Raw genomic sequence first — 57,377 nt, 5'->3', positions numbered from 1 at the left:
CCCTTCCCGGGAGAACCCGCGCAGCCGGAAAGCGTTGACCCCCGCGCAGCGGCCGCTTCACACTTGAGGAACGGCCAACACCCGTTCCCTCCCGTTACGCCACCGAAGCGAGGCGACACCATGGAAAAACGGATCCTGGATTACCCGGACTGGCAGGACACAGCAGACACCCTGCATCTCTTCCTCCAAATGGCAGGCAAGGTCAAAATCGAGCACAGCGACAAGCAGCCAGGGTGGGGGCACGTCCGGATGCCGCTGACCATCGACGGGATTGGCACCGGCATCATCCCGGGAAACGGCTCAAGTTTCGAGATCTACTTCAACCTGCGCCAGCACCATGTGGACGTGCAGAACACCGACGGCGGCAAGAGCCGGATCCCGCTCAGCGACGGCCTCAGCGTGGCGGAGTTCTACTCCCAGCTCATGGGTGCGCTGGACTACATCGGGATGCCGACCGAGATCAACACCACCCCGCAGGAGTTCTACGACGAGACGCCCTTCGACCAGGACACGAAGCATCATTCCTGGGACCGGGAGGCCGTGGCCATCTACCTGGAGAACCTGCACTTCGCCTACCGCAGCCTTTCCCGGTTCCTGGCACCCTTCCGCGGCAAACGGGACATGCCTGAGTTCTGGTTCGGCACCATGGATCTCTCAGGGTCAGTGTTTGCAGGCCAGGCAGCACCGTACAGCGGGACCGACGTGATCGGCGTGAACTGCTTCGATGAGAAGTTCATGGAGTTCGGGTTCTGGCCGGGGGACGTCAAAACGTCCAAGCCGTCCTTCTTTGGCATGCCGTATCCGTTTATGGCCAGCATCGACAGCTACTCTTCGATGCTGAAGCCGGACCGCGCGCAGTTCCAGGCCCAGCAAAACGAGTTCATCCTCACCCTGGAGGATGCCTTCTCCTATCCGGACCCCGAACAGGCCGTGGTGGACATGTGCCGGACCAGCTTTGAGATCGTCCAGCGGATTGACCGCTGGGCAGACCTGGACTGGATCACCGAACCGCTCGGATACCCCGTCTCATCAGCCTAGCGCCGCGGGCGCCGTGCCTATGATGGGAAAAAAGCACAGGCACGGCGCCCGGTACGGCGCAGGTGCGAAGGCCTCCCGAGGAGCATAAATGGTCCGCATAGCAGTGCTGCAGGCAGCATCCGAGGTAGGTAAGGCCGAAGCCAACCTGGCTTTGATCCGAAGCGCCGCTGTCCGCGCGGCCGATGCCGGAGCCGACTTGATCGTCACCCCCGAGCTTTTCGCCACGGGCTATGCCCCGGCCCGGGCAGCGGGTTCCGACGGCGCCGGACTCCGGCGGGAACTGGCGGCCATCGCGGACGAGGAAGGCATCGGCGTCGTGGCCTCCACCGTGGAGGACGAAGGAGGCGCCCGCTTTATTGCCGCTTCCCTTTTCGACGAGACGGGAACGGAGCTGCTGCGCTACCGCAAGGCCCACCTCTTCGGTGACGATGAACGCGGTGCCTTCACTCCGGGTGCCGGGGTGCCCCGCGTAACCGGCTTCCGGGGCCTGAAGGTGGCACTGGGAATCTGTTATGACATTGAGTTTCCCGAGTATGCGCGCGCAGCGGTGCGCGCCGGAGCGGACCTGCTGTGCATTCCGACGGCGGTTCCCGCCACCGGGGACGTGGGCGGGCCGCAGCCCCTGCACACCTACAACGCTGAACGGATTTCGACGCTGCTGGTCCCTGCCCGGGCACTGGAGAACGGCGTCTACATTGCGTATGCCAACCACAGCGGCCCCGGCTTCACCGGCAACAGCGTGATTGCCTCACCGTACGGAACGCTGCTGGCGGCCGGCGGAGCGGACACGGAAGAGCTGCTTCTGACGGACATCCATCCCAATGAGGTACACCGTGCCCGGCATATCAATACCTATGCGCAGGACATGCGGCCGGAACTGTACCGCTGAGACCAATCCGGCGTGCAGCCTGAATTAGGGTGCGCCGTTCCATGCTGACATAATGTTGGCAAACCCCCGTCGGAAGGTGCTCTCCTCCATGACTCCCCGCAAACTGTTCACAACCCTGGCCTTTGCGGAGGCCGTAACGTGGACCCTGCTGATCGCTGCCCTGGTGGCCAAGTATGCGTTCCGCGACGAAGCCTTCACTCCCATCGCCGGCGGCATCCACGGCTTTGTGTTCCTCTCCTACGCCGTGGTGACCGTGTTCGTCTGGGTGAACCAGAAATGGTCGGCCGGTACCGGTGTGCTTGGCGTGGCGCTCGCCGTGGTGCCCTGGGCCACGATTCCGTTCGAAAAGTCTGTAGACAAGCGCGGACTGCTGGAGGGCGGCTGGCGCCTGGCTCCCGGCGGCGAAGAACCCAAGAACTTCGTGGACAAGGTACAGGCCATGGTGCTGCGCCGTCCGGGAGCTTCCGCACTGGTTGCAGTAGCCGGCGTCGCCGTCGTCTTCTCAATCCTGCTCTACCTTGGCCCGCCCATCCCCAAGGGCTAAGCTCCCAAATACATAACCGCACCGGTGGTTCCCCATGGGGGAGCCGCCGGTGCGGCTTTTTTGTGGCTGCGTTTCCTCCGCTTTAGCCGGCGTAGGCGTTCAGCTGTGCCGCATGCCTGCCCGATCTCATGTAACTACAGGCCGTCATGTAACCGCAGGCCAGAGGCAGGTGCTGGCAGGATAGGGCCCATGGCCAAACCGTTCACCCTGGTGCAGCTGCGCTACTTCTCGGCGGTAGCGGCTGCAGAGAGCATGACTGCGGCATCCCGGGAACTCAATGTCACCCAGTCAGCGCTGTCCGCTGCTGTCTCCCAGCTGGAGAAGGACCTGGAGGTGCAGCTCTTTATCCGGGGGCGGCAGCGGGGAATGCGGCTCACGGCAGCCGGGCGACAGTTCGCCAAGGACATCACTCCGTTCCTTGAGGATGCGGATGCCCTCTACGAGTCGGCGCGCGGTTACTCGGATGCCCTGACCGGAGAGCTGCGCGTCGGTGTCTTTGCGCCGCTGGCGCCGTTCCGCGCCCCGGTGATACTGCAGGCCTTTGAAGCGGCCCACCCCGATGTCCAGATTTCGTTCCTGGAGGGGGACCAGGAGTATGTGCGAACGTCCCTGCTGCAGGGAGACTGCGAGCTGGCGCTGATGTACGGGCTGGGGCTGGACGACGGCTTCACCACCAAGGTAGTTGAGCGGATCCCAGCGCACGTGCTGGTCTCTGCGGATCATCCACTGGCAGCCAGCGCGGAAGGCGAAGTGTCCCTTCGCCAGTTCGAAGACGAGCCCCTGATTCTGCTGGATCTGCCGCACACCCGCGAGTACTTTATGAGCCTGTTTGCAGCGGCCGGTGTCCGCCCAAGAATCCGGCACCGTGCCTCAGGGTATGAAACTGTGCGCTCCTTCGTGGGCCGGGGGCACGGCTACTCGGTGTTGAACCAGCGGCTGCACCATGACCAGACCTACGCCGGCGGCCGGGTTGTTCCGCTTCGGCTCACCGATGACGTTCCCGGAATCGAAGTCATGCTGGTACGGCCGGCCGGCGTCCGCCCCACGCGCCGGGCGCTCGCCTTCGAGGACGTTTGCGGCCGCCTCTATGGGGCAGCGCGCTAGTTCGCGCATCAGAAAAATCGATCATTCTGTTCAGAAACATGAACTGGACATCTGTGATCTGGATCACCAGAGTGGACCCATCATCATCTCTGCCCTGCCGTTATGCAGGGGCAAGATCCGCACCACTGCGGGACTCCTGCCCCTGAGCGCCGGCACTGACCACCAGGAGTGCAGTTGAGAAGTCCAGAACCATGTTTCCTCGGTATTACGCAGCATCCGGCACCCGGACCCGCTTCGGGAAACGCACTTGTTACACCGGCTGACAACGCGTTACTTCACGGAAACCGCAGGCAACGACCGCTCAACGCGGAATGCGTACGGTGGCTCCCATGACTACGAACGAAGTGACTCCGCACGACACCAGTGTCCAGTCCGCTCCGGCGGAAGGTGCCAAGCCCCGCATTACAGGCATGCAGAAGCGTGTCCTGGCCGGCGGCAGCGTTGGCCAGTTCATTGAGTTCTACGACTTCGCCCTCTACGGCCTCTCAGCCGTGGTTCTCTCACAGCTCTTCTTTCCCAGTGAAAGCGCCTTCATCGGGCTGCTGTCCACTTTCGCCACCTTCGGCGTCGCCTTCCTGATTAGGCCGCTGGGCGGACTGTTCTTCGGTGCCCTGGGCGACAAGATTGGCCGGCGCCGGGTCCTCTACATCACCCTCGTGTCCATTGGTGCGGCGACTGCAGCCATCGGACTGCTTCCGACCTACGCAACCATTGGTGCGCTGGCTCCGGCCCTGCTGGTGCTTTGCCGGCTGGTGCAGGGATTCTCGGCAGGCGGTGAATCGGTGGGCGCGCCGTCGTTCGTCTTTGAGCACGCGCCGGCGAACCGCCGCGGTTTCTGGCTCAACATCACCCTCGCTGCCACCGCGCTGCCCTCCGTGGTGGCCGGAACGCTGATCCTGATCCTCAGCCAGTCCATGAGCGACGCCGACTTCCAGAGCTGGGGCTGGCGCATCCCGTTCCTGCTGGCACTGCCGCTGTCCCTCTTCGGCCTGTGGATCCGCGCCAAGACCGAGGAAAGCGAAGTCTTCAAGGCAGTCCTGGCCAAGAACCAGACCAAGGAATACAGCCCCATCCGCGAGACCTTCCGCACCAACAAGGTCCGTATGCTGCAGGTCATCTTCGTGATGGGCCTGACCGCAATGGGCTTCTACTTCCTCTCCGGGTACTTCGTCTCCTACGTCCAGACCACCGGAAACCTGAGCCGGGACCAGTCCCTGCTGGCCAACGCCGCAGCCATGGCGTTCTACGCACTGCTCCTGCCGCTGGGCGGAATCATCGGGGACCGGGTTGGCCGCAAGCCCATGCTGATTGCCGGCTCGGCTGCACTGGCCGTCTTCGCCGTGCCCTGCTTCATGCTGGTGACCAGCGGCGTGCTGGGACTGGCCATCCTGGGCCAGCTGCTCTTTGTCATTCCGCTCTGCATCTACGGCGGCGGCTGCTACACGTTCTTCGTGGAAATCTTCACCACCAAGACCCGTTTCACCTCCGCAGCCATCAGCTACAACGTTGCCTATGCCATCTTCGGCGGAACCGCACCGTTCGTGGGCACCGCACTGGTAGCCGCGACGGACGTGGCGTACTCGCCGGGCTTCTACATGAGTGCTGCAGCCGTGATCGTGCTGCTGCTGCTCACCCTCACCAAAGTGCCGGAAACCCGCGGCCGCATGGGCTAGCGCCGGGTAAACCCGCCGAACCGCTCCACACCCGCCTGAACCAAAGGAAAGAACCATGACTTCATCCCAGGCATTCCTCACGGACTTCCACGACGTCGCCGCCATTGGCGCCACCGAAGCCAACGGCGTCGACCGGCAAGCAGCCACCGCTGAAGACAAGCAGACCAGGGACTGGTTTGCCGCCTACGCCGAAGCCCGGGGCTGGGAGGTGCGAGTGGACAGCATCGGCAACATGTTCGCGCTGATCGAGCTGGTTCCCGGAGCGCCGTACGTGCTGGTTGGCTCCCACCTGGACAGCCAGCCGCTGGGCGGCCGGTTCGACGGCGCGTACGGCGTGATCGCCGGCCTGCACGCCGCCTCCCGGATCACCGAGCGCCTTCAGTCCGCCGGAGGAACCCCGGTCTTCAACCTGGCGGTTGTGAACTGGTTCAACGAGGAAGGCGGGCGGTTTGCCCCGTCCATCATGGGCAGTTCAGTGTTTGCCGGGCTCATGGATGAAGAAGCCATGCTGGAGGTCCGTGACCTTGCCGGGGTTTCCGTCCGGGAGGCACTGGCCGGAATCGGGTACCTCGGCACGGATCCGCGGCCGGAGGTGGCCAGCTACGCAGAAATTCACATTGAGCAGGGCCGCATCCTGGAACGCGAGCAGCTGCCGCTGGGCGCCGTCGACTACTCCTGGTACACCCAGAAACTGGACATCGAGGTGCTCGGCGAACAGTCGCACACCGGCGCCACTGCCATGGCAGACCGGCACGATGCCCTGGTGGCGGCGTCCAAGGTGGTGCTGCTGGTCCATGACGTGACGAAGAAGTTCGCCGAAGAAGCGCTGGTGTCCTCGGTGGGGCGGATGACGCTGGAGCCGAACTCGCCGATCGTCGTCGCGCGCCGGGTCCACCTGGTGGCGGACCTGCGCTCGGCATCACCGGAGATCGTCAGCGAAGCCCGCGCGTCCCTGCTCGCCGACATCGACGCCATCGCCCGCGAACACGACATCACCATCAACGTGAACGACTTCGATATCCGCGGCATCCAGTACTACCCGGAGGAAGGCCTCGAACTGGCGGAGAAGGTTGCCGCTGAGCTGGGGCTGGGGATCCGCCGGATCCAGACCATGGCCGGGCATGATTCGGTGGCGCTGAACCGCATCGCGCCCACCGTCATGCTCTTCATTCCCTCCGTGGACGGGGTCTCGCACTGTGAGCGCGAGTTCACCAAGGACGAGGACATGGTTGCCGGACTGGACGCGCTCACCGAACTGGGCTGGAAGCTCGTGCACGGTGCCCTGACGGATCAGGCCACGGGTCCGGCAGCATGAGCACACCGGCCACCGGCGAGCTCCCCGCACCGGCGCAGGGACAGCCCCTGCATTACCTGGACGCCGTCACTGCACTGAAACTGTTCCGTTCCCGGGAGTTATCGCCCGTGGAACTGCTGCAGTCCATGATTGACCGCGCCGCTTCGGCAAATGATTCGGTCAATGCGTTCACGGAAACCATGTTCGACGACGCAATGGTCCAGGCCCGCAGTGCGGAAGCAGAGTACCTGCGGGGAAGCGCCGGACGGCGGTCCCTGTTGGGACTGCCCGTGGCGACTAAGGAGAAGCACGCCCTGGCCGGGCGCAGCTTCTCCCAGGGACTGCTTGCCCAGGCCGGTGCAGTAGCCGCGGCCGACCATCCCGTGGTGGAGCGTATCCGTGCTGCCGGCGGAATCGTGCACGCACGGACCACCTCGCCGGAATTCAGCTGTGCCACAGTGACGCACAGCCCCATGTGGGGAGTGACACGCAATCCGTGGAATCTGGAGCGTTCCCCGGGCGGGTCCTCCGGAGGCGCGGGAGCGGCACTGGCGGCGGGCCTGGCACCGCTTGCAACGGCGTCGGACATTGCCGGGTCAACCAGGCTTCCGGCGGCCTTCACCGGAACCGTTGGGTACAAAGCCCCCTATGGCAGGATTCCCGGGTTGGCTCCGCTGTCCGCCGACTGGTACCGCGGAGACGGGCCAATGGCGCGTACCGTTGCGGACACGGCGCTGCTCGCCAACGTGATGTCCGGCCGGCACCCGGGGGACCACTCATCCTTCGGCGGGCCGGGCACGCTGCCGCTGGAGTTCGACGACGCCGGGAATGCGGCCGGGCTGCGGGTGGCACTCTGCCTGCGGCTGGGCGACTATCCGCTCGACCCTGCCGTGGAAGCCAACACCCGCGCAGTCGCCGAAACCCTGCAGGCAGCAGGAGCCGTGGTCGAAGAAGTGGAACTGCCATGGACCACTGCGGAAATCCGGGGCACGATCTTCACCCACTTCGGCTACATTCTGGGTCCGGCCATGGAGGAGGCCACTGCCGGGACCGAAGACTCACTGGCCTCCTACACCCGCCGGTTCATGGCAGACGCGCGGGCGGCTGCGGAGCGCAGGACCCTGGTTGAAGGGCTGGCGGCGGAGGCGAAGATCCAGTCGGAGCTGGCTGATGTCATGGACGGATTCGACGTGCTGCTGTGCCCGACCTCGGGAGCGGGATCACTGGCCGCGGATGCCGATTACCTTGACGGCATCGAGGTGGCTGGAACCCGGCTGCAGCACTACTGGGAAGGGCACCTGACCGCGCCGTTCAACATCGCCAACCGGTGTCCGGTCCTGGCCGTGCCGTCAGGGATCGGCGCCGACGGGGTCCCCACGGGGGTGCAGATTGTGGGACATCCGTTTGCGGAGGAATCCGTCTTCCGTGTGGGTGCTGCAATCGAGGTGCTCCGCCCCTGGGTGGGACGGTACCCGCAGCTGTAACGTGGCGTCGTTGGCTACTGCTGCGGCGGCTGCTACTGCGGCGGCGGCTACTCGGCCCTCCGGTTTGGGACATTTCTGCCGGTTAGGGCACGAATCCGGGGCAGGTTCCCTGCGGTTTGGGACATTCCTGCCAGATTGGGCACCAAGCCAGGGCCGGTTCCCTGCGGTTTTGGACATGCCTGCCAGTTTGGGACTTTCCTGCGCGGCGCCGCGGCAGGAATGTCCCGAACCGGCAGGGGAGTCCCAAAGTGAAGGAATTCCGCGCCGACCCAAAGCCCGGACGCCTGCCCAAAGCCCGGGGACGCCCATCCAAAGCCCGGGGACGCCTACCGAAGCCGGACCGCCTGACCAAGGCACGGGCAAGCCACCGGTTCTTTTCCGCCAACGCGGCTGATCGCGGCTGGTCGGCGGACCCTGGTGTTCACCTCCGGCTCAAGAGCGCGGCATCGGAACTCAGCGCCAGCGCCGGGCGATACGCCCAGGTCTAACCGCTCAACTGTGGCGCACACCCTGCCCGGCCAGCACCGCGCGGTACCCTTCCCGGAACGTCGGATAGGTAAATTCGAATCCGGTGGAGCGCAGCCGGGCGTTGGACAGGCGGCGGTTTCCGCCGCGGGATGAGGACGACGGCGCGGCCGGCCCCAGCTCGGTGCCGAGTTCCCCGGCCAAAAACCGGAGCACCTCGCGCTGCTCCACGGGCTCGTTGTCCACTCCGAGATACAGCGGCGCGGGCTCGGCGACCGCGGTGGTCAGATGGACGACGGCGGCCGCTGCGTCGTCCCGGTGGATCCGGTTAGTCAGCTGGCCCGGACCCGGGTCCGCTGCCCCTGCCTGGACCTGGTCGATCAGCCGGGTGCGGCCCGGCCCGTAGATTCCGGCCAGCCGCAGCACTATGGCATCGGGCCGCCGGGAGTGCAGCAGTTCCTCGGCCTCGCGGATGACGGCACCGGTCATCGAGGCAGGAGCAGTGGGGGAGTCTTCATCCAGCCAGCCGCCGTCTGCGTCTCCGTAGACGGCCGTAGACGAGACGAAGAGGATGCGCCGCAGCTGGACGCCGTCGCGCTCCAGGGCATCCAGCACATTCGATGTGCCGTCCACGTATGCCGAGCGGTAGGCCGCCTCGGTGCGCTCACCTGCGGCAACGCAGATCACCACAATGTCGGTATCCGCGGGAACCCGCGGAAGCGTTCCGGTGAGGTCGGCCGCCCGGCCTGCCAGAGGCGCGGGAATCTTTTCGGGCGAACGGCGCCACCCCAGCACGGGAAAGCCGGCCGCGGCGAACCGCAGGCCGGCTTCCGTGCCCAGGTCGCCGCAGCCGGCAATCAGGACAGTCATGGGAACAGTCTGCCAAAGATCTAGTCGGGCAGGGACGCCAGGACCTGGCGGGCCACGTCCACGCTGGACTGCGGATTCTGCCCGGTGATCAGGTTGCCGTCGGTGACGACAAAGCTCTCCCAGGCGGGACCGGAATCGACGACTGCACCCTTTTCGGCGAGGGCGTCAGCGACCATCCAGGGGGTGTTCTCGCCAGTGCCGCCGTTCAGTTCTTCTTCGTTCGTGAAAACGGTGAGCCGGCGGCCGGAGAAAGCGAATCCTGTTTCCGGAGTTTCAGCGCTAAGCAGTGCCGCCGGGCCGTGGCAGAACGGGGCAATGAGCATGCCCGCATCGTTTGCCGCGATCAGGATCCGTCCCATGTCCCAGTCCGAGGCGAGATCCGCCATGGGGCCGTGCCCGCCCGGGATCACTACGGCGTCGTACTCCAGGGGTGCGACGTCCGCCAGCGCCATGGGGGCTTCCAGCTCCGGACGCAGCTCCTCAAGGTAGGACGACAGGTGCGCCGCCTTCTCCTCGCCTCCGGCCTGGTCGGGCTGGAGGCTGATCCGGTCCACCGTGGGGGTCTTGCCGCCCGGGGTGGCGAACGTGATGCGGTGACCGGCTTCGAGCAGCGTGCGGTGTGATTCGACCAGTTCCTCGGCCCAGAAGCCGGTGGGGTGCTTGGAGCCGTCCTTCATGGTGAGGGAATCGGCTGCGGAGACAACCATCAGGATGTTGTTCATGGTGTGGGTCCTTCCATTGGGGGAGTCAGTCAGCGGGTGGGCCGGCAAACTCAGCTTGCGGCGGCGTCGATCTCCGCGAAAGTGTCGGCGTCCAGCACCAGGTCCCCGGCACCGAGGTTCTCTTCAAGGTGGGCCACCGAGCCGGTGCCTGGAATGGGCATCATGACCGGTGAACGCTGCAGAAGCCAGGCAAGGGCAACCTGGGAGGTGGTGGCGTTAAGCTTCTTGGCGGCCTCGTCCAGGACGCCCCCTGGCTGGGCCAGTTCACCGGCAGAAATCGGAGCCCAGGGAATGAACCCGATCCCGTTGGCGGTGGCGTAATCCAGGACGTCTTCCGAAGAGCGGTCGGTCAGGTTGTAGCGGTTCTGCACTGTGGAGACGGTGAAGTACTTCTCTGCCGCCTGGAGCTCTTCGACGCTGACCTGGGACAGGCCAAGGGCCTTGACCTTGCCTTCCTGCTGCAGGTCCCGCAGCACGGCGAACTGCTCTTCGGCGTCGACTGTGGGGTCAATACGGTGCAGCTGGAACAGGTCCAGGGAATCAACCCTGAGCTTACGCAGGCTCAGTTCCGCCTGCTGGCGCAGGTACTCGGGGCGGCCCAGCGGAATCCACTCGTCCGGTCCGGTGCGCACGAACCCGGCCTTGGTGGCGATCCGCACACCGTCGGGGTAGGGGTAGAGCGCTTCGGCAATGATCTCTTCACTGATGTTGGGGCCGTAGGAGTCTGCGGTGTCGATGAAATCGACGCCCAGCTCCACGGCGCGGCGCACCACCTCGACGGCGGTTCCGCGGCTTTCCGGCTCGCCCCAGACACCGGGGCCAACAATGCGCATGGCCCCGAACCCGAGGCGCCTGACGGTGCCCAGGTCCTTGAGGTCGATGGTTGCGGACAGGGTGTTTTCAGTCTGCTCAGTCATGTGTTGTGCCAACACGATACTAAGCAGGCTTATTCCCGTCCGACCCACGTCATTGCGGACAAAAGGTGTCCGCGCAGCTCTTCCAGCCTCTAAAGCCCGGGCGTAGCGTCCCGGGCATGGACTGGAAAATCGAGTTAGTTCCCGTGCCGGTGTCCGACGTCGATGCCGCCAAACACTTCTATGTAAACCAGGTGGGTTTCGCCGCCGATCACGACCACCGGGTGGACGACAGCCTGCGGTTTGTGCAGCTGACCCCGCCCGGCTCAGCCTGTTCAGTGGTGATCGGCGAAGGAACCACGGACATGGTCCCCGGCAGCCAGCGGATCCAGATCGTGGTGCCCAGCGCTGCGGAAGCCCGGCAGCATTTGCTGGACGGCGGGGTGCAGGCCAGTGAGCTGGCACCCCTGGAGTGGGGCACCTTTGTCTACTTCAGCGATCCGGACGGCAACCAGTGGTCGCTGCAGGAGCTCCCGGCGGTTTCACCTATTTGAGGTTCGCTCCTGCTTCGCGCGGCAGCAGCTTGTTGGCGCCTTCAGCCAGCAGCACCGTCACGTCCGGGTGCAGCTGCAGAACCGAAGCAGGCAGCTCCGGCGTGACGGGCCCGCAGAGGGCCCGCTCCACCGCCTCCGCCTTGGATTCACCCGCAGCCATCAGCACCAGCGCCTTCGCCTCCAGGATGGTGCCCAGGCCTTGTGTCAGCGCCCGGTACGGGACTTCCTCAGGGGAAGCGAAGAACCGGGCATTGGCCTGCCTGGTGCTGGCATCCAGGTCCACCACGCGGGTCCGGGAGTCCAGAGGTGAACCAGGTTCGTTGAAAGCCAGGTGGCCGTTGCTGCCGATGCCCAGCACCTGCACATCGATCCCTCCTGCAGCGCGGATGGTGTCTTCATATGCCGCTGCTGCCCGGTCCGGGTTGTTTGTTCCGCCGTCGGGCACAAACACCTCTGCAGGATCCAGTCCCAGTGGTGCGGTGACCTCGCGCCGCACCACTTCGCGGTAGCTCTGCGGATGCCCCGCCGGAAGGCCCAGGTATTCATCCAGTGCAAAGGCCCGCAGCGGCGGAAGCTCCGCACGCCGGCGTGCCAGTGCCTGGTACAGGGGCAGGGGTGAGGAACCGGTGGCAACACCGAGGACCGGCCGGGTGCTGGCCTGCAGCCGGGCCAGCACCGTGGCGGCAGCCTGTTCTCCAAGGTCAGGCAGGCCTGCAGCGGTGCGGATCGTGACGCTCACAGCTTTGCTCCCGGGGCCTGGGCAGTGTGAAGGGCAGGGTCCGCGGGGGTCCAGCCTTCGATGCGAAGCAGCGAAGCTGCGTTTGCCCCGAAGATCTGCTGAACGTGGCTGGCGGGCATGCCCATCTCCCAGCAGATCCTCAGCTGGTCAGCGAGGTAACGGCGAACGTACCCCCGCGGGAACCAGGATGAATCGGTTCCAAAGATTATCCGCTCAGGACCGTGCGTTTCGTAGAACCGGCGGAACACATCTTCCAGCGTGAGCTGCTGAGCCATAAAACGCACCCACTGGTTGGACCCGGAGGTATCCACCTGGACGTTGGGGCAGGCCCACATCAGGAAGAGGACCTGCTGCACGTGCTGGATGCCGAAGTGCGGAATCACAAACGTGACATCCGGGTGGCGTTTGGCAACGGTTTCCAGCCAGGCCGGTTCAATCATCTCGTTGTGCGCGATTCCGCCGGCAGAACCACAATGGCCAAAGTGGATCAGCACGGGCACCCGGTGCTCAGCGGCCACACGCCAGACCGGATCAGCGCCCGGATCATCGATCCGGGCGGACATAAGCGGAGCAAAGATCTTCAGCCCGCGCAGGTCATACCGTTCCAGTGCCTGACGGAAGTTTTCAGCAGCTCCGGGCTGGAACGGGTCTGCCATTGCTGCCATGCCGAGGAACCTGCCTCCGCCCCGTGCCACCAGTTTGGCCATCGCATCGTTGCCGCCCGCGGTGACGAACGCAGCGTGTTCAACATGGTTGTCATCCAGTTCAGCGGCCCACCGGTCTGCTTCCGCTTCGGGACCCTGGTCCGCATCCCCCTGCTCCGGATCGGCAAAGTCCCAGCTGCGGCGCCACCGGGCGGACATCCCGGCAACTTTGGCGGCGCGGTCTGCCGCTGCTGCACTCGACTCCTCACAGGCGAACTGGCCGCCGGAGAGGGACTTAGTCAGCGGGTCGAACGGCATCCGGAAGTGCAGGTGGAAGTCGACAATCGAAATGCCCTGCACCACTGGGCGGTTCGCGATTCGCGAGACATGCACGGTTCCTCCTACAAGCTCAACGGTTCAGGCAATGGCACAGATCCACGCAGATCAGGGTGGGTGGCCACGAGTTCGGTGGCATAGCGGACTGCGGCAGCCAGGGACCGGGCGGGGGAATCTCCCCGGGCGAGGCAGGCCAGGAACGCTGCATTGAACCCATCGCCGGCGCCGGTGCTGTCCACGGGGACTACCTGGCCGGCAGGCTCATGGATCCAGGTGCCGTCCGGCAGTGCAAGCCCGGCGCCGCCGGCGCCCAGTTTGGCGACGACCATGGTGGCTGTCTCGGCGGCCAGGGACAGGGCCGCCGCTTGTGGGCTGGGACTGGATGCCAGACCGGCGAGTTCATCACTGTTCGGGAGGAACAGATCCACCGATGCCAGCACGCTGTGCACTTCTTCCCGGACACTTTCCGTCCAGCCTTCGGCCGGCCAGCCGGTATCCAGCACTGTTAACGCACCCCGGGCATGCGCGGCAGCGAAGAGCGCCTGGGCGGCACCGGCACGCAGCTTGGGGAGCAGAAAGTAGCCCGCCAGTACTACTGCTCCGGCCTCGAGGGCCGCTGGCGGGACATCCTGGGGGGTCAGCTCGGCCATTGCCCCGAGCGAGGAGAGAAACGCCCGGTCCCGTCCTGGAGCTTCCACCGCCACGGTGATGCCGCTGGGCAGCCCGGCGTCACGAACCAGCACAGACTCAAGTCCCGGTAAGGCCAGTTCCTGTTCGAGCAGCCGTGTGGAGGCATCGTTGCCGACCTTGCTTACCAAGGTGGTGGACTGGCCCAGGCCCGCACAGCGGACTGCCAGGTTGCCCGCGGAGCCGCCCAGGCGAATGCTGATGCCGGGGACTATGGACTCAGTGCCGGGCTCGGGAAGCGCCGCTGCGCCGGAGACCATGATGTCCAGATTGGTGTTGCCTACTACCGTGACCGCGGACGGCGCACCGCTCATGCCGCTCCCGCCAATGAGTGTGCCCGCTGCAGCAGCGTTTCCCGCGCTCCGTCGATCCCGGAGCGGAGCTCAGCGGCGCGCGCGGCGAGGTGCTGCGCGGCACTCGAAGCCAGCTCCGCCGTGACGGTGACGGCCTTGCTGCCGGGGCTGCCGGCCTGCGGCCGGTCCAGCACACGCCCGGGATCAGTTCCCGCCGCGAGCACCAGATCCGTCAGGTCAGTGCTGATGTTTCCGGCAGCGAGTGCTTCCTCTACCTGTTCCCGTGACCACGCGGTTGGGTCTGCGGACTTGAAAAGCCGGCCAACGACGTCGTGGGCGCCGCGCCAGGGCACGCCGGCCACAGCCAGGGCTTCAGCCACGGAGGTGGTGGTGGCGCCGGAACGCACAATCTCCTCCTTCTCCGGGAGACGCTGCACAGTGAACTCGCCCAGCAGGCCGTCCAGCATGCGCACAAACCGGATGACCCGGTCTGAGGCGCGCCAGAGCTGCTTCTGCACGTCGGTGGTGGCGTTGTTCGAGTCCTCATACCAGCCGGAGTTGATGTTCGCGTAGGTTGCGGACATGTCCGCTGCAGCAGCACCGGCCATGGAGACCATGTGCTCAAGGACCACAGGGTTCTTCTTCTGCGGCATGATCGAGGAGCCCTGCGTGTAGGCATCCGGGGTAGCGACCCAGCCGAACGTCATCCATTCCAGCAGCACCCGGGAAAAACGGGCACCGGTGGCGCAGATCCGCGCCTGTGCGGCGGCGAGGCGCATAAAGTGCTCGGCGCCGGCAACCGCCTCGTAGCTGGACGTGAAGGTTGAGTCGAAGCCCAGCAGGTCCGCAACCGTCTGCGGGTTGATCGGGACGTCGGAGCCGGTGAAGGCAGCCGATCCCAGCGGAGACACATTCATCTCTGCGTAGATGTCCAGCAGTTCCCGGCCCTGGCTCAGCAAAGCTTCGGCCAGGCCCCCCATGACGTGGCCGATGGTGGTGGGCTGGGCAGGACGCCGGTGGGTGAAGCCGATAATCAGCGCGTCTGCGTGCCGGCGCGCCAGTTCAGCGGCGTCTGCCGCGGCCTGCAGGACCAGGTCCACCTGGTCGAGGATCTGGCGCCGAAGCACCATCCGGAACGCACCGGCGTCGAGGTCGTTGCGGCTGCGGGCCAGCTGCACATCCAGTTCAGAGGTTGAAATCCCGCAGGCAGCAGCCAGCTGCTGCTCCATGAAGTAGTAGGGGTCCTCCACCGAACCGTCGAAGACATATTCCTGGGTGCCGTCGGTGATCCGTTTCCACAGATCAAGCAGACCCTTCTCCAGCCGGGCGGAACGCTCCCGCGGAAGGATGCCTTCGTCGTCGAGCATCCACACATGGGCCAGGGATGCTTCGACCATGGGCGGATAGATGTAGGACGCGGCTTCTTCGAAGGCATCACGCAGGTGGTTGTCCCAGTAGACGGACAGATCCGGGCGGTCGGTCAGAGGAGGACGGGGAGACTCGGTCATGCTTATTTCACCGGCTTCAGGTCGGGGGCGGCTGGTTCAGGTGCGGGAATGGGCAGCGGCGTGGCACTGGAGGGGATCGGCCCCACAAGCGGTGTCTCCACGGTGGGACGACGGCGGCGGCGCAGCAGGGCTGCAATCCCGCCGGCCCGCGGGTTCTCCAGGCGCTGGGAGATGATCAGGACGATCAGGATCAGGCCCATCTGCAGTGCACCGTAAGCTGCTGCCGTGCCGAATTCGTTGGAGTAGATGCGGTTGTAGATCTCCACTGACAGAGGGGCGAAGCGGGCGGGGTAGATGACGACGGATGCCACGTACTCGCCGAAGCCCTGAATGAAGGCCATCAGCGCGCCGGCCAGGATGCCGCGGTACATCAAGGGCACCGTAACGGTGCGCAGTACCCGCCAGGATCCGGCTCCCAGGTTGCGGGCGGCTTCCTCCACCGACGGATCGATCTGTGCCAGTGCTGCGTTGGCGGACCGGAAGACCAGGGGCAGGAACCGGACGAAGTACGCCACGGGAAGGATCCAGAGCGAGCCGATCAGCACCTGGCCGAGGTTGAAGGGGCTGGGGGAGGCAAAGGCGGTCACCAGGTTCACGCCGACCACCGTGCCGGGCAGTGCCCAGGGAATCATGACCATTACGTCCAGCAGGCCCTTGCCCGGGCCCTTCCACCGGGTAACCACCCAGGAGGCGAGCACTCCGACCACCGCACAGGCGATCATCGCGATGAACGCCATCTGGCTGCTGACCAGGATCGGGCGCAGGGTGGAGGGGTCCGTGAAGATCCGCTCGAAGTTGCCCAGTGTGTATTCGCTGGGCAGGATCTGCACGGTCCAGGATCCGTCCACTGTGAAGGCAAGGAGCACGATCACTGCAGCCGGTGCCATCAGGATCAGCACCAGGAGGGCGGAGCCGATTCCGGCGCTCACCCGGGGGAGGGTTCCATGCAGGACTTTGACCGCCTGCGGAGTGCCCTTGGAAGCGCTGCGGTGCACCCGCCGGTTCTGGTACCAGCGCATGGCGAGCAGGAAGAGGATCGAGACGATGGAGAGCACGGTTGACTGTGCGGCAGCCAGTTCATAGGCACCCGAGGTCCGAGAAGCGACAATCTGCATCGTCAGTGTTTGTACGTTGTAGAACTGCGGTGCCGTGAACGACGCCATGGAGACCATGAAGGTCAGCAGGGCACCGGATACCAGCGCCGGAGTGAGCATGGGCAGGAGTACCGTGCGCCACATGGTGAAGCGGCTGGCTCCGAGGTTCAGCGCTGCTTCCTCCATGGACGCGTCCGAACCGGCCAGGCCGGAGGCGACCGCGAGATAGAAGTACGGGTACATGGTCATGGTGTGGACCAGCAGGACGCCAAGGACACCGTTGGCGGACACCGCGGAGGGATCCGCACCGAAGTACTGCGCGAGGAAACGCGGAACAATCCCGCTCTCGGCGTAGAGGAAGTAGAAGGACACGGCGCCGATCAGCGGCGGCAGGGCCATTGGCAGCATGGCGAACAGCCGCAGCACGTTCCGGCCCGGGAAATCGAACCGGGTCAGCAGCACGGCCAGGGCGGTGCCGATGACGCCCGTGGTGATGACGGAAACCACGGAGATGCCCACGGACAGCCCAAGGGCCCGGCCCGAGTTGCCGCCGAAGAAGCCGGCGTAGTTGCCGGTACCGCCGTCGAGCGAGGTGCGGGCGGTAGCGAACATGGGGATGACGATGTAAATGAGCAGGATCAGTGCCAGCGGCACTGCCAGCCAGTAGATGAACCGGTCAGACGACGTCGTACCGCTGCGCAGGCGCAGTCTCGCTACCAGGCTGCTCACGGTGCCACCAGCCACACGCGTGCGGGATGGGGTGCCAGGATGACCCGGTCGCCGGGCTGTGCGCGGTCCTCGGCGTCCGGCACGGAGACGACCAGCTCGGTTCCGTTCCAGTCCACTTCATAGACGTTTACTGCGCCGGTGAACTCAGCCGTTTTCACGGTCCCTTCCAGCTCTCCGGCCTCCGGCAGCGAGGGAGCCCCGTGCTGCACGGACATGGTGAAGGCCTCCGGCCGCAGGCTGACGGCGGCCTGGTCTCCAACGGCTGCAAGCCAGGACGGGGTGCCGGCAACCCGGGGCGCCCGCAGCAGGGAACCGTCCTCCAACCGGACGTCCACGGTGTCCGATCCGATGGCAAGGACTGTGCACGGGAGCACGTTGGAACGGCCGATGAAGCGTGCCACGAATGACGTTGCAGGGCGGTGGTAGACCTCGCGCGGCGGGGCAACCTGGTGGAGGCGGCCGGATTCAAGGATGGCCACGCGGTCGCTCATCGCCATGGCCTCGGCCTGGTCATGGGTGACATAGATGCTGGTAATCCCGGCCGCTTTTTGTGTACCGCGGATTTCGGCGCGGGTTTCCTCGCGGAGTTTGGCATCAAGGTTGGAGAGCGGCTCATCCAGCAGGAGCACCGACGGCTGAATGACCAGGGCGCGGGCCAGGGCCACACGCTGCTGCTGGCCGCCGGAGAGCATATCGATCCGGCGGTCGGCGTACCGTTCCAGTCCAACCTGCTGCAGTGCCCGGTCCACCCGCTTGTTCTTTTCCGCCCGCGGGGTACGGCGGACACTAAGTCCGTATCCAACGTTGGCGCGGACGCTCATGTGGGGGAAGAGGGCGTAGTTCTGGAACACCATGCCGGTGTCGCGCCGGTTGGGGGCGGTGTTGGTGACGTCGCGGTCGTTGAAAAGAATGCGTCCGCGGGTGGGGGCAATGAAGCCGGCAACCATGCGCAGGGTAGTCGACTTGCCGCATCCGGACGGCCCCAGAAGGGTGAAGAACTCTCCGTCCTGGATAGTGAGGTCCAGATCGGACACGGACGGCGCGGCGCCGGGGTACCGCTTTTCGAGGGATTCGAGGAGGACTCGTGTCATGGCTGCTCTCCGCAGGGTTTGGGGGATGGGGAAAGGCCAGGGACGGGCAGCAGGTGTGCCGCCCGTCCCGGCTCCGGGCTAGTTCTTGCCCTTGATGTTCTCGGCCCAGTAGCCGATCCACTCGGATTCGTTCTGCCCGATCCGGTCCCAGTCGACCTTCATTTCCACGAGGTCCAGGTCTGCGAGCCAGGCCGGCTGCTCGGACATGCTGATGGACGGGATCTGGTAATAGGTCTCGGAGAGCTTCTTCTGGGCATCTTCGCTGAAGAGGAACTCGAGGAAGGCGTCAGCGGCGTCCGACGCCGGACCGTTCTTGATCTTGGCAACGCCGTCTACCAGCATGGGTGCGCCGGATTCGGGGACAACGGGGGTGAACGGAGCGTTCTGGTTTTCGATCTGCAGCATGACGTCCTGCAGGTTCCAGGCGCTGGCAGCTGCTTCCTGACGGGTCACGCGCAGGTACAGGTCCGTGGGGTTCGCGGCATAGACCTTCGTGTTGGCGTCGAGCTTGCCGAGCCACTCGTAGCCGGCTTCGGGGGAGCCCGCGGCGTCATACTGGCGGTCGATCATCGCTGCGTAAATGCTGCGCATGGTGCCGGAAGCCTCGACGTCGCGGATGGCCAGCTTGTCAGCCATCTCCGGCGCAACGAGGTCGTCCCAGTCCTTCGGGGCCTCTTCTTCGCTGAGCATGTCGTGGTTGTAGAAGATGACCTCGGCAAGCTGCATTTCGCCCACCCACAGACCATCCGGATCCCGGAGTTCCTCCGGGACGGCTTCGACGACGGCGTCCGGAGCCGGGGCCAGGACGTCGTCCGTGGCTGCCTGCTTCATCTGCTGGCCGGTTCCGCCCCACCAGATGTCGCCCTGCGGGTTGGCCTTTTCTGCGCGGATACGTTCAAGTGCTTCCTGGGCGCCAAGGGTCAGGATTTCCACCTTGCCGGCGTAGTCCGGGTTGGCTGATTCGAAGTCGGCCACGACTGCTTCGGCGAGGCCTTTGTCCCGGGCGGTGTAAATGGTCAGGGTCTCGCCGCCTGAGCCTTCCGACCCGGAAGACGAATCGTCCAGGCCACAGGACGAGAGCGCAAGCATGAGCGCGAGCCCGCCGGCAACGGCGCCGAGCGGTTTACGGATAGTGCGGTGCAGAGCCATGTACTTCTCCTAGGGTTGGGTGGTGCCAGGTGAACTTCGGGCCCCTGCGGCTTAGCCGCCGGGAGTGATGAGGGCAGAGGGGTCTTCGAGGACGCGGGCAACGGCACCGTGAAGGATGCCGGCTCCGCCAAGGGAAGCGAACGTGACGTCCGGGGCAGAAGGTGCTGCTGCCCGGATGCGGTCTGTAAGTGCTGCGCGTGCCGGATCGTCCAGCTGGACGGCGTCGCCGGAAAAGACCACGAGCGCGGGGTTCAGGACGCAGGCGCAGACGACGGCGGCCCAGGCCCAGGCATCCAGGACGTCATTCAAGAGCGTTTGGGCACGGTGATCGGAGCAGATCCGGCCTACCACGGGACCGCCGCTGTCCAGCCCGGCGGACTCGGCGGCGGCGGCAATGGCCGGAGTGCTCCAGGCAGCTTCAAACGGGCCGCGGTTGCCGTGGGGGAGGGGGCGGGGTGCAACAGGCAGGAAACCAACCTCGCCCGCGGACCGGGTGGAGCCATGCAGCAGCTTGCCGCCGGAGAGGATAGTCGCTCCGATGCCTTCGGCGATGTGGATTAGCACCAGGTCGTCAACGCCGGCTGCGGCTCCGGCACTGCGCTCGCCGAGCGCCACCAGGTTGACGTCGTTTTCAACGGTTACGGCCAGTCCGGTGCGCCGCTGCAGTTCATCGGCCAGCTGGGATCCGTTGGCGGCGGCGAAGTCCGGAGCGAGACTGACCGTGCCGTCGGTTCCCACCACGCCGGGCAGTGCCAGGACCAGCCGGGCCGGCTGCCGGGGCGCAGCTGCAGCTAGTTCAGAGACAGCCTGGGCGGTTGAGGACACCGGATCTTCGGCATTGAAAGCGAATTCGCGTGTCTCCAGCACTGCGGCATCGAGATCGACAAGGCTCGCCCTGACGCTTCCCTGGCAGACTTCTGCGACCACCAGCACCACTGCCGAACGGTCAATCTCCATTAGGGTCCTGCGCCGTCCCCCTGTTGATTCGCGCTGTCCCACTTCGTGGAGGTAACCCAGTTCCTGGAGCTCGTGGACAATCCCGGTGACCGTCGATGGGCTGTACCCGGTAGCGGCAGCTAGATCGGTACGGGAAATGGGGCCTTGGGACAGGAGGGCCCCCACAACGGATTCCACCCGGATCCGCCGGAGTTCCTGGCGGCCCGTTGGTGCATGTGAGGTGGACGACATTCTTACTTTATACGGTGAAGAAAGTAAGAATGCAAGACCTTTTTTCGTCTGTTCCTGCAGGTGGGAGGGGGCGCGTGTGCCCGCCGGAGCTGGCTGCCAGCTACACGTACGGAGCCACGCGGACGTAAACGGGATCCGCCGGCAGGGCGGGAACGCCCGGAGGCAGTTGATCCACGGGAGCGATCCGTGCCGTACCAAACGCCGTGAAACCGGCGCTGGCCGGAACGTCAGCACCGGCGAACACCGCCAGGCCGTCGGCCAAATAAACGCCCAGGGTCTGGGTGCCGCACGCCCCCGTGGTTAGGAGCACGGAGCCGGGTCTGGCTGCTCCCGGATCACGTACGAGAGTTCCGGACCCCGGATGCGCCGCGAACCACGAAACAATGTCCTGCGGCGCTAAACCCGAGAACGTGTAGCCGGCGGCCCGCAGCGCCCTTGTCACCAGGGCGGTCCCGTTCTCCCCGGAACCACAGGCCAGGTCCCGGCGGATAGAGGAAAACACGGCAGCCTCGGCTGTATCGGGGTGGGCCGCAGTGTAGGCGTCAGCCTCGGCGAGGGCAGCGGCAGCCCGGTCACGTTCCGAAGGATCCCACACAACCCGTCCTGCCAGCTCCAGCTGTTCAGGGGTCGGGGTCGGGGCCGGGGCCGGGATTTGGATCTGAGCCGGGGCCGGGGCCGGGGGCACGGCGCCAGACTCGCCGCTGCCGGGCATCCCGCTGTCAGCGGGGTCGCCGGCGTTGGATTCCAGCCCGGGATCGGGAGTCTCACTTTCCGGGGTGGGGGCGGGTACCGGCACATACTGCTGTGCAGGAGCCTGCGCCTGGACAGTGGCGGGAACACTGACTGCTGGTGACGGCGCCGGAAGCACGGTCCGGTAGGGTTCCGGTTCCTGGACGCCGCACCCGGCCAGCATCGAAGCGGCCGAAACACCAAGCGCGACGGCGAGTGCGCCGGCGGTCCGGGCGGCACCGTTTTTTGGCTTGCTCATGGAAGCTCATCCTCCGGAGGATGCAAAATCTGCTCGCTCCTTTGATTTTGCTCCCGGACGGCCGCGTTAGTCGAACCGGTCGCACCGGCCGCAGCCGCGCCTTCCGATCGGCCGCACCGGGGCTGCCTCATTAAGCGAACCCGGGCCGCCGCCGAAGCCTAACCGGGCCCCGCAGCACCAGTGGCCCGGTGCCGCGGGACCCGTTGCTCAGCGGGTGGCTTCAGCCAGGTACTCCAGGATGTGGCGGTAGGTGTGTCCCGTCGCCTTGGTCATCCCGAGTTCACAGGTCCGGTTCAAGGAGGCATAACCGTCAAAGACCCGGGAGTTGATTTCCTCTGCCTGCCGCTTGGTCGCCGACGCCGTCAGTTCGGGGTGCAGCAGGCCGCGGTCGCCGGCGAAGGCGCAGCAGCCCCAGCTCGGAGGAACAAAGACCTCAGCGCTGACCGCAGCCGCAATCTCCGTCAGGGCATCATTGGCACCAAGCTGGGTGGAAGAGCAGGTGGGATGCAGGGCCAGCGATCCCAGTTTCCGGGTAACTTCCAGCCGCGGAAGGACGTTCTCCCGGACAAAGTCCACGGAATCCACGAACCGCAGGCCCGGGTAGACCGGGCTTTCACCGGCCAGGCGCTTCATGGTGTCCAGGCCTTCGGTGCAGGAAGCTGCGTCACACACCACCGGAAGTTCCCCGCCGCCCGTGGCAACCCACAGGTTGGCCAGGACCTTCTCCGTCATCACCTGGTAGCCGGAGGTGAAGCCCTTGGATTTCCACGGCGTACCGCAGCACAGGTTCTCAATGCCCTTGGGGATGCGGACCCCCACGCCGGCACGTTCGCACAGTTCCATGAATGCCGGGGCGGATCCTTCGCCGCCTTCGCCGGGACCGAACATGGTGCCGATGCAGGCCGGGAAGAACACTGCAACCGGGTCCGTGTCTTCGTGCGCGGCACGGCGGGTTCCGCCGGCCGGCAGTACGGTCTCGTAGGACTGAACGTTGTCCGCACCGAGAATGGCACGCCCGACGGCGGTGGCCAGCTTGGGAAGCGGCGACGGCACGGCCTTCGCAAAGGTCAGCGCCTTGCCGCCGACGGAGGTCATGGTGCCCCAGCGTCCGGCAGCTGCTTTCCAGCCGGCGTCGGCAGCCTTGTTGGTGTTCTCGGCCCGCAGCCGCCGAACGAGGTCGCCGGTGTTGATCAGCACGGGGCACGCGGTGCCGCACATGCCGTCCACTGCGCAGGTCTGCACGCCGTCGTAGTCGTAGTCCGCACGCAGGGTGGCGGCGAGCACCGAATCCCCGCGGGCCTCGGCGTCGGCAATTTCCCGGCGCAGCACAATGCGCTGGCGGGGTGTGGTGGTGATGTCCTTGCTCGGGCAGACGGGCTCGCAGTAGCCGCACTCCACACAGCGGTCCACTTCTTTTTCCACCGTGGGAGCGATCTTGAGGTTCTGCACGTAGGAACGCGGATCCTCATTGATCAGCACACCGGGGTTGAGCAGGTTGGCCGGGTCGATGAGGCGCTTGATCTCGAGCATGATTTCGTACAGCTCATCGCCGTACTGCCGCCGCACGTAGGGGGCCATGATCCGGCCGGTGCCGTGCTCGGCCTTCAGCGAGCCGCCTTCGCCCAGGACCAGCTCCACCATTTCCTCGGTGAAGGCCTCGTAGCGGGCGAGCTCGGCGGGATCACTGAAGTTTTCGTTCAGCATGAAGTGGATGTTGCCGTCCTTGGCATGCCCAAAGATCACGGAGTCCCGGTAGTGGTGGTCCGTGAACAGGGTGGCCAGTTCGGCGCAGGTCCGTGCCAGCGAGGGAACCGGAACCACAATGTCTTCCAGCAGTGCGTTGGTGCCGGAGGGACGGGCGCCGGCCACCGTGGTGTAGAGGCCCTTGCGCATGTGCCACATACCCGCCCGATCCCGGGCGTTCGAGGTCATGGCGAACGGAGCTGCGAGGCGCAGGGACTCAAACAGCGGCCGGGAGGCTTCCCGCTTGGCTTCGAGTTCATCCGCGGTAGTGGCCTGGTGCTCCACCAGCAAAGCGGCATGGGCCTGGATCTGGAGTCCGCGCAGTTCAAGCGGGGCATCCGCTGCCTGCTGGGCGACGCGCAGGGACGTGGCGTCCATGAGTTCCACCGTGGCCAGACCGGTAGCGGTGAGCTCCGGCAGGGCGGTGGCAGCGGCGTCGAGCGACTCAAAGAACATCAGGCCGGTGGCGACCTTGGGCAGCGCCGGAATGGTCCGGAAGGTCGCCTGCGCTACGAAGCCCAGGGTTCCCTCGCTGCCGATCATCAGGTGGGCCAGGATGTCTGCCGGATTCTCAAAGTCCAGGAAGGAGTTCAGGCCGTAGCCCATCGTGTTCTTCATCGAGAACAGGCGGGTGATGGTGGCGACGGAGTCCGGGTTCGCCACGATGCGGCCGCGCAGGCGCAGCAGGCCCTCGAAAAGTTCCGGTTCAAGGGCGCGGAGTTTCTCCTCCACGTCCGGTGCCGCGGTGTCCAGTACGGTGCCGCTGGCCAGCACCAGGACCATGGACTCAAGGGTCCGGTAGGTGTTGAACTCGGTGCCGCAGGCCATGCCGGAAGAGTTGTTGGCAACCACGCCGCCGATGGTGCAGGCGATCTCGCTGGCGGGGTCGGGTCCAAGCTTGCGTCCGAAGGCTGCCAGCCGGGAGTTGACCGAGCGCACCGTCGCGCCGGGGGCCACGCGGACCCGGGCGCCGCCGTCGAGCACTTCGATGTCCCGGAAATGGTGGCGGGTGTCGATCAGGAGGCTGTCGCTGACGGCCTGGCCGGAGAGTGAGGTTCCGCCGGAGCGGAAGGTTGCCGGGATGCCGAGCTCACGGCTGCGGTGCATCAGCTGCGCCACTTCGGCAGTGTTCGTGGGCGTGGCAACCGCCTGCGGAATCAGCAGGTAGTGGGAAGCATCGTGCGCCATTTTCCGGCGGTCGATCTCCCGGGTGCTGATCCCCTCACCCTCGAGGGACGCGGTTGCTGGGGCAAAGTTCTGCGCTGTGGCTGACATACGATCCTGATCCATGACGTCTGCGGGACTTTTATCCCGACTCAAATCTATTCCGGAATTCCGGTTTCCGGGAAATGGTCAGGCCACACCCGGCGAGGCGGCCTGTAAGTACTGCAGAACGGCCAGGACCCTTCGATGGTCGCCGGCCGCCGGTGCTAGGTCCAGCTTGCTGAAAATGGATGTGATGTGTTTTTCCACCGCGCCTGCGGAGAGGAACAGTTCAGCACAAATACCGGCATTTGTCCGTCCCTGCGCCATGAGTTCCAGAACGTCGTGTTCCCTCGGAGTCAGGGATCCAAGGCCCGCTGTGTTCCCGGCCCCCATCAGCTGGCGGACCACTTCCGGGTCAAGGACGGTTTCTCCCTCCCGGATCCGTTCGAGCGCGTCCAGGAAGGCACGGATATCCGCCACACGGTCTTTGAGCAGGTACCCGGTTCCGCGGGGCTGGCCGGCGAAGAGCTGGGTGGCGTAGCGGGTCTCCACGTACTGGGAGAGGAGCAGGACGCCGATTTCCGGCCGGGTCTCCCGCAGCGTCAGTGCCGCTCGGATTCCCTCGCTGGTGTGGGTGGGCGGCATCCGGTTGTCCAGGATTACGACGTCGGGCTCCGCGGTTTCAAGAGCCGTGAACAGTTCCTCTGCATTGCCGGCAGCAGCAACAACCTGGTGTCCACGCCCGCCGAGCAGCTCCACCAGGCCAACACGCAGCAGTGCGGAGTCTTCGGCAATCGCGATCTTCATCCTTGAAGCCTGCCCCATGCTGCCGCCCTCCGGAAATGCCGGGCCGTGCTCATGCCAGGGGGAGCCGGACCGTCACCGTGGTGGGACCGCCGGCGGGGGAGTCGAGTTCCAGGGTGCCGTCTACCGTGCGGACGCGTTCGGCCAGGCCTGCCAGCCCGCTGCCGGCTGCCGGATTGGCGCCGCCGGTTCCGTTGTCGCTGACGTTGAGAACCAGCTGCCCGCCCTCGCTGGCGACTGAAATGCGGACGGCGGAGCCGCGCGAGTGCTTCACCGCGTTGGTGACCAGCTCCGCCGCGGAGTAGTACGCAATGGCTTCGACGGCGGGGGCCGGCCGCACCACCAGGCGGTAGTCCAGTTCCACCGGCAGGGGCGACGTCGCGGCCAGAGACTCGAGTGCGGCGTCGAGCCCGTCATTTAGCACTGCGGGCCGGATGCCGCGGGCGATTCCGCGGAGGTCGGCCAGTGCATCCTTGGCAGTTCCGTGTGCACTGTCCAGGAGGCGCTGCAGGTCTTCGTTCGTTTCACCTGCGGAGAGGCGGTCCCGGGCATCCCCGAGCTTCATGGCAATGGCAACCAGCTGCGCCTGCGTTCCGTCGTGTAGATCCCGCTCGATCCTGGCCAGCCGGGCGTCGGCTGTGGTGACGGAACTGCTGCGGCTGGCCTCCAGGTCACGGACCCGGACCTGTGCAGCTGTTGGGCCCAGGAGCGCAGCGGTCAGTGCAGCCTGCAGCCGGGCGGAACCGTTGTTGATAGCCGGCCAAAGGACGAAGGTCATCAGCACGCCCACTCCAACGTAGGCTGCCTGCCACCAGAACCCTTCCACGAACACATCCGGGGCAATCATGCTGCCGCGGTGCCAGGAACCGTCCGACGCCTGCGTGGCAGGCAGCCACTGCGACCAGTACCAGTGGGTCATGCAGCCAAGGCCGGTAACCAGGAAAGTGATGCTGAGGACCGCGGCCGTTACCGAGGTGACGAAGCTGACGACCATGTGGGCGATTGCCCTCCACCCGGCTGTGTCGGCCAGCCCGGACCACAGGAAGCCAAAGAACCCGCGCCGGGGTGTGAACGGCGGCGGTGCGTCGATGTGCCTGTCGAGCAGTGACGACGTGAGGCTCCGGTTGACGGTGCCCCAGTACCTGCCGGCGACCACCATGGCGGCAACAATAACCAGACCCACTACGGTCACCAGCAGGGGTGCACCCAGGGACACCGTGGTCACGGCGTAGGCCAGCGCGAAGGGAGCCAGAAGCAAGGTGACGCCGTGGTACCCGAAGGCACGCCAGGTGGCTCTGCGGAAGAAAGCCGGGCGGCGAGGCTGAGTCTGCGTCACTGCTGCCGGGCGGGATCCCGGTACTGCACCAGGTTCGGGGGCGTAGGTGTTGGTCATGACTCCAGCTTGCTATCTGGGGGCGGGCGCCGCCATGGGGCTTTCCCCCGTAGTTGGGGTGGGGTTTGCGGCTGACCTGCAGGAGGGCGTGGGGTCTGGGGCTGATTCGGGGCTGGATCGGGGTTGGATCGGGGTTGGACCGGGGTCGCTCGGCAGATTCATGGGGATCGGGGGCGTCCGGGAGCGTTGTCTCCCCAAAGGATGGTGCATGCGCCCGGGTTTCCCTGCACTTTGGGACTGCCCTGCCACTTCGGGACTTTCCTGCCGCGGCGCGCCGCAGGAAAATCACAAACTGGCAGGGATGTCCCCGAACGGAGGGAAACCGGGCTGATCGGAAACCCAAAGCCCCACGCAGCGAACCCCGCAGGAACCTACCCCTCGCGGGGCGGAATCTGGGCGTAGAACCAGGTGATGTGCTCGCGCAGCCGCTCAGCGGCCAGTACACCGTCGCGGGCAGCAACGGCGTCGTAGATCCCGTGGTGCTGTTCGCGCAGGGCGGTGAGGATGCGGGGCCAGTCATCGAAGTTGTCCATGGCCTCCTTGACGTAGCCGCGGATGGCGCCGCTGAGGGAATCCATCATGGTTTCGATGACCGAGTTGCCGGCCAGGGAGCTGAGCTCCACGTGAAAGCGGGCATCCAGGGTGTGGAACGTGTCCCGGTCCAGCTCGGGCCGGTCCATGGCTTCAAGCAGGTCGCGGGCGCGGTCCAGGGAGGCCTGTTTGCCGGTGCTGTCCGGTGCCTCGGCAGCAGCCTGCGCGGCCCAGGTCTCCAGGAGCACGCGGGTCTCCACAATGTCCTCAACGGACAGGCGGCTGCTGGCCGTGTGCAGGCGCAGCGCGGAGGACAGTCCTGCGGAGGGCTCGGAAACGATGATTGCACCGGACTTGGGGCCGGAACCGGAGGACGAGCGGAGGACGCCCATGGCATCCAGGATGCGGATCCCTTCCCGCACCGACGCGCGGGAGATGCCGTAGGTTTCCGCCAGGGTCCGTTCTCCGGGCAGCTGGTCGCCCAGTTTGATGGCGCCTGAGCGCAGGTCGGCTTCGATGTTCTGCAGCAGCAGGTCGTAGCTGCGGCGGGGCGGCAGGGGAGCAGGATCCGGGAGAGTCACTGCAACATCCTTACATGTTGTGGGAGCTGGCCGTGCCCAAGCTGACAAGGCACGACACAAATGCAAACGCTACCGGCCGGGACCCTGGCAGCAGGTTCCCGGCCGGTAGCGGCGGTTTGAAAGGCAAGCAGCCCAGGACCGTGGTTACTAGGGGAGCATCCAGCCGAGGACCGGCGTGGACTGCAGGAAGACGACGGTGCAGAGCACCAGCAGCAGGGCAACGCTCCAGCCAACAACCTTGCGGAGGAGCACCGATTCCTGGCCGTCCAGCTTCACGGCGGTGACGGCAATGGCCAGGTTCTGCGGGCTGATGAGCTTGCCAACGACGCCGCCGGTGGTGTTAGCGGCGACCAGCAGGTTTGGATCGATCCCGGCTTCAATGCCTGCGGTCTGCTGCAGGCGGGCGAAGAGGGCATTGGCGGAGGTGTCCGAACCGGTCACGGCGGTGCCAACCCAGCCGAGGACGGGGGAGAGGAAGGCGAAGAACGCGCCGGTTCCAGCCAGCCAGGTGCCGATCGAGACGGTCTGCCCGGAGAAGTTCATGACGTAGGCCAGGGACAGCACCGAAAGGATGGTCAGGCCTGCCCAGCGCATGTTCCAGACGGTCCGGCCGATTTCGGCCACGCCGTTGCCCACGGTCATCCGGTAGCGGCCGCCGTCGTCGTACTTGGAGTACACGAAGGAGACAATCAGGCCCGTGATCAGCAGCAGCGTGCCCGGGGTGGAGAGCCAGTTGAACGTGTAGATCGTGGAAGAAACAGGCTCGCCGGCGGCGTCAACCAGGCGATCGTGCAGGATCGGCCACGGCACCTTGATGTCGGTGGAGGCCAGGAAAGCGGGAATGTCCACGCCGATCTTCCAGAGCTTGGCGATGCCGAAGATGATGATCACGAGGAAGTACGGGAACAGGGCCAGCCAGGTACGGGAGCCGGTCAGCGAGTTCTCGTCGCGGACGGCAGCGGGGCGGCCGGCGGAGCCGGAAGCGGAACCGGTGCTGCCGGAACCGGCAAGGGCCATGGCGGGCAGGCCCATCCGGACCCGGGCACCTTCCAGGCCCTTGGGCTGCCAAAACCGCAGGAAGACGACGGCGGCACCAAGTCCGGCCAGGGCTGCAACGATGTCGGTCAGTTCGTAGGAGAAGAAGGTGGAGCACAGCACCTGTGCGCCGGCGAAGGCAACACCGGTTACGACGGCGGCGGGCCAGGTTTCCTTCATGCCTCGGAATCCATCAAGGATGAAGACGAGGATCAGCGGTACAACTACGGCCAGCAGGGGAGCCTGCCGGCCAACGACGGTACCGATGTGGTCCGCGTCGAGGCCGGTGAGGTTGGCTGCCGTGGTGATCGGAATCGCCATTGCACCGAACGCGACCGGCGCCGTGTTGGCAACAAGAACGGCGGCGGCTGCCTTCATCGGCTTCAGGCCCAGGGCAACCAGCATGGTTGCGGTAATCGCCACGGGGGCGCCAAAGCCTGCCAGGGCCTCCAGGAGGCCGCCGAAGCAGAACGCCACGAGGATCGCCTGGATCCGGACGTCTCCGCCGCCGATCACGTCGAAGACCCTTCGGAGGTCCTCAAAGCGGCCGCTGACTACGGTGATCTGGTAGAGCCAGATGGCCATGATGACAATCCAGACCACCGGGAACGCGCCGAAGACGGCACCCTGGGTCGCGGAGAGCAGTGCCAGGCCGGCCGGCATCTTGAAGGCCCAGATGGCGACGGCGATGGCCACCAGCAGGGACAGACCGCCCGCCACATGGGCTTTCACCTTCACGAACGCCAGAAGGATGAAGAAAGTGAGCAGGGGGATAAGTGCCACGATGGCGGATGCGGCAACGCTGCCGAATACCGGGTCGGTGGTGGCGGTGAAGTGATCCACAGGGGACCTCCGGGAGTGGTGAACTGGTAGGAAGGTGGTCTGACCACAATGGTCAGACCATGGAACTCTAGCGCACTCGCGCGGTGCGTGTGATCATGGCCACCCGCCCTTGGCTCTTTGGTGTGTTGCAAGCAACGTGCCTAGTATGGTCTGACCACACGAGCTCCGGGGCATCCCCGCTGAGAGGCACCGATGAGAATTGCACTATTTGCCACCTGCATCGTGGATGCGATGTATCCGCGCACGGCACGCGCCACTGTCACCATCCTGGAGCGGCTGGGACACGAGGTGGTGTTCCCGTCCGGCCAGACCTGCTGCGGCCAGATGCACGTCAACTCGGGCTATCTGCCCGAAGCGGTGCCGGTTGTCCGCAACCACGTAGCTGCCTTCAACCCGGCTGACTACGACGTCGCCGTCGCACCTTCCGGCTCCTGCGTCGGGTCAGTGAAACACCAGCATCCGATGGTCGCCCGTTCCGCGGGGGATAAGGAACTCGAAGCACAGGCCGAAGCAGTCGGTGCCAAGACCTACGAGCTTTCCGAACTGCTGACCGACGTGCTCGGGGTGACCAACGCCGCTGAGCAGCTTGGCTCCTGGTTCCCGCACAAGATCACGTACCACCCCAGCTGCCACGGCATGCGCCTGCTGCGCCTGGGCGACCGCCAGCTAAACCTGCTGCAGAGCGTCGGCGGTATTGAAGTTGCCGAGCTCCCGCAGGCCGACCAGTGCTGCGGCTTCGGCGGAACCTTCTCGCTGAAGAATGCGGACGTTTCCTCCGCGATGCTGGCGGACAAGGCTGAGAACGTCAAAGCCACCGGAGCCTCCCTCTGCTCCGGCGGCGATGCTTCCTGCCTGCTGCACATTGGCGGCGGCCTCTCCCGCGAAGGCAGCGACGTCACCACGCTGCACTTCGCCGAGATCCTGGCCAGCACCAGGGAGAATCCGGTTTCAATTACAGGCGACGTCCTGGTCAGCGGAAAGGCTGCCCGATGAGCACCTATCTGGGAATGCCCACGCTGCCCGTCTACGGCCAGGGCAACCTGAACGCCGTCGAATCCTTCCCCACCGCTGCCCGGCGGGAACTGAAGAACGAACAGCTCCGTGCCAACCTTGGGCACGCCACCCACACCATCCGCGACAAGCGGCTTCGGGTAGTGGGCGAACTGCCGGACTGGGAAGACCTGCGGGATGCCGGCAGCGCCGTCAAGGAATCCGTTATGGCACGGCTGCCTGAGCTGCTGGAGCAGTTCGAAGCCAACTTCACCGCGCGCGGCGGCGTGATCCACTGGGCCCGCAACGCAGACGAAGCCAACGAGATTGTCCGCGACCTGATCCGCGCCGAAGGCGTGGACGAGGTTGTGAAGGTCAAGTCCATGGCCACGCAGGAAATCGGCCTGAACGAATACCTCGAAGAGCAGGGCATTGCCGCATATGAGACTGACCTCGCGGAACTGATCGTCCAGCTGGACCACGACAAGCCGAGCCACATCCTGGTTCCGGCCATCCACAAGAACCGCACGCAGGTGCGGGACATCTTCCTGCGTGAAATGCCGGAGGTCGACCCCAACCTCACCAACGAGCCTGCCAAACTCGCCGAGGCCGCCCGCGCCCACCTGCGCCGCAAGTTCCTTTCCGCGAAGGTGGCCATCTCCGGTGCCAACTTTGCAATCGCCGACGCCGGTACCCTCGCCGTCGTTGAATCCGAGGGCAACGGACGTATGTGCCTGACGCTGCCTGAAACCCTCATCACTGTGATGGGCGTCGAAAAGCTGCTGCCCACCTGGCGGGACCTGGAAGTCTTTATGCAGCTGCTGCCGCGGTCCTCCACCGGTGAGCGCATGAACCCCTACACCTCGCTGTGGACCGGCGTTACCGAAGGCGACGGCCCGCAGAACGTGCACCTGGTCCTGGTGGACAACGGCCGCAGCGCTGCCCTGGCGGACGAGATGGGCCGTTCGGCACTCCACTGCATCCGCTGCAGCGCCTGCATGAACGTCTGCCCGGTCTACGAACGCACCGGCGGCCACGCGTACGGCTCCACCTATCCGGGACCGATCGGCGCGATCCTTTCCCCGATGATGACGGGCATCAAGTCCGAGGAGAACAACTCCCTGCCGTACGCTTCTTCGCTCTGCGGTGCCTGCTACGACGCCTGCCCGGTGAAGATCAACATCCCCGAAATCCTGGTCCACCTGCGCTCCGTGGATGTCGAAAGCAAACGCGGCACCAGGAAGGTCCCCACCCAGATGGACCTGCTGATGAAGGGCGCTTCCTGGGCGTTCTCCCGCGGCCGCAACCTGGGACTGCTGGAAAAGGGCCTGCCGCTGGGCAAGCTCGCCGCCGGCCGGAAACGCAAGATCACCAAGCTGCCCGGCATCGCCGCCGGCTGGACCCAGAGCCGGGACATTCCGGCACCTCCCGCGCAGTCCTTCCGGGACTGGTGGGCCAAGGAACACGAAGGAAGCGCAGCAGCCGGCACGGCAGCGCAGGGGGAGAAGCGGTCATGAGCAGCGCACGCGAAGAGATCCTGGAACGCCTCCGCGGGGCATTGAAGGATGCTCCGGCGGTTCCCGACGTGCCGCGGAACTACCGCACCGGTGTCGACGCCCCCGAAGAAGAGCGCATTTCAGTGCTCGTGGACCGGCTGGAGGACTACAAGGCCGGGGTCACCGTAGTCGATGAAGCCGGCGTAGCCCCCCGCGTTGCCGAGCTGCTCCGGGAAGCATCCAGCTACGTCGTGCCCCAGGGCATCGAAGAAGCGTGGCTGGCCGATGCCGACGCCGCCAAGCCGAACCGGCGCCGCAACGACTCCCGCCAGGCACCGCTGAGCGTGGCGGACCTGGACGCAACCAGCGCCGTCGTGACCGGCAGCGCCGTGTCCGTGGCGGAAACCGGGACCATCATCCTGGACGGGAGCGAGGGCCAGGGCCGCCGCGCCATTTCCCTCATCCCGGACCACCACGTCTGCGTGGTCCGCGCCGGGGACATCACCATGATCCTGCCCGAGGCACTGCGGCGGCTGGACGGCACCCGGCCGCTGACCTGGATTAGTGGTCCGAGCGCCACCAGCGATATCGAGCTCGAACGAGTCGAAGGCGTACACGGTCCTCGCACCCTGGACGTGATCATCGTTCGCAGCTGAGCGGGTTTTCACTAAACCGGCACAGCTAAACCGAAGGAGGCCGGACCGTTGGGGGGGGACCGGCCTCCTTGATGCATGGTTTTGAGGTTCAGCGCGGCTTAGGCTCCGGTGTATCCGGTGCGCCAGCCGCCCTGGTAGTCCTTGCGCACGGTCTCGGAGTACGGCACCGGACTGACCACTGCACGGACTTCCATCTGGCGGTGCGGTTCCACCGTGGTCTTGGCGGTGCCGCCGTCGGGCTCTCCCCACACCACGCGCAGTTCACTGCCTTCGGGGACATCCGGGTTGACGGTTGCCAGGGACAAACCGCGGCGTTCATTCGCGGAGTAGCCGGTGAACATTGAAACACCCACCACGTTCCCGTCGGCGTCGATCACCGAGTCATAGTTTGAGGATCCATAGTTCGCCAACGGCAGGTCGAAGTACTTGTACGGGGTGTTCTCGGTGTCCAGCTGCGACGTCAGGATGGTGCCAAGGTCCTCGGCGTTCCAGTCCAGGGTCACCTTGCGCCGCTGGGCAGCCGGGTCCATTGCTTCCAGTGCCTCACGGCCAATGAAGTCATGGTCGAACTTCACGAACGAGCCGTAGCCGAGTTCCCAGGGGGTCAGGTAGTAGTCTTCGATGTCCTCGGAGACAAAGCTGCCGGCGACGGCGTTGGTCGCTTCATAGCTGTCTGCCCCGAGCCACTCGCGGTACGGCCGAAGCCTCTCATCCGTGTAAATGCCCGGAAGCGGAGAAGGAATCCAGCCGGACTCCAGGGTGTTGGAGGGGTAGGCGCGGGCCCCAACGGCGGCCATGCCGAACTCGGCGCCGGCCTCCATCAGCGCATCACGCACCTTGTCGTAGGAAGCATAGTCTCCCCAGATTTCCAGCCCCGGTGCACCGGCCATGCCATGGCGCAGCGTGCGCACACGTTCTCCGCCGATGTTCATCGTGTCCATGTTGAAGAACTTCAGCTGCTCCAGTGAGCCGCCGTTGACCTTTTCGATGATGGACCAGGCATTGGGGCCCTGGATCTGGAAACGCCAGTAGCGCCGATTGACCGGCTTGCCCATGGGACGCGACGGCGAACGGCGGTCCACTTCGATGTCCAGGTCATAGCCGCCGGTCTCGGCGTTGAAGAGCAGCCAGTTGGCGGCCGGCGCACGGCCGACATACACGTATTCGTCCTCGTCCTGGTGGAAGAGGATGCCGTCGCCGATTACGTGGCCGGACGGCGTCGTCGGCACGTACTGCTTGGCCTTGTTGACCGGGAAGTTCGCCACCGAATTGATGGCGGTGTCGGAGATGAGTTTCAGGGCGTCCGGGCCCTTGATGAAGACGTTGTCCATGTGGTGGGACTGATCGAACAGTACGGCGCTCTCACGCCATGCGCGCTGCTCGCTGCGCCAGTTGGTGAACTCGGGAGCCACCACCGGATAGATGTAGGCGCCGATCTGTGAGTTCCGGAGCAGATCGACAACTCCGTTGGACGCGTCGAGGACTTCCTGCAGATTCTTTGGTGCCACGGTGAACCTCTGTTTCTGTGGGACGGGATCCGGCCTGCGCCGGTGCCGCCGACTTTATATCTATGGACATAGGTAAGTCGAGACCCTTCCCCGGGTCCGCAGGTAGTGCTGGCTAATGCCTATCAGGATAGATAGTGTGTGCTACATCACATGCTTGGTGCGGCTTGACCGTGCCTGAGACAAGGAGGCACACCCATGGGGAAAATGCTGGCGGCAGCGGCAACGGCGGCGCTGCTTGGCCTGACGGCCTGCGGTTCGGGCTCACTCTCAGACGGTGAGGAGACAGCGGCGTCAGGCGCGGCGGCAGAAGGGCTGACGTCAATCGAGGTCGGTGTCATTCCCATCGTTGACGTTGCTCCGATTTACCTTGGTGTCCAGGAAGGACTGTTCGAGGATGAGGGCCTGGACGTCACGCTGACGCTGGCCCAGGGCGGAGCGGCAATTGTTCCGGCCGTGACCTCAGGGCAGATGGACTTCGGTTTCTCCAACATCACTTCGATGATTGTGGGCCGGTCCAAGGGCCTTCCGGTGCAGATGGTTGCACCGGGCGGCAGCTCCACGGGGGATACCGACGCTGACTTCGCTTCCGTGATGACGCTGCCTGATTCCGGTATTGAGACCATCACGGACCTGGCCGGCAAAAAGGTCGGCGTGAATACCCTGAACAACATCTCCGACTCCACCATCTCGGAGGCGGTGAAGCAGGCGGGCGGCGATTACGAGAGCATCGAGTTCGTGGAGATCCCGTTCCCCGAACTCTCCGGGCAGCTGGCCGCGGGGACCGTGGACGCGGTTGCCGCCGTCGAGCCCTTTGTCACTATTGCCGCGGCCGACGGCGCGGTGCCGGTTTTCTCCAACTACGCGGAGCCGGTGGATGACCTGACCGTGGCCGTCTACTTCACGTCCGACCAGTACGTGCAGGAGAACCCTGAGATCGTGGAGAAATTCGTCCGGGCAATGAACGCTTCGCAGGAATTCGCAGAGCAGAATCCGGACAAGGTGCGGGCCGTTCTGCCCACCTACACCTCACTCCAGCCCGAGGTCATCGAGCAGCTGACCCTGCCCCGGTATGCCACCTCGGTGAACCGGGCTTCGGTCGAAGAGGTTGCCCGGATTTCCCAGGACCGCGGACTGGTTGAGGAGCTGCCCAACATGGACCAGCTGCTGCCCCAGGACTAGCACCCGGTCTTACGTAACTTCGGGTTCGCTCCGCTTTGTGCTTTCCGCTCCGCCACGCGGCGGAGCGGAGGTTACAAAGCGGAGCGGATCTGTTTAATAGCCGCGGAAGCTTCGCACCCATTCCGCCGTGGGCCGCAGGCCGCCGAACGTGTAGAAATGCAGCTTGACCACCCCGTGCCGGCCCGGATCATGTTCAGCTGCCAGTTCGGTCAGGAAACGGTCCGGGCCCGCGGTGCCCAGCAGGTTGGTCAGGGAGAAGCCGTATTTGTGGGCGATGGAGGCGGAGGTCCCGACGCCGAACCGCCGGGCGTAGCCCAGCAGGCGTTTGACGCCGGCCGGCCCGGGCACCCCGATCCGCACCGGGGCGTCGATGCCGCGGCTGCGCAGTTCCTCCAGCCACGCCAGCACCGGCGCGGTATCGAAGCCGAACTGGGTGATGATCGATGCATCCAGCCCCTGGTCCCGGATGGCTGCCAGCTTTTGCTCCAGTGCAGACCACAGCGTCTGGTTGTCGATGTCCGGGTGCCCTTCCGGGTAGCCGGAAATGCTGATGTGCCTGGCTCCGTGTGCAGCGGGCAGGCCGGAGGCAATCACGGCCAGCGAATCGGCGTAGGGGCCCATCGGTTCGGCCGGGTCGCCGGCGACCGCAAAGACGTTCTCCACGGCACCGGCCTCCGCCAGTGCGCCGAGGAACTTCTCGAGTTCAGCGGCCGAGCCAAGCCGCCGGGCTGAAATATGCGGAACCGGGACGTGGCCGGCCGCCTTCACGGCCGCGGCGGCGGCCAGTCGCATGGGCAGGTCCTCGTTGCCCAGGAAGGTCACGTTGACGCGCGTACCGGAAGGCAGTGCGTCCTGCGCTTCCCGAAGGGCAGGCACGTCCTTGCCTGTCATTTCCAGGGAGAAGTCATCCAGCAGGGCAGCGGTGGGGTCCACGGGGTTCATGCCGAACACCCTAGCCAGCGGGCTGTGCGGTGTCCACGGCCGGTGTCTGTCCCGTAAGGACGCCACGCCTCGGGGGAAGGCCACGAACCGGTCCGCCGGCGGCGCCCCGGGCCCTCCACGACGCTAGAAACGCGAAGAGCTTCCTGAACCGCTGAAGCTGCCGCCGCTGGCGCCGTAGCCGGAGGACGACCCGGACGCCGAGCTCCGTGCCGATTCGATCTTCCCGTTGCCTGCCTGGACGCCGGCGTTGAAGGAAGCAACCGACCAGAAGTAGTTGGGATAGGCGGTGTCCAGGATGCCCGGGCGGTATCCGTCCCGGTAGCGCCGGGGACGGCTGCGTTCTGCTTCCAGTGCTTCACGCATCAGCTTCTTCTCGGAGCTGTCCTTCGCGGCCTTTTCAATAACCGTCTCCGAGTGGTTCTTGAGCAGGCCGGCGAGTTCGCTGCCGGAATCCCGGATGATGTCCAGTGCGGCTTCGGGCGGCAGGGAACCGTCTGCGAGGCCCGCCGCGGCGGACTGCAGGCGCCGGCGGCACTCGGTGCGGAAAGCGAGCAGCGCTGCGGCGGTGGCCGTGTTCCCGGTATGGTCCTGCTCGAAAAGGTCCTCCAGCTTCTCCAGCTCGCCCAGCAGCGGCTGCGCCTGCCGGTCCCAGGCCGCCTGCCAGCCGGGACCCATGTTCAGCAGGGTATTGGTGTCCGCTATGACGTCATCGATACCGTCCAGGGACGTGGCGAGTTCGGCGAATTCCTCCACCGGTTTGCGCGTCTTGCCCCGCTTGAGGTCCTTGTTGCTGAAGGCGCGCACGGTGTTTCCCAGCTCGGTAGCCGTGTTGTAGCGGGTTCTGAAGGTGCGGTGTTCTTCCAGCACCTTGGCGCCGTAGCGCGAGTCGGCGGGAATCGTGTTGGCGTTCAGCTCGGTGGCTTCCAAGTCCATGCTGACATTGGCATAGGACTTCTCCGCTTTGGCGATCAGCTCACGGTTGGTCTTCAGCCGGTTGCGCCGCACTGCCACGATAGTCAGCCAGGTTCCTGCAGCTGCCAGCAGCAGGGCGCCGCCCGCGATCCACGTTGCCGGGTTGAGGTACCAGGGCCGGTTGATCAGCTTGGCTGCCTCCTGCACAGCCGCGATCGTGCCGTCCGTCCACTGGGCATCCCGGAAGAGCTCCGCAGCCTCGTCCCGGATGTCCTGCGCCTGGTCGCTGTCCACCTTGCGGTCCTCGCCGAAGTAGGTGCCGATCCAGCGCCCGTCCGGGTCGAGCGTGAAGATGAAAAGTCCGTCCGCCCATTTCTGGCCGTCAGCGCTGATCCATTCCGGATGTTCTTCGCGGGCAAACCGGAGGGTCTCCTCGTTCGTAACGGTGTCGCCGTCCTGGTAGTCGGCGTTCGGGTCACCGCGGTAGGTGTAGATCGCAACGGTCGTCGGGTCGCGGAACTGGATCTGCTCCAGGGCCGGCAGCAGCGTGTTCTGGTCCAGGACACCGGCGGTGTCCTCCACGATGATGTCCACCGGCTCGACGGCGAAAGCCGGAGCCGCCGGCACGGCAAGCGCCAGCAGCGCGGTGAGAATGATCAGCAGGATTCTGCGCATGGAAGTTCCCCCGGAAGGTTGGCTAGGCGGTAGGCCGCTCGGCTGGTTGGACGTAGTCGGTGGTGCTGCCAGCAGGGCTCTCTGCCGTGGCGCTGGACGGGCGGACGTGCAGCACGGTATTCAGGAAGTCTGCTGTTTCATCGAGCACGGCGCGTGCTTCCGGCCTGGAGAACTGGAACTGGGCTTCGTGCGGCAGCGCGGGGGAGAGATCCTGCGGCCAGAAGCTGCGGGTGACCGCGACGCCAAGGCTCTCCAGCCGGTCCGCGAAGGGCACTGACTGCGCGGCGGTGAGCCCGTCACCGTTGCCGCCGCTGATGAATGCCGGCGGAAATGCGGCTGTGGCATGGGAAATCACGGACATTTGCTCCGCAGCGGGAGTTTCGCTGAACCGGCGTTTTCCGATGTAGGCCCACAGCGCCGTGCGGAAGCCCCAGCCCAGGATGCCGGTGAGCTTTCCCATGGCCTCCAGGTCGTAGACACCGCAGTGCAGCAGTGCGCCGCGCAGCTGCGGTCCGGACAGTCCGGGGGAGATCCCGAGCTCTGACGCGTACCCGGGGGAGGACACCGCTGCCGCCAGCTGCGCTGCGAGCTGTGCTCCGGCGGAGTCTCCGGCAAGGACCACACGGTCCATATCCAGTCCGTAGTCCCCGGCGTTGTCCCTGAGGTACTGCACGGCCTGATTCAATTCCTGCAGTGCCCGCGGATAGATGCTGCCCGGCGCCACTGAATAGTCAACGCCGACGGCGGCGAATCCCCGGGCGGCCAGCATCCGCAGATAGGGGGCTACGTCCCGCCGTGAGCCGGAAATCCAGGCGCCTCCGTGAACCCAGAAAACGACCGGTGCGGGAGTTTCTGCCGTGTGCCCGGGAGGCAGATAGATGTCCAGGCGCCGGGCACCGCCGTCGGCCTGGTATTTGATGTTCCGGTGCTCAGGCACCTGGGGGGACCATGGCTTCATCTGGTCGATGAGCTGCCGCGCGCCCCGGTGGAAAACGCCTCGGATCAGGAGGGCAGCCGGCCACGGGGTCACCGCCAGGACAGTCCCGGCGGCTGCAGCGGTCAATGTTGCTGCCACCGCTGCCGCCGGAGCGGGGCGCAGTCTGCTGGCACGGAAGTTCGGCACAGCCCCAGCTTAATGCAGTGCTGCGGGGCGGTTCGTATTCGACGGGAATGTGTCGAGGATCATATACAATCCATTTCAACCGTATGGATCGGACCCAGTGCCTCCCCCGAAAGTGGTGCAGTTAGCGTGCTCGAGAAACAGACCATAGAGAAGATCGCCGACGAGCTGGTGGCCGCCGGTGCCAGCCGCACGCCCGTGCCCCGGCTGACCGCGCGGTATCCGGAGATGACAGTGGAGGACTCCTACGCCGTTCAGGAACTGTGGAGCCGGCGCATGCAGGAGCAGGGGCGGAAGCTGGCGGGCCGGAAAATCGGTCTGACCTCCAAGGCCATGCAGGCTGCCACCGGGATCACCGAACCGGATTACGGCGTCATTTTCGACAACATGGTCCTCGAAAACGGCTGCACTGTTCAGTGGGATGCCTACACGCATCCGCGGATCGAAGTTGAGCTCGCCTTTGTGCTTGGCAAGCCGCTCTCCGGACCGAACTGCACCATTTTCGATGTCCTGGACGCCACCGAGTACGTGGTTCCGGCCCTTGAAATTCTTGATTCCCGGATTGAGATGGAAGGCCGCACGATTGTGGACACCATCGCGGACAATGCCGCGATGGGCGCGATGGTGGTGGGCGGGCGCCCGGTCAAGGTGGACGACGTCGACCTCCGGTGGATCTCCGCGCTGCTCTACAAGAACCAGACCATCGAGGAGACCGGCGTGGCCGCAGGGGTGCTGAATCATCCCGCCGCAGGCGTCTACTGGCTGGCGAACAAGATCGCCGCCCACGGTGCCAGCCTCGGCGCCGGGGAAATCATCCTGGCCGGTTCCTTCACCCGTCCCATGTGGGTGCACAAGGGTGATACCGTCCATGCAGACTACGGACAGCTGGGATCAGTGACATGCCGTTTCGAGTAGAACCCGCGGCAGACTTCAAGACCGTCCTCGGCGGCGGAAAACGGGCCCAGGTGGGAATGTGGGCCTGCACCGGAAACCCGCTCGTAGCCGAAATCTGCGCCGGTTCAGGCTTTGACTGGCTGCTGATCGACGGCGAACACAGCCTCAACTCCCTTGAATCCATCAGTACCCAGCTGCAGGTTGTGGCCGGGTACCCGATCCACCCGGTGGTCCGGGTGCCGGCCAACGACACCGTGATGATCAAGCAGTACCTGGACCTCGGGGTCCAGAACCTGATTGTCCCCATGGTGGACAACGCAGAGCAGGCCGCGCAGGCCGTCGCTGCCGTCCGGTATCCGCCCCGCGGTGTGCGCGGCGTGGGCAGTGCACTGGCCCGCGGTTCACGCTGGAACCGGATTGAGGGGTACCTGAACCGCGCTGAGGAAACCATCACGTTGCTGGTGCAGGTCGAATCCGCAGAAGCAGTGGCCAACGTGGCACAGATCGCCGGCACCGACGGCGTGGACGGCATCTTCATTGGACCGTCGGACCTGGCAGCTTCCATGGGCCACCTTGGGCAGCAGGACCATCCGGAGGTAACTTCCGCCGTCGAGCACTGTATCCGGACCGCCAGGGAGCTCGGTGTGCCGGTGGGCGTAAACGCGTTCGTCGAGGCGACGGCCCGCCGCTACCTCGACGCCGGAGCGGACTACATTGCCGTGGGCGCCGACGTCGCCATGCTTGCCCGCGCCTCTGAGGCGCTCGCGGCCAAGTATCTTCCTGAGGGGACCGGGGACACGCCCGCGAGCTACTAGCTGTACCGGTCATACCGCCGAGAGGACAGTCGCGGCTCGTTTCAGCTCTGAAAGCAGCCGCAAGTGTCCTCTCGGCGCATGGCTGGAGACGAAACCGCCGAAGGAAGCCTAGGGAAGCATCCAGCCCAGCACCGGCGTGGACTGCAGGAAGACGATCACGCACAGCGCCAGCAGCAGCGCCACGCTCCAGCCGAAGACCTTGCGCAGCAGCACGGATTCGCGGCCGCTCATGTTCACCGCTGCGGCAGCGATGGCCAGGTTCTGCGGGGAAATGAGCTTGCCCATCACTCCGCCTCCGGTATTCGCGGCGACCATGAGTTTGGGATCCAGTCCGGCGGCCGCGCCGGCCGTCTCCTGCAGGCGGGCGAACAATGCGTTGGCCGAGGTATCGGAACCCGTTACCGCGGTACCGATCCAGCCAAGCACGGGGGAGAGGAACGCGAAGAACGCTCCGGTGCCTGCCAGCCAGGTGCCGATCGAGATGGTCTGCCCGGAAAAGTTCATGACATAGGCCAGGGCCAGCACGGCCAGGATGGTCAGTGCCGCAGACGTCATCCGTCTGGCAGTCAGCCAGATTTCCTGCAGGGCCCCGCCTACACTGAGCGGATACCGGCCATGGTCGTTGAAACGGGAATACACGACCGCGACGATCAGGCCGCTGATCAGCAGCAGGGTTCCCGGGGTGACCAGCCATTCGAAGTTGTAAACCGTGGAAGAAACGCGCTCGCCGTCTGCGTCAAGCAGCGCGTCGTGCAGCCACGGCCAGGGAATCCTGATGGTGGTCCTGGCCAGCGCTTCGGGCACGTTTAGGCCCAGCGTCCAAAGGTTCACGAAGCCGAAGATCACGATTACCAGGACATAGGGAAAGAGTGCCATCCAGGCCCGGGAGGGGGTCAGACGGTCAGTCGCCGTGTCCGTCGCTGCGCTTCCCACCGGGGTGTTTCCGCCGCCGGCTGACGTCCACCCTTCGGCCTTCGCCGCTGCCAGCTCGCCCTGCATCCGCTCCGCCGCCGCCTTACCGCCGCGGGGATGCCAGACGCGGAGGAATCCGACGGCGGCCACGAGCGCCACCAGGGACGCGACAATGTCCGTGAGCTCATAGGAGAAAAAGTTTGAGCACAGGAACTGGAACACAGAGAAGACGATTCCGGTGAAGAGCGCCACCGGCCAGCAGTCCCGCAGCCCGCGGCGCCCGTCGAGGATAAAGAGCAGCACCAGGGGAATGATGAATGCGAGCAGCGGTGTCTGGCGTCCGACGACGGCCCCGATCTCGTCCCCGGTGTAACTGGTGAGGTTTGCCGCCGTCGTAATTGGAATGGCCAGTGCGCCAAAGGCGACCGGTGCCGTGTTGGCGATCAGCACGGCCGTGGCGGCGCGGACGGGGGCTATGCCCAGCGCCAGGAGCATGGTCACGGTGATGGCCACCGGTGCGCCGAACCCGGCAAGCGCCTCCAGCAAACCGCCGAAGCAGAAGGCGACCAGGATGGCCTGAACCCGCAGGTCCCCGCCGCCCACAGCGTCAAAGACCCGGCGAAGGTCCTCAAACCGTCCGCTGCGCACGGTGACCTGGTACAGCCAGACGGCCATGACGATGATCCAGACCACCGGGAACAGGCCAAACGCCGCTCCCTGCGTGGCCGAGAGGACGGCAAGCCCCACGGGCATGCCAAAACCGGCGACGGCGACTACCAGCGCAGCGAGCAGCGCCCACGCCCCGGCGACGTACGCCTTCCTCTTGACGAAGGCAAGCAGGACAAAGAAGACCAGCAGCGGAACCAGCGCCAGCAGCGCCGACAGTGTGATGGATGATCCCACTGCGTCAGTGGCCGGGGTGAAGCTCTCCATAAGGACCTCCGTGCCGCTGCTGCCGGGGCCGGCGCTGCCAAGTGCGGCGCTGCGGGCCGGAGACTGGCGTCGGGAAGAACGGAAAAGGCGCTGACTCCAGAGTAGGAGCCCTACCAGCCCTTGGCGAGATAGAGGTCCAGATACGCCCCGCGGTCCACATCAAGGTCTTCCCGGCGTTCAAGGCCTGCGGCCAGGGCTGTGCGCTGGGAGCCAATGTTGTCCACGGAGGTGTACGCCACCACGGGGAGTCCGGGCAGCAGCTCTTCGGCCAGCCGGACTGCTTCAAGTGCGCCTTCAGTGGCCAGGCCCTGGCCCCACACTGCGGGGGAATAGCGGTAGTACAGGTTCAGTGCGGGCCGGCCCCGGACCACGCGGTGGGAGACACCCGTGAAACCGATCAGCGTCCCCCGGTCATCCGGGTCGAATACGGCCCAGACCCCGAAGCCGTGCCGGTACCAGTGCTGCCGGATTTCGTGGAAGGTCCGGGCGGATGACGCCCGGGTGACGCTGGACGGCACGGGGTGGTGCACGTTGGTCCGCGGGTCTGTGTGCAGGTCGACTGCCGCGGCCTCATCCCGCGCTTCCGGTCTGCACAGCAGCAGCCGCTGCGTGCGCACGGGAGACCAGTCCCCGGCGTTCTGCTCCAGCATGGCCACTACTGTAGCGCCCGGCGGTCCCTCTGCCCCGCTGCTCTTTACCCGAGAGGGCAGAAACGGCTCTTTTGGCGCCCCATTCGAGCCGTTTCTGCCCTTTCGGCGGTTAGGCCAGGGCGCGGCGCTCGCGCTGGTGGCGGACGTACCCGAACACGGCCACCGACGTGGAAATCAGGGCGGAGAACGCCAGCCCCAGCCAGAGACCTACGTTCAGGGCGGCAGCACCGGCAACGGCCCCGGCCAGGATCAGGGCGATCGCCAGTGCCCGGCGGGCCCAGAACTTCCCGTCCCCGCCCGCCAGCCGCGAATCAGCTGCCAGCCCGGTGATGGTGGAGGTGACAACAACGGTGGTGACCTCGGCAACCTTCAGCCGTTTGGCGGTAGCGGCCTGGATGCCCATCAGCGTGGCCATGGAAGAGGTGGTGATGCTGCCCAGGACCTCGTCCGCCTGCACGTCCACCACGGCGGTGAAGACGGCAAGGGCAGTGATCCCGGACGCCACCACCATCAGCGCCGCCGATACCCGCCCGGACCACCCTTCCGGCCCCCGGCGCAGCATGCGTCCGGCCAGGGCCGCGCCGAGCATAAAGAACAGCAGCGCCAGGGCTGGACGGAGCACCGGCAGGTCAGCCCCGCCGGCGAAGGCCATGCCCAGCAGCACTACGTTGCCGGTCATGTTCCCGGTAAAGACGTTGTCCAGGCCCAGGTAGCCAACGGCGTCGATCACCCCGGTGGAGAAAGTCAGCGCCAGCATCAACCACAGATGCACCCGGTCGGTGGGCACGGAATTGAGGCGTTTCATCGGCTTCCCTTTCCTCGGCAATCCCGCCTAATGTATACGAAACAGACTGAGACGTGGGTTTTGTATTCAATTTGAGTTCATACGCGTCGCATCGCCACCGCATCCAACGAAAGCGAAGCCATGTCCTTCACTGCTCCCGGCACGTTTACCACCAGGCCCACCCTCCAGGGAACGTTCGGAATGAGCGCCTCCACCCACTGGCTGGCTACTGCTGCGGCGCAGTCGGTGCTGGAACGCGGTGGAAACGCGTTCGACGCCGCGGTAGCAGCAGGCTTCGTCCTGCACGTGGTGGAACCCCACCTCAACGGACCGGGTGGAGACCTGACCGGTGTTTTTGCCACCGCGGAGAACCCGGCAGAACCGGTGGTGCTGATGGGACAGGGTGCAGCGCCGAAAGCTGCCACCAGGGAACACTTCCTTTCCGAGGGACTGGAACTGGTACCCGGGTCGGGTGCGCTGGCTGCTGCCGTTCCGGCCGCCGTCGATGCCTGGCTGCTGCTGCTTCGTGACCACGGCACCTGGGAACTGGCCGATGTGCTGGCCTATGCCGAGGGGTATGCCCGTGTCGGGCATCCGGTCCTGGCCCAGGTTGGCCGGACCGTCGGACAGGTCGCGGAACTCTTCCGGGAGCACTGGCCGACTTCCGCAGTATTGTGGATGCCCGAAGGCCGTCCGCCGGCCGAAGGGGAACTCGTCACCAATCCCGCCTACGCCGCGGTGCTGCAGCGCCTCGCCGCTGCAGGCGGGGAGGGCGCCAACCGTGAAGAACGCATCGACGCAGCCCGCCGCGAATGGAGCACGGGCTTCGTCGCTCAGGCGGCAGCGGACTTCGCCGGAATCCCGCACCGGCACTCGTCCGGAACCAACCACGCCGGGGTCATTACGGCGTCGGACTTTGCCGGTTCCGAAGCAGGCTATGAACCGGCCGTCACCTTCGAATTCCGCGGCTACACCATTGCGAAGACCGGCCCCTGGGGCCAGGGCCCTGCCCTGCTTCAGACACTGGCCATCCTCGACGGCTTCCCCGATGAGTACCTCGATCCCTCGACGGAGCTGGGTGTCCACACCATTCTCGAAGCGCAGAAACTGGCAATCGCGGACCGGGAGGCCTACTACGGGGACAGCCATGTGCCGCTGGATTACCTGCTCAGCGAGGAATACGCCGCCAGGCGCCGCGAACAGATGACGCCGCTTGCCTCCCACGAATTCCGGCCCGGGGACGTTCCCGGCCACACGCCCTTCGTGCCGCCGCTGCGCACCGAATACGTGCCGCCGGCGCTGGCGGGGAACGACGCCGCCGGGCTGGGTGACGGGACGGGCGAACCGACGGTTTCACCCACCGGAGAAACCCGCGGGGATACCTGCCATGTAGACGTGGTGGACCGCTGGGGCAACATGGTCTCCGTGACCCCGTCAGGCGGCTGGCTTCAGTCCTCCCCGACCATTCCGGAACTCGGTTTCTGCCTGGGCACCCGCCTGCAGATGACCTGGCTGGAAGACGGAGCGCCGTCCACCCTGCAGCCCGGCAGGCGGCCCCGCACCACGCTGACTCCCACGCTGGTCCTGAAGGACGGCAATCCCGTCGCCGCCCTCGGTTCGCCCGGCGGAGACCAGCAGGACCAGTGGCAGCTGCTGTACCTGCTGCGAACAATCGTGGGCGGCTACACCCCGCAGCAGGCCATCGACGCCCCGGCCTTCCACACCACGTCACTTCCTGGGTCCTTCTGGCCTCGCACCTGGACTCCCGGCGGGGCTGTAGTGGAAGACCGGCTTGGTACCGAAGTCATTGAGGCCCTGGCTGACCGCGGCCATGCGGTGACGCGGGCAGGGGACTGGGCACTGGGCCGCCTTTCCGCCGTCGTGCGCGATCCGCAGACCGGCGTACTGATGGCAGCGGCGAACCCCCGCGGGGCACAGGGTTATGCCGCCGGCCGTTGATCCTGCGCCGGAACCGGCCATAAGCGACCGCATCCGCCGGGACATCATCCGCGGTGAACTGGTGCCCGGGGCCAAGATTACCGAAGCCGCGCTCGCGGCACGGTACGGTTCCTCGCGGGTTCCGGTGCGGGAGGCGCTCCGTGCCCTGGCAGCCGAGGGCTTCGTTGAGTCACGGCCCTACGCCGGGTCCAGGGTGGCCCGGCTGGACCCGGATGAAGCGGGAGACCTGTTCGCCGTCCGGGAGACAGTGGAAGGTGCAACCGCGCGGCGCGCTGCCGAGCGGTCCGCCCGGCAGGCAGCCTCCGGCACCCCGGACCCGGCCTGGTGGGAAACCCGCCGGCGTCTTGGAGAAATCCTTGCGGCCGGTGACTCGGCCGCTGCGGACGGGAGGCTGGCCGAGCTCCCTGAACTGAACCTGGCTTTCCACCGCGGGATCGCGGAGCTGGCCGGCAGTGTGTCCCTCCAGGCACTGCTGGCCCAGCTCGCCGGCAAGATTGAATGGCTCTACGCCTCCGACGTCGGTTTCCGCGGCCGGGACTCCTGGAGCGAGCACCGCCCCATCCTGGCTGCCGTCGACGCCGGAGATGCGCGCGGGGCGGAGCAGCTGATGCGGGACCATATCCAGCGGTCCCGGCAGTCCTGGCTCAGCCGTTTCGCGGACGGAAGCTGATCGGGCGCCTGCAACCGTTCCGCCGCCGCCGGGGCTGGTCCTATAGTGCCTGTAGGGGGATCCTCCTACTGTGAGCGGGGCTTTAAGTCATGGTCAACATCACCACCAGGCCGGTTACCAGGCTAGGGATCGTAGGGGCGGGCAGCGTGGGCACGGCGATGGCCTACGCGTCCCTGATCCGCGAGGCCGCCAGGGAAATAGTCATCTATGACATTGACGGAACCCGGGCTGAGGCTGAGGCACTGGACCTCTCCCACGGCACGCAGTTCACCGGTGCCAACACAGTGACCGGGGGCGGCCGGATGGAAGCCCTCGCCGGGGCAGACGTGATCGTGGTGACCGCCGGCGCACGGCAGAAACCCGGCCAGAGCCGGCTGGACCTGGCAGGGGCAAACGTGCGGATCATGGAAACGCTGATGCCTGCTTTGATGGAGCAGGCACCGGAGGCCGTCTACATCCTGGTGACCAACCCCTGCGACATCCTGACCGTGGCGGCGCAGAAGATCACCGGACTTCCGCCCAACCGCATTTTCTCCTCCGGGACCGTGCTGGACACTTCCCGGCTGCGCCTGTTGGTCGCACGGACAGCACATGTCCTGATGACCAGCGTCCACGCAACGATTATCGGAGAGCACGGGGACAGCGAATTCCCGGTCTGGTCCAGTGCAACGATCGGCCCGGTTCCGATTCGGGAATGGACCATCAGCGGGCGCCAGGTCTTCACCGATGAGGTGCTCGATTCCATCACGGACGACGTCGTCAACGCCGCCTACAAGGTCATTGAGGGAAAGGGCGCCACCAACTACGCCATCGGCCTGGCCGGTACCCGGATCGTGGAGGCAGTTTTCCAGGCAGAGAACGCGGTGCTGCCCGTCTCGGCGATGCTCCGCGGCGTCCATGGGATCTCCGGCGTCGCGCTGTCACTGCCGTCGATTGTTGGATCCGGCGGCGTCTACAAGATGCTGGAAATGCCGCTGGACGAACGGGAGACCCAGCTGCTGCAGGACTCGGCGGACACCCTGAAGCAAAACCTGGCAGCCCTGGGAATCTAGACCCGGTCGCGGGCCATCTGCAGCGGATGCTCTGCCGGTTCTGAAGCGTGGGTGAGCGCCCCGTAGGTTTCCGGGCGGCGGGTCTGCAGGAACGGAAAAAGTTCCAGCCAGTGAGAGCGCTGGTCCAGATCCAGGTCAGCCACCAGGACCGCCGATTCGTCCCGGGGCGCCTGGACCAGGATCCTGCCGTACGGGTCGCAGATGAAGGACGATCCGTAGAACGTCAGGTTTCCCTCATTGCCCCAGCGGTTGGGCACCACCATAAACAAGGCGTTGGCGATCGCGTTGCCCACGATGACCTTCTGCCACAGCGGCTGTGTGTCGAAGTCCGGGAAATCCGGTTCAGACCCGATCGCCGTAGGGTAGACCAGCACCTCGGCCCCGCCCAGGGAATAGACGCGGGCAACTTCGGGGAACCACTGGTCCCAGCAGGTCGGCAGGCCAAGTTTGGCGCCGTCGAGCTCTGCCACCGCGTGAACCTGGTACGCGTCGCCCGAATCCGGCCCGGGGCGGAAGTACTGCTTTTCGTGGTACCCCTCGGTGCCGGGAATGTGCAGCTTGCGTGTCCGGCCCAGCAGCTCTCCCTCCGGCGAAACCAGGATCGCGGTGTTCAGCCCCAGCCCGTCCGGCGCGTCGTCGCGTTCGTACAGGGAAGCGTGGACACAGACCTCGTGCCGGCGGGCGGCCTCCGCTGCAAAAGCGAAGGTCGGGCCGCCGGTGAGGTCTTCCGCCAGCGCCGCCGCCGGGCCGTCCGGCAGGGTGTCAGCCGGGTAGCGGGAAAGCGTGAGCTCGGGCAGGAAGACGGCGGCGGCTCCCTGGTCTGCGGCACGGGCTATTCCGTCATTGAGTTCTGCCTTCAGTGCCTCCGGGTCCGGCTGCCAGCGGTGCTGGACCACCCCCACACGCAGGGTCTCACGGGTGCTCGCCCGGGCAGCGGCCGGTGAGCGCAGCGCACCGGTACGGGTGATTTCTATCATTTGAAACCTCCAGGAAGAGGGGCCTTTGCGCTGGCTTGGGGAGGGTCAGCGCTCCTTGAACACCGTGTCCTGCCATTCCTTGTGGGCGGCAGCGTCGCGGCTCATCATTACGTGCTTGACGTTGGTGTATTCCTCGAAGGAGTACACGGACATGTCCTTGCCGAAGCCGGATGCCTTGTAGCCGCCGTGCGGCATCTCGGAAACGATCGGAATGTGGTCGTTCACCCACACGCATCCGGCAGCGATCTCTTCGCTTGCACGCAGCGAGCGGTTCAGGTCCCGGGTCCAGGCTGAAGCAGCCAGGCCGTACGGGGTGTCGTTGGCCAGGGCAAGGCCTTCGTCGTCGGATCCGAACGGCAGGGCAGTAAGGACCGGGCCGAAAATCTCGTCCTGCACAATCTCGGAGTCCTGCGCAGCTCCGGTGACCAGCGTCGGGCGGTAGTACGCGCCTGCGGCCAGGTCTCCGCCGGGGGCTTCGCCGCCGGCCAGGATCCGGGCACCTGATTCGCGCGCCCGGTTCACGAATCCGGCAACCTTGTCCCGGTGGGCATGGCTGATCAGCGACCCCAGGTCGGTGTCCGGGTCAGTGGGATCCCCAACGACGACGGCGTCCATGAGCTCCGCGACCCGCTCGGTGAACGCTTCGAACAGGGGAGCCTGGATGTATGCGCGGGTGGCGGCGGTGCAGTCCTGCCCGCCGTTGATGATCGAGCCTGCGACGGCGCCGTGGGCGGCTGCCTCGAGGTCGGCGTCGTCGAATACGAGGAACGGTGCCTTGCCGCCAAGCTCCAGGTGCACACGCTTGGCGGTCTGTGCGGCCATGGCCATGATCCGGCGTCCGACGGCGGTGGAACCGGTGAAGGAGGTCATGGCAACGTCCCGGTGGGTCACCAGGGCCTCGCCTGCCACCGGTCCGGAACCGGTGACGATGTTGATGACGCCGTCCGGAATGCCCGCTGCTGCAGCAGCCTCAGCGAAAACGAGCGAGGTGGCCGGGGTGAGCTCGCTGGGCTTGAGCACAATCGTGTTGCCGGCGGCTACGGCGGGGAGGATCTTCCAGCCGGCCATCTGCAGGGGGTAGTTCCAGGGGGAAATGGAGCCAATGACGCCGATCGGTTCGCGGCGGATCATCGAAGTTCCGCCGGCACCGTAGTCGCCGGCGGCGAGGCCGTGGAGCTGGCGCGCGGCCCCCGCGAAGAAGGAGACGTTGTCCACGGTGCCGGGTACGTCGAACTGCGTGGACATCCGGATGGACTTGCCGGTCTGGGCGGTTTCCAGCTCAGCCAGCAGGTCCGAGCGCTTGTCCAGTTCCGCTGCCAGTGCCAGGAGGGCTTCGGCACGCTCGCCGGGCGTGCGCCTGGACCAGCCGGTGAAGGCCGCCTTGGCCGCGGCAACGGCGTCGTCCACATCGGAGGCGTCCGCGTAGCGCAGGGTCTCGGCAACGTCGCCGGTGGCGGGGTTGATCCGCTTGGCTTCATCGCCGCGGCCCTGCCGGTAACTGCCGTTGATGAAGAGGTGTCCTTCGGAAAACTGGTGCATTTCAAACTCCGTGAAAGTGAGGGGAAGACGGTTCGGGGTGGTCCGGCGGGCGTGCTGCTAGGCGGTCAGGTACACCTTCCGGAGCGGTCTGGTGACGGTCCAGCGGGTACGGGTCCCGGCGGCCAGACGCATCAGGGTGTGGGGGACGAGTTCAGCCGTGCTTTCAACGGAACCGTCCCGGGCAAGGAAATCCACGGTTGCTGAGCCGGAGAGCACCAGGAAGACTTCGTCGGCCTCGGTGTCGTACATCCCGCCTTCGGTCATTTCCCAGACGCCCAGGTCCACGCCGGCGAAACTCCCCAGCGGATACAGCCCGGTGGTGGGGGAGCCGGAGGCCACGGCTTCGGCAGGAACGGTTTCGTGTACAAGTTCCAGGCTGTCCGGGTGGACGGCGGTTCCGGCGGGAAGCTGCGTTGTGGTGCTCATGAGTCGAATCCCATTCCCACGGCGTCCATTGCCTTGAGCCAGGGCCCGCGGCGGCCCTGCCTGCGGTCCGAACGGACCATGGCTGCGGTTGTGATCTTGACTCCCAGCCAGGCGACGGGCTCCGGCGGGAAGGGCAGGGGTTTGCTTTTGACCATCTGGAGTTCCGTCCGTTCTGTCTTCTCACCCGAGAGCAGGTCCAGCATGACGTTGGCGCCGAAGCGTGTGGCTCCGACCCCCAGGCCTGTGTAGCCTGCGGAGTAGGCCACCTTGTTGCCGTAGGCGGTGCTGAAGAACGCGAAGAACCTGCTGCAGGTGTCGATCGCTCCGCCCCACGCATGGCTGAAGCGCATGTCGGCGAGCTGGGGGAAGGTGGCAGCGAAATGTGCGGCCAGCCGCTCGTACGTGGCCTGCCGGTGTTCATACTCCGGCTTCATGGTCCGTCCGAAGTTGTACACCGCGTCATAGCCGCCGAAAAGGATGCGGGACGCGCCGTCACGGTCCGTGGTGAGCCGGTAGTAGTGGAACCGGTTGTTCAGGTCGCTGAGTCCCTGGCGGTTGTACCAGCCAATGGCGGCCAGCTGCCCGGGCGTAAGGGGCTCAGTCATGAGTGCGTAGTCGTAGACCGGCACGGTGTGCAGCCGGGTGCGCTTGAGCAGGGACGGGAACACATTCGTTGCCAGCGCCACGCGCTCAGCGGTGACCGTACCGCCGTCGGTCTTCAGCTGCACGGTCCGGCCGGCGTTTTCGAGGCCGCGCACGGGCGTGTTCTCATAGATTTCGACGCCGGCCGCCAGTGCGGCGCGCTGCAGGCCCCACGCGAGGCGGGCAGGGTTGAGCATGGCAGTGCTGGTCCGGTCCCACAGGCCGGCGAGGTAGAGCGGGGAATCAACTTCCTTCCGCACGGCGTCACGGTCGAGGAAAACAAGGTCGGGGTTCGACTCGTCCGCTTCCTCAGCCAGCCAGTCGACCTGGTGCTGTTCCGTGGCGACGGAGAGGCTCCCGGTGAGTTCAAAGCCGCAGTCAATGCCGTACCGCTGGACCGTCTCGGCGATTTCGCGCAGGTTTTCACGGCCCAGCCGGTCCAGCTGCGCAGCCTCTCCGGGCAGGTGTTTGAGTCCGTTGGCTTCACCGTGGGTCAGGGAAGCTTCGCAGAAACCACCGTTGCGGCCCGAAGCAGCCCAGGCAATGCGGGAGCCTTCCAGCAGCACCACCCGGCGGCCGGGATCACGTTCCTTCGCCATCAGCGCCGTCCACAGCCCGGTGTAGCCGCCGCCCACGACGGCGAGGTCCGCGGAAGTGTTCCCGGCCAGGGCAGGGAGGGCCTCCGGGCGTTCCGGATCATCCAGCCAGTAGGCCGTGCGGGCGGCACCGGCCAGGGCCTTGGCAGCGCGGGGACGGCTGAACTGGGATTCAGCGAGGTCGTAAACGGTCATCATGTGGTGGTCCTCTGGAGTACTGCTGCACCGGAGCCGGCGCTGGAACGGGCATAAACGGGTTCTCCGGCCAACATGACAACGTCGCTCTGCACGGTGGACAGGGCAGCCGGGGGAAGGTCGAAGGGGTTGACTGAGTGCACCACGAGGTCAGCCGGGGCGCCGGGAGTCAAAGTGCCTCCCGCGGCACGGTTCAGCCAGGCCGATCCCGAGGTGTAGGCCGCCAGTGCGCTGCCCAGGGCAAGCGACTGCCCGGGAAGCAGCGGCGCGGCATCCGGATAATCCGGATGTGCCCGGTTGACCGCCACATGGATGGCCTGCCAGGGGTCCGGCGTGGAGACCGGCCAGTCGGACCCCATGGCCAGCCGGGCGCCGGCGGCCTGCAGGTCCGCGAACGGGTACTGCCAGCCTGCCCGCTCACCGCCGAGCAGCGGCACGGTCAGTTCCTGCATCTGGTCATCGTTGCAGGCCCAGAGAGCCTGGGCGTTGACGGTGACGTCCAGCTCAGCGAACCGCGCGATGTCCTGCGGGTGGATGATCTGGAGGTGGGCCATATGGTGCCGTCCGGCGGAACCGGGGTTCGCTGCCCGGGCTGCAGCCACGGCGTCGAGTCCGGTACGAACCGCCCGGTCACCGATCACGTGCATGTGCAGGTCAAAGCCCGCAGCGTCCAGGGCCGTGGATACGGCAGCCAGCACCTCGGGGGAGAGGTAAAGCAGGCCGCGCTCCTCGGCCGGCGTGGGCTCTGCACAGGAACAGGGGCGCAGGTACGGGTCAAGCATGGCGGCGGTGTAGTTCTCGGGGACCCCGTCCACCATGATCTTGGCGCTGGTGGTGCTGAAACCGGCTGCGGCGTTTGCTGCGCGGCGCTCCACAAACTCCTGGACCAGGTCCGGGACGGTTTCCACAGTCGTGTCCCGCGGAACCCAGAGTGCGCCGGTGGCGCGGCCCTTGAGTGTGCCGGCTTCGGCCGCTGAACGGTACGCGGCGGAAGCATCGGGGTAGCCGCCGTAGCTGCCAAGGATGGCTTCCTGCCAGCCGGTGACGCCAACGGAGAAGAGGTGCTCCTGGGCATGGAGGATTCCGGCGGTAAGCATTTCCTCCGTGACGGGAGGCAGCACCCGGGCAACGAGGTCCATGGCGCCTTCATGCAGGGTGCCGGTGGGGAACCCGTCCGGGTCCCGTTCAATCCGGCCGTCGGCGGGGTCCGGAGTTGAGGCATCGATGCCAGCCAGTTCAAGCGCGCGTGTGTTGACCCAGGCGCTGTGGTGGTCACGGTTGATCAGGTAAACCGGCCGGTGGGAAACGACGCCGTCAAGCAGCCGCCGGTCGGGGTAACCGCCGGGGAAATCGCCTTTATACCAGCCGCCGCCGGTGACCCACCCGGCGTCGTTTCCGGGTGCAGGCGGGAGTTGGGCGTAGGCGGCAATGTGCTGCAGGCAGGCTTCGGCGCCGCTGAGTTCGGCCAGGTCGCACCCAAGCCGTTCCACGCCTGCGTAGGCGGCATGGATGTGTGCATCGGTGAAACCGGGGGAGACCAGCCGTCCGGCCAGATCAATGGTCTGCGTTGAGGGGCCGGCCAGCACCCGCAGGTCTTCATCGGTTCCGACGGCTGAGATGACGCCGCCGGAGACCGCCACGGCGCTGGCTCCCGGAATCAGCCGGTGGCCGTCGAAGACCGTTCCGGAATGGAGAATCCACTCGATTTGTGGCACAAAAACCTCGTTATTCCACTTCGGGTCTTTTCGGTCTAGCCCAGCGCTATTCCGGACCGGACAGCAGTAAATGAATGCCATTCATCGGTCAAGACAGTTCTTATAAAACGGGAGGCCAGCGGGGTTGTCAACGGTGAAGATGAAGTTGACGGGATTGTTTACGAGCGTGAAACACCCGGAAATCCCCGGGAATTCGTCCGTCCGGCCATGAGGGGAACACACTGATTCAGCGGCGGAATCCGGTGGGAATCCGCCGCTGAATCAGGCACGTTCGGCGGTTACTCCGTGAAGCCGTCAGCGATGTCCAGGACTTCGTCCAGGACGGCAAGGCCGGTGCGTGCCTCTTCCTCGGTGATGTTCAGCGGCGGCACCACATGGATGCGGTTGAAGTTCGCGAACGGAAGCAGGCCGCGCTCCTTGCAGGCGCCGATTAGTTCGTTCATGGCCGGGCTGGATCCGCCGTACGGTGCCAGCGGTTCGCGGGTTTCCCGGTTCTTGACGAGCTCAATGGCCCAGAAAGCACCGGTGCCGCGGACCTCGCCCACACTGGCGTGCCTGCGGGCCATCTCCGCCAGGGCGGGACCGAAGACGGTCTCACCGAGCCGGGCAGCATTCTCCACCATGCCTTCGTCACGCATGGCGTTGATCGTGGCCACGGCCGCGGCGCAGGCCAGGGGGTGGCCCGAGTACGTCAGTCCGCCCGGGTAGGCGGAGTCCGCAAACGTGGCGGCGATTTCGTCCGAGATCGCCACACCGCCCAGCGGAACGTAGCCGGAGTTCACGCCCTTGGCGAAGGTCAGCAGATCAGGCTCCACACCTTCGGCGTGCTCCACGGCGAACCACTTGCCGGACCGCCCGAAGCCGGCCATGACCTCGTCGGCGATGAACACGATGCCGTACTTGCGGGTCAGCTCCCGGACACCGGCCAGGTAGCCGGGCGGGGGAACCATGATGCCCGCGGTACCCGGAATGGACTCCAGGACCAGGGCAGCAAAGGCACCTGCGCCTTCGAGCAGGATCAGCTGTTCCAGGTGGTCCAGCGCCCGCTGGACTTCCTCTTCCTGCGTGGTGGCGTGGAACTGGGTGCGGTACAGGAACGGAATGTGGAAGTGCACGGTTCCGGCGGTGCCGTAGTCGTTGGGAATCCGCCGGGGATCTCCCGTGACGTTTACGGCCAGGGCCGTGCCGCCGTGGTAGGAGCGGTAGGCGGAGAGGACCTTGTAGCGGCCGGTATGCAGGCGTGCCATCCGGATGGCGTGCTCAATTGCATCCGCTCCGCCGTTGGTGAAGAAAACCGTGTCCAGGTTGCCCGGCGTGAGCTCCGAGACCAGGCGCGCAGCCTCTGAACGGGCGTCATTGACGTACTGCGGAGCAATGGTGCAAAGCTTGCCGGCCTGCTCCTGGATGGCCGCGACGACCTTCGGGTGCTGGTGGCCAATGTTGGTGTTGACCAGCTGCGAGGAGAAGTCCAGCAGCTTGCGGCCCTCCCCGTCCCAGACGAAGGACCCTTCGGCCCGGGTGATTGTCATCGGGGTGATCTGTTTCTGCGCGGACCAGGAGTGGAACACATGCTTGCGGTCCAGCTCGTAGGCCCGGCGTCCTGCTGCCAGCTCTTCTTCGGTGACTGCCGATTCGGCGGTGGTGCTCATTGGATCTCCTCTGCCTAGGCGTTCTGCGGGAAACCGAGGTTCAGGCCGCCGTGGCTGGGATCGAGCCAGCGGGTGGTGACGACCTTGCCGCGGGTAAAGAAGTGCACACCCTCGGTGCCGTGGGCGTGGGAGTCTCCGAACAGGGAGTTCTTCCAGCCGCCGAAGGAGTAGTAGGCCATCGGCACGGGGATCGGGACGTTGATCCCGACCATGCCCACCTGGACCTCGTTCTGGAACCGGCGGGCAGCGCCGCCGTCGTTGGTGAAGATCGCGGTGCCGTTGCCGTACTGGTTGGAGTTGATCAGGTCCAGGGCCTCGTCATAGCTGTCGGCGCGGACCACTGAGAGCACCGGGCCGAAGATCTCATCGGTGTAGATGGACATCTCGGGGGTGACGTTGTCGAACAGGGTGGGGCCGAGGAAGAAGCCTTCACCGTCGGCGTCGGCCTCCACCTTGCGTCCGTCCAGGACCACCGTGGCGCCTGCGGCTTCGCCGGCGTCGATGTAGCCTGCGACCTTGTCCCGGTGCGCGGAGGTAACCAGCGGGCCCATGTCGGTGCCGCGCAGGCCGTCGCCGATGCGCAGGGTGCGGGTGCGCTCAGCGATCTTGGCCACGAGCTCATCCGCGATCGGCCCAACTGCAACGAGGGCGGAAATGGCCATGCAGCGCTCGCCTGCGGAACCGAACCCGGCATTGACGGCGGCGTCGGCTGCCAGGTCAAGGTCGGCGTCGGGCAGGACGATCATGTGGTTCTTGGCGCCGCCGAGCGCCTGGACGCGCTTGCCGCTGGCGGTGCCTTCGCGGTAGACGTACTGGGCGATCGGGGTGGAGCCGACGAAGGAGACGGACTTGATGTCCGGGTGGTGCAGCAGGGTGTCCACAGCCACCTTGTCGCCGTGGACTACGTTGAAGACGCCGTCCGGCAGGCCGGCTTCCTTCCACAGCTCGGCAACCCAGTTGACCGCCGTCGGGTCCTTTTCGCTGGGCTTGACCACTACGGTGTTGCCGGTGGCGATGGCCACGGGGAAGAACCACATGGGCACCATGGCCGGGAAGTTGAACGGGCTGATGATCGCCGCCGGGCCAACGGGCTGGCGGACGGAGTGGACGTCCACCTTGGTGGAGGCGTTCTCGGTGAAGCCGCCCTTGAGCAGGTGCGGGATGCCGCACGCGAATTCAACGACTTCCTGGCCGCGGCTGATTTCGCCGAGGGCGTCGTCAAGGACCTTGCCGTGCTCGGCCGTGATGATCGCTGCCAGTTCCGGCTTGCGGGCATTGAGCAGTTCGCGGAAGTTGAAGAGGATCTGGGTGCGGCGGGCCAGGGACGTGTCACGCCAGGCCGGGAAAGCCGCGGCGGCTGCGGCAACGGCTTCGTTGACGGTCTCTTCGCTGGCCAGGGCTACCTGGGAGGTGGTCTT

The 57,377-nt window shown here is 65.9% G+C and carries 48 protein-coding genes (1 of these 48 running past the window's edge); 17 read left to right on the top strand and 31 right to left on the bottom strand.

The window, feature by feature from the left end; genetic code table 11:
- The first annotated feature begins 120 nt into the window (after window positions 1-120).
- From FYJ28_RS06260 to FYJ28_RS06230, 7 genes are all read left to right on the top strand, one after another.
- The gene (locus tag FYJ28_RS06260; protein WP_154578656.1) at window positions 121-1,038 is read left to right on the top strand and encodes a DUF5996 family protein; all 918 of its coding nucleotides are present in this window, start codon (window positions 121-123) and stop codon (window positions 1,036-1,038) included.
- Window positions 1,039-1,126: 88 nt separating this feature from the next.
- Window positions 1,127-1,927, top strand: coding sequence for a nitrilase-related carbon-nitrogen hydrolase (locus tag FYJ28_RS06255; RefSeq protein WP_154578655.1), 801 nt, complete (start codon window positions 1,127-1,129; stop codon window positions 1,925-1,927).
- 88 nt (window positions 1,928-2,015) lie between these two features.
- On the top strand, window positions 2,016-2,471 hold the full coding sequence (locus FYJ28_RS06250; RefSeq protein WP_154578654.1) for a DUF3817 domain-containing protein: 456 nt from the start codon (window positions 2,016-2,018) through the stop codon (window positions 2,469-2,471).
- A 189-nt stretch (window positions 2,472-2,660) separates the two neighbouring features.
- Window positions 2,661-3,575 (top strand): LysR family transcriptional regulator, encoded by a 915-nt coding sequence (locus FYJ28_RS06245; protein ID WP_154578653.1) that lies wholly within the window; start codon window positions 2,661-2,663, stop codon window positions 3,573-3,575.
- A gap of 329 nt (window positions 3,576-3,904) precedes the next feature.
- Window positions 3,905-5,248 (top strand): MFS transporter, encoded by a 1,344-nt coding sequence (locus FYJ28_RS06240; protein WP_082413690.1) that lies wholly within the window; start codon window positions 3,905-3,907, stop codon window positions 5,246-5,248.
- Between the two features lie 55 nt (window positions 5,249-5,303).
- Window positions 5,304-6,563 carry a M20 family metallo-hydrolase gene (locus FYJ28_RS06235; protein WP_154578652.1) on the top strand — a complete coding sequence of 420 codons (1,260 nt, stop codon included), beginning with the start codon at window positions 5,304-5,306 and terminating at the stop codon, window positions 6,561-6,563.
- Window positions 6,560-8,026 carry an amidase gene (locus tag FYJ28_RS06230; protein WP_154578651.1) on the top strand — a complete coding sequence of 489 codons (1,467 nt, stop codon included), beginning with the start codon at window positions 6,560-6,562 and terminating at the stop codon, window positions 8,024-8,026. The genes FYJ28_RS06235 and FYJ28_RS06230 overlap by 4 nt, the downstream gene beginning before the upstream one ends.
- A gap of 492 nt (window positions 8,027-8,518) precedes the next feature.
- Here the strand turns inward: FYJ28_RS06230 and FYJ28_RS06225 are convergent, their stop codons facing one another.
- Genes FYJ28_RS06225 through FYJ28_RS06215 form a run of 3 tightly spaced genes read right to left on the bottom strand, consistent with a single transcriptional unit; the run spans window position 8,519 to window position 11,000 of the window.
- Window positions 8,519-9,361, bottom strand: coding sequence for an SDR family oxidoreductase (locus tag FYJ28_RS06225; RefSeq protein ID WP_154578650.1), 843 nt, complete (start codon window positions 9,359-9,361; stop codon window positions 8,519-8,521).
- A gap of 20 nt (window positions 9,362-9,381) precedes the next feature.
- Window positions 9,382-10,083, bottom strand: a complete 702-nt coding sequence (locus FYJ28_RS06220; protein ID WP_055243065.1) for a type 1 glutamine amidotransferase domain-containing protein — start codon at window positions 10,081-10,083, stop codon at window positions 9,382-9,384.
- Window positions 10,084-10,133: 50 nt separating this feature from the next.
- Window positions 10,134-11,000 (bottom strand): aldo/keto reductase, encoded by an 867-nt coding sequence (locus FYJ28_RS06215; RefSeq protein ID WP_055243063.1) that lies wholly within the window; start codon window positions 10,998-11,000, stop codon window positions 10,134-10,136.
- A gap of 116 nt (window positions 11,001-11,116) precedes the next feature.
- Between FYJ28_RS06215 and FYJ28_RS06210 the strand changes: the two genes are divergently transcribed.
- Window positions 11,117-11,491, top strand: a complete 375-nt coding sequence (locus tag FYJ28_RS06210; RefSeq protein WP_055243061.1) for a glyoxalase superfamily protein — start codon at window positions 11,117-11,119, stop codon at window positions 11,489-11,491.
- On the opposite strand, the gene FYJ28_RS06205 is transcribed toward FYJ28_RS06210, so the two are convergent.
- The 14 genes from FYJ28_RS06205 to FYJ28_RS06140 all read right to left on the bottom strand — a co-directional run bounded on the left by FYJ28_RS06205 (window position 11,484) and on the right by FYJ28_RS06140 (window position 30,073).
- Entirely contained in the window at window positions 11,484-12,230 is a 747-nt protein-coding gene (locus tag FYJ28_RS06205; RefSeq protein WP_326831548.1) for a glucosamine-6-phosphate deaminase, read from the bottom strand. The genes FYJ28_RS06210 and FYJ28_RS06205 overlap by 8 nt on opposite strands.
- Window positions 12,227-13,267, bottom strand: a complete 1,041-nt coding sequence (locus FYJ28_RS06200; protein WP_326831547.1) for an amidohydrolase family protein — start codon at window positions 13,265-13,267, stop codon at window positions 12,227-12,229. Before FYJ28_RS06200 ends, FYJ28_RS06205 begins: the two co-directional genes overlap by 4 nt.
- 8 nt (window positions 13,268-13,275) lie before the next feature.
- Complete coding sequence (locus tag FYJ28_RS06195) at window positions 13,276-14,211, bottom strand: carbohydrate kinase family protein (protein WP_154578649.1); 936 nt, start codon at window positions 14,209-14,211, stop codon at window positions 13,276-13,278.
- Window positions 14,208-15,698, bottom strand: a complete 1,491-nt coding sequence (locus tag FYJ28_RS06190; protein WP_154578648.1) for a lyase family protein — start codon at window positions 15,696-15,698, stop codon at window positions 14,208-14,210. Before FYJ28_RS06190 ends, FYJ28_RS06195 begins: the two co-directional genes overlap by 4 nt.
- Window positions 15,699-15,700: 2 nt before the next feature.
- Complete coding sequence (locus FYJ28_RS06185; protein WP_235472148.1) at window positions 15,701-17,521, bottom strand: ABC transporter permease; 1,821 nt, start codon at window positions 17,519-17,521, stop codon at window positions 15,701-15,703.
- Window positions 17,518-18,612, bottom strand: a complete 1,095-nt coding sequence (locus FYJ28_RS06180) for an ABC transporter ATP-binding protein (RefSeq protein WP_055243055.1) — start codon at window positions 18,610-18,612, stop codon at window positions 17,518-17,520. Before FYJ28_RS06180 ends, FYJ28_RS06185 begins: the two co-directional genes overlap by 4 nt.
- Window positions 18,613-18,690: 78 nt before the next feature.
- Window positions 18,691-19,761: an extracellular solute-binding protein gene (locus FYJ28_RS06175; RefSeq protein ID WP_154578647.1), complete on the bottom strand. Its 1,071-nt coding sequence runs from the start codon at window positions 19,759-19,761 to the stop codon at window positions 18,691-18,693.
- 51 nt (window positions 19,762-19,812) lie between these two features.
- The gene (locus tag FYJ28_RS06170; protein ID WP_082413684.1) at window positions 19,813-20,949 is read right to left on the bottom strand and encodes an ROK family transcriptional regulator; all 1,137 of its coding nucleotides are present in this window, start codon (window positions 20,947-20,949) and stop codon (window positions 19,813-19,815) included.
- Between the two features lie 100 nt (window positions 20,950-21,049).
- Window positions 21,050-21,937, bottom strand: coding sequence for a hypothetical protein (locus tag FYJ28_RS06165; RefSeq protein WP_154578646.1), 888 nt, complete (start codon window positions 21,935-21,937; stop codon window positions 21,050-21,052).
- A gap of 207 nt (window positions 21,938-22,144) precedes the next feature.
- Window positions 22,145-24,955 (bottom strand): FAD-binding and (Fe-S)-binding domain-containing protein, encoded by a 2,811-nt coding sequence (locus tag FYJ28_RS06160; RefSeq protein WP_195840610.1) that lies wholly within the window; start codon window positions 24,953-24,955, stop codon window positions 22,145-22,147.
- Between the two features lie 78 nt (window positions 24,956-25,033).
- Complete coding sequence (locus FYJ28_RS06155) at window positions 25,034-25,693, bottom strand: response regulator transcription factor (RefSeq protein ID WP_154578644.1); 660 nt, start codon at window positions 25,691-25,693, stop codon at window positions 25,034-25,036.
- A 49-nt stretch (window positions 25,694-25,742) separates the two neighbouring features.
- Entirely contained in the window at window positions 25,743-27,083 is a 1,341-nt protein-coding gene (locus FYJ28_RS06150; RefSeq protein WP_154578643.1) for a sensor histidine kinase, read from the bottom strand.
- A gap of 371 nt (window positions 27,084-27,454) precedes the next feature.
- Window positions 27,455-28,195: a FadR/GntR family transcriptional regulator gene (locus tag FYJ28_RS06145; RefSeq protein WP_326831546.1), complete on the bottom strand. Its 741-nt coding sequence runs from the start codon at window positions 28,193-28,195 to the stop codon at window positions 27,455-27,457.
- 147 nt (window positions 28,196-28,342) lie between these two features.
- Window positions 28,343-30,073 (bottom strand): L-lactate permease, encoded by a 1,731-nt coding sequence (locus FYJ28_RS06140; protein WP_326831545.1) that lies wholly within the window; start codon window positions 30,071-30,073, stop codon window positions 28,343-28,345.
- Between the two features lie 192 nt (window positions 30,074-30,265).
- Here FYJ28_RS06140 and FYJ28_RS06135 point away from each other — a divergent pair, with 192 nt between their 5' ends.
- Genes FYJ28_RS06135 through FYJ28_RS06125 form a run of 3 tightly spaced genes read left to right on the top strand, consistent with a single transcriptional unit; the run spans window position 30,266 to window position 33,215 of the window.
- Window positions 30,266-31,066 carry a (Fe-S)-binding protein gene (locus FYJ28_RS06135; protein ID WP_055240123.1) on the top strand — a complete coding sequence of 267 codons (801 nt, stop codon included), beginning with the start codon at window positions 30,266-30,268 and terminating at the stop codon, window positions 31,064-31,066.
- On the top strand, window positions 31,063-32,580 hold the full coding sequence (locus FYJ28_RS06130) for a LutB/LldF family L-lactate oxidation iron-sulfur protein (protein WP_154578642.1): 1,518 nt from the start codon (window positions 31,063-31,065) through the stop codon (window positions 32,578-32,580). Before FYJ28_RS06135 ends, FYJ28_RS06130 begins: the two co-directional genes overlap by 4 nt.
- The gene (locus FYJ28_RS06125) at window positions 32,577-33,215 is read left to right on the top strand and encodes a LutC/YkgG family protein (protein WP_154578641.1); all 639 of its coding nucleotides are present in this window, start codon (window positions 32,577-32,579) and stop codon (window positions 33,213-33,215) included. Before FYJ28_RS06130 ends, FYJ28_RS06125 begins: the two co-directional genes overlap by 4 nt.
- A 98-nt stretch (window positions 33,216-33,313) precedes the next feature.
- On the opposite strand, the gene ligM is transcribed toward FYJ28_RS06125, so the two are convergent.
- Window positions 33,314-34,723, bottom strand: a complete 1,410-nt coding sequence (ligM, locus tag FYJ28_RS06120; protein WP_326831544.1) for a vanillate/3-O-methylgallate O-demethylase — start codon at window positions 34,721-34,723, stop codon at window positions 33,314-33,316.
- A 195-nt stretch (window positions 34,724-34,918) separates the two neighbouring features.
- On the opposite strand from ligM, the gene FYJ28_RS06115 reads away from it, so the two are divergent.
- Entirely contained in the window at window positions 34,919-35,902 is a 984-nt protein-coding gene (locus FYJ28_RS06115) for an ABC transporter substrate-binding protein (protein WP_154578640.1), read from the top strand.
- Window positions 35,903-35,995: 93 nt separating this feature from the next.
- Here FYJ28_RS06115 and FYJ28_RS06110 read toward each other — a convergent pair whose 3' ends face one another.
- From FYJ28_RS06110 to FYJ28_RS06100, 3 genes are all read right to left on the bottom strand, one after another.
- A complete protein-coding gene (locus FYJ28_RS06110) occupies window positions 35,996-36,844 on the bottom strand; it encodes a methylenetetrahydrofolate reductase (protein WP_154578639.1) in 849 nt (282 codons plus the stop codon).
- A gap of 123 nt (window positions 36,845-36,967) precedes the next feature.
- Entirely contained in the window at window positions 36,968-38,431 is a 1,464-nt protein-coding gene (locus tag FYJ28_RS06105; RefSeq protein WP_154578638.1) for a DUF5129 domain-containing protein, read from the bottom strand.
- 22 nt (window positions 38,432-38,453) lie between these two features.
- On the bottom strand, window positions 38,454-39,554 hold the full coding sequence (locus FYJ28_RS06100) for an alpha/beta hydrolase (protein ID WP_154578637.1): 1,101 nt from the start codon (window positions 39,552-39,554) through the stop codon (window positions 38,454-38,456).
- Window positions 39,555-39,680: 126 nt separating this feature from the next.
- On the opposite strand from FYJ28_RS06100, the gene hpaH reads away from it, so the two are divergent.
- Complete coding sequence (gene hpaH / locus FYJ28_RS06095) at window positions 39,681-40,466, top strand: 2-oxo-hept-4-ene-1,7-dioate hydratase (RefSeq protein WP_326831543.1); 786 nt, start codon at window positions 39,681-39,683, stop codon at window positions 40,464-40,466.
- Entirely contained in the window at window positions 40,451-41,260 is an 810-nt protein-coding gene (locus tag FYJ28_RS06090; protein WP_195840609.1) for an HpcH/HpaI aldolase family protein, read from the top strand. The genes hpaH and FYJ28_RS06090 overlap by 16 nt, the downstream gene beginning before the upstream one ends.
- A 108-nt stretch (window positions 41,261-41,368) precedes the next feature.
- On the opposite strand, the gene FYJ28_RS06085 is transcribed toward FYJ28_RS06090, so the two are convergent.
- From FYJ28_RS06085 to FYJ28_RS06075, 3 genes are all read right to left on the bottom strand, one after another.
- Window positions 41,369-43,105, bottom strand: a complete 1,737-nt coding sequence (locus FYJ28_RS06085; protein ID WP_154578635.1) for an L-lactate permease — start codon at window positions 43,103-43,105, stop codon at window positions 41,369-41,371.
- Between the two features lie 110 nt (window positions 43,106-43,215).
- Window positions 43,216-43,755, bottom strand: a complete 540-nt coding sequence (locus tag FYJ28_RS06080) for a GNAT family N-acetyltransferase (RefSeq protein ID WP_154578634.1) — start codon at window positions 43,753-43,755, stop codon at window positions 43,216-43,218.
- A 109-nt stretch (window positions 43,756-43,864) separates the two neighbouring features.
- Complete coding sequence (locus FYJ28_RS06075) at window positions 43,865-44,560, bottom strand: YoaK family protein (RefSeq protein WP_154578633.1); 696 nt, start codon at window positions 44,558-44,560, stop codon at window positions 43,865-43,867.
- A 120-nt stretch (window positions 44,561-44,680) separates the two neighbouring features.
- Here FYJ28_RS06075 and FYJ28_RS06070 point away from each other — a divergent pair, with 120 nt between their 5' ends.
- The 3 genes from FYJ28_RS06070 (at window position 44,681) to FYJ28_RS06060 (ending at window position 48,220) form a co-directional block, all read left to right on the top strand.
- Entirely contained in the window at window positions 44,681-46,498 is a 1,818-nt protein-coding gene (locus FYJ28_RS06070) for a gamma-glutamyltransferase family protein (protein ID WP_154578632.1), read from the top strand.
- Window positions 46,482-47,168: a GntR family transcriptional regulator gene (locus FYJ28_RS06065; RefSeq protein WP_154578631.1), complete on the top strand. Its 687-nt coding sequence runs from the start codon at window positions 46,482-46,484 to the stop codon at window positions 47,166-47,168. The genes FYJ28_RS06070 and FYJ28_RS06065 overlap by 17 nt, the downstream gene beginning before the upstream one ends.
- A gap of 89 nt (window positions 47,169-47,257) precedes the next feature.
- A complete protein-coding gene (locus FYJ28_RS06060; RefSeq protein WP_154578630.1) occupies window positions 47,258-48,220 on the top strand; it encodes an L-lactate dehydrogenase in 963 nt (320 codons plus the stop codon).
- On the opposite strand, the gene FYJ28_RS06055 is transcribed toward FYJ28_RS06060, so the two are convergent.
- The 7 genes from FYJ28_RS06055 to FYJ28_RS06025 all read right to left on the bottom strand — a co-directional run.
- Complete coding sequence (locus FYJ28_RS06055) at window positions 48,217-49,197, bottom strand: nitrilase-related carbon-nitrogen hydrolase (protein ID WP_154578629.1); 981 nt, start codon at window positions 49,195-49,197, stop codon at window positions 48,217-48,219. The genes FYJ28_RS06060 and FYJ28_RS06055 overlap by 4 nt on opposite strands.
- A 45-nt stretch (window positions 49,198-49,242) precedes the next feature.
- Window positions 49,243-50,736 carry a gamma-aminobutyraldehyde dehydrogenase gene (locus FYJ28_RS06050; protein ID WP_154578628.1) on the bottom strand — a complete coding sequence of 498 codons (1,494 nt, stop codon included), beginning with the start codon at window positions 50,734-50,736 and terminating at the stop codon, window positions 49,243-49,245.
- A 57-nt stretch (window positions 50,737-50,793) separates the two neighbouring features.
- A complete protein-coding gene (locus FYJ28_RS06045) occupies window positions 50,794-51,162 on the bottom strand; it encodes a cupin domain-containing protein (protein ID WP_055240138.1) in 369 nt (122 codons plus the stop codon).
- Window positions 51,159-52,598 (bottom strand): NAD(P)/FAD-dependent oxidoreductase, encoded by a 1,440-nt coding sequence (locus FYJ28_RS06040; RefSeq protein ID WP_229780293.1) that lies wholly within the window; start codon window positions 52,596-52,598, stop codon window positions 51,159-51,161. Before FYJ28_RS06040 ends, FYJ28_RS06045 begins: the two co-directional genes overlap by 4 nt.
- The gene (locus FYJ28_RS06035; protein ID WP_326831542.1) at window positions 52,595-54,310 is read right to left on the bottom strand and encodes an amidohydrolase; all 1,716 of its coding nucleotides are present in this window, start codon (window positions 54,308-54,310) and stop codon (window positions 52,595-52,597) included. Before FYJ28_RS06035 ends, FYJ28_RS06040 begins: the two co-directional genes overlap by 4 nt.
- 278 nt (window positions 54,311-54,588) lie before the next feature.
- On the bottom strand, window positions 54,589-55,959 hold the full coding sequence (locus FYJ28_RS06030) for an aspartate aminotransferase family protein (protein ID WP_154578626.1): 1,371 nt from the start codon (window positions 55,957-55,959) through the stop codon (window positions 54,589-54,591).
- Between the two features lie 14 nt (window positions 55,960-55,973).
- Window positions 55,974-57,377 carry the 3' portion of a CoA-acylating methylmalonate-semialdehyde dehydrogenase gene (locus FYJ28_RS06025; protein ID WP_055240140.1) on the bottom strand. It continues 87 nt past the right edge of the window, so the window shows 1,404 of its 1,491 coding nt (coding positions 88-1,491); the start codon falls outside the window, past its right edge; it ends in the stop codon at window positions 55,974-55,976.

Origin of the sequence: Arthrobacter sp. BL-252-APC-1A (assembly GCF_009696625.1) — a bacterium.
In the GTDB taxonomy this organism is placed as follows: Bacteria; Actinomycetota; Actinomycetes; order Actinomycetales; family Micrococcaceae; genus Arthrobacter_B.
The sequence above is the reverse complement of the archived record's forward strand: the minus strand, read 5'-3'. Positions and strand labels throughout refer to the sequence as shown.

Bases quoted from the DNA above. Each gene is read 5' to 3' on its own strand.
- FYJ28_RS06165 (WP_154578646.1), bottom strand. From the start codon at position 21,937: ATGAGCAAGCCAAAAAACGGTGCCGCCCGGACCGCCGGCGCACTCGCC.
- FYJ28_RS06045 (WP_055240138.1), bottom strand. From the start codon at position 51,162: ATGAGCACCACAACGCAGCTTCCCGCCGGAACCGCCGTCCACCCGGAC.
- FYJ28_RS06155 (WP_154578644.1), bottom strand. From the start codon at position 25,693: ATGAAGATCGCGATTGCCGAAGACTCCGCACTGCTGCGTGTTGGCCTG.
- FYJ28_RS06245 (WP_154578653.1), top strand. From the start codon at position 2,661: ATGGCCAAACCGTTCACCCTGGTGCAGCTGCGCTACTTCTCGGCGGTA.
- FYJ28_RS06040 (WP_229780293.1), bottom strand. From the start codon at position 52,598: ATGATGACCGTTTACGACCTCGCTGAATCCCAGTTCAGCCGTCCCCGC.
- FYJ28_RS06215 (WP_055243063.1), bottom strand. From the start codon at position 11,000: ATGACTGAGCAGACTGAAAACACCCTGTCCGCAACCATCGACCTCAAG.
- FYJ28_RS06180 (WP_055243055.1), bottom strand. From the start codon at position 18,612: ATGACACGAGTCCTCCTCGAATCCCTCGAAAAGCGGTACCCCGGCGCC.
- FYJ28_RS06255 (WP_154578655.1), top strand. From the start codon at position 1,127: ATGGTCCGCATAGCAGTGCTGCAGGCAGCATCCGAGGTAGGTAAGGCC.
- FYJ28_RS06070 (WP_154578632.1), top strand. From the start codon at position 44,681: ATGTCCTTCACTGCTCCCGGCACGTTTACCACCAGGCCCACCCTCCAG.
- FYJ28_RS06135 (WP_055240123.1), top strand. From the start codon at position 30,266: ATGAGAATTGCACTATTTGCCACCTGCATCGTGGATGCGATGTATCCG.
- FYJ28_RS06055 (WP_154578629.1), bottom strand. From the start codon at position 49,197: ATGATAGAAATCACCCGTACCGGTGCGCTGCGCTCACCGGCCGCTGCC.
- FYJ28_RS06105 (WP_154578638.1), bottom strand. From the start codon at position 38,431: ATGCGCAGAATCCTGCTGATCATTCTCACCGCGCTGCTGGCGCTTGCC.
- FYJ28_RS06240 (WP_082413690.1), top strand. From the start codon at position 3,905: ATGACTACGAACGAAGTGACTCCGCACGACACCAGTGTCCAGTCCGCT.
- FYJ28_RS06090 (WP_195840609.1), top strand. From the start codon at position 40,451: ATGCCGTTTCGAGTAGAACCCGCGGCAGACTTCAAGACCGTCCTCGGC.
- FYJ28_RS06235 (WP_154578652.1), top strand. From the start codon at position 5,304: ATGACTTCATCCCAGGCATTCCTCACGGACTTCCACGACGTCGCCGCC.
- FYJ28_RS06075 (WP_154578633.1), bottom strand. From the start codon at position 44,560: ATGAAACGCCTCAATTCCGTGCCCACCGACCGGGTGCATCTGTGGTTG.
- FYJ28_RS06260 (WP_154578656.1), top strand. From the start codon at position 121: ATGGAAAAACGGATCCTGGATTACCCGGACTGGCAGGACACAGCAGAC.
- FYJ28_RS06060 (WP_154578630.1), top strand. From the start codon at position 47,258: ATGGTCAACATCACCACCAGGCCGGTTACCAGGCTAGGGATCGTAGGG.
- FYJ28_RS06085 (WP_154578635.1), bottom strand. From the start codon at position 43,105: ATGGAGAGCTTCACCCCGGCCACTGACGCAGTGGGATCATCCATCACA.
- FYJ28_RS06250 (WP_154578654.1), top strand. From the start codon at position 2,016: ATGACTCCCCGCAAACTGTTCACAACCCTGGCCTTTGCGGAGGCCGTA.
- FYJ28_RS06225 (WP_154578650.1), bottom strand. From the start codon at position 9,361: ATGACTGTCCTGATTGCCGGCTGCGGCGACCTGGGCACGGAAGCCGGC.
- FYJ28_RS06150 (WP_154578643.1), bottom strand. From the start codon at position 27,083: ATGACCAACACCTACGCCCCCGAACCTGGTGCAGTACCGGGATCCCGC.
- FYJ28_RS06115 (WP_154578640.1), top strand. From the start codon at position 34,919: ATGGGGAAAATGCTGGCGGCAGCGGCAACGGCGGCGCTGCTTGGCCTG.
- FYJ28_RS06230 (WP_154578651.1), top strand. From the start codon at position 6,560: ATGAGCACACCGGCCACCGGCGAGCTCCCCGCACCGGCGCAGGGACAG.
- FYJ28_RS06030 (WP_154578626.1), bottom strand. From the start codon at position 55,959: ATGAGCACCACCGCCGAATCGGCAGTCACCGAAGAAGAGCTGGCAGCA.
- FYJ28_RS06190 (WP_154578648.1), bottom strand. From the start codon at position 15,698: ATGACCGAGTCTCCCCGTCCTCCTCTGACCGACCGCCCGGATCTGTCC.
- FYJ28_RS06125 (WP_154578641.1), top strand. From the start codon at position 32,577: ATGAGCAGCGCACGCGAAGAGATCCTGGAACGCCTCCGCGGGGCATTG.
- FYJ28_RS06110 (WP_154578639.1), bottom strand. From the start codon at position 36,844: ATGAACCCCGTGGACCCCACCGCTGCCCTGCTGGATGACTTCTCCCTG.
- FYJ28_RS06050 (WP_154578628.1), bottom strand. From the start codon at position 50,736: ATGCACCAGTTTTCCGAAGGACACCTCTTCATCAACGGCAGTTACCGG.
- FYJ28_RS06195 (WP_154578649.1), bottom strand. From the start codon at position 14,211: ATGAGCGGTGCGCCGTCCGCGGTCACGGTAGTAGGCAACACCAATCTG.
- FYJ28_RS06175 (WP_154578647.1), bottom strand. From the start codon at position 19,761: ATGGCTCTGCACCGCACTATCCGTAAACCGCTCGGCGCCGTTGCCGGC.
- FYJ28_RS06170 (WP_082413684.1), bottom strand. From the start codon at position 20,949: ATGTCGTCCACCTCACATGCACCAACGGGCCGCCAGGAACTCCGGCGG.
- FYJ28_RS06130 (WP_154578642.1), top strand. From the start codon at position 31,063: ATGAGCACCTATCTGGGAATGCCCACGCTGCCCGTCTACGGCCAGGGC.
- FYJ28_RS06065 (WP_154578631.1), top strand. From the start codon at position 46,482: ATGCCGCCGGCCGTTGATCCTGCGCCGGAACCGGCCATAAGCGACCGC.
- FYJ28_RS06210 (WP_055243061.1), top strand. From the start codon at position 11,117: ATGGACTGGAAAATCGAGTTAGTTCCCGTGCCGGTGTCCGACGTCGAT.
- FYJ28_RS06080 (WP_154578634.1), bottom strand. From the start codon at position 43,755: ATGCTGGAGCAGAACGCCGGGGACTGGTCTCCCGTGCGCACGCAGCGG.
- FYJ28_RS06220 (WP_055243065.1), bottom strand. From the start codon at position 10,083: ATGAACAACATCCTGATGGTTGTCTCCGCAGCCGATTCCCTCACCATG.
- FYJ28_RS06160 (WP_195840610.1), bottom strand. From the start codon at position 24,955: ATGTCAGCCACAGCGCAGAACTTTGCCCCAGCAACCGCGTCCCTCGAG.